Source organism: Thioclava sp. F36-7, from assembly GCF_002020075.1.
Classification (GTDB): domain Bacteria; phylum Pseudomonadota; class Alphaproteobacteria; order Rhodobacterales; family Rhodobacteraceae; genus Thioclava; species Thioclava sediminum.
This window is the reverse complement of the sequence record NZ_MPZR01000012.1, coordinates 56,125-113,795: the sequence shown is the minus strand read 5'-3', so window position 1 is coordinate 113,795 and position 57,671 is coordinate 56,125. Positions and strand designations below refer to the sequence as shown.

Here is a 57,671-nt window from a genome sequence, read left to right as displayed (position 1 = left end):
TTCTGGCTCAGGGCCTAACAAACTGTTTTTTGGGCTGGAATCTCCCGCTCTGCACTGCATACTTGAATCAAATGGGTGTCTTTGACGCAGACACCCGGACGCGAGACACGAACAAGGGCAAGAACAATATGGCTGGCGATAGACAGAACCTGCAGGACGCATTCCTCAATCACGTTCGCAAAACGAAGGTTCCGGTCACGATATTCCTGATCAACGGGGTGAAGCTGCAAGGTGTCATCACCTGGTTTGACAATTTCTGCGTGCTTCTGCGCCGCGATGGGCAATCTCAGCTTGTCTACAAGCATGCGATCTCGACGATCATGCCGGGACAGCCTATTTCGCTTTACGAAGGCGACGACTAAGCGTCGCGGCACGCGGCTTTAGCGATACATATCTTGAGCGAAACGACCTCTACCGAGACGCCCGACACGCGGGCCTACGTGATCCATCCCGACATTCCGTCGCGAGAGGGCCAACGCCACTTGCCCCAATTCGCGCTGGCCGAAGCGGTCTCGCTCGCTGCCGCCCTGCCGCATCTGCAGGTCATCGGCGAGGAGATCGTGAAGCTGCGCAAGCCCGAGCCGGGCAAGCTGTTCGGCCAGGGCAAGCTCGCCGAGATCAAGGCGCGGCTGGAAGCGAACGAGATTGACCTCGTCTTCATCGACGGGCCGGTGACGCCCGTGCAGCAGCGCAATCTCGAGAAGGAATGGGGGGTGAAGCTCCTCGACCGGACAGGGCTGATCCTCGAGATCTTCGCCGACCGTGCGCGCACCCGGGAAGGTGTGTTGCAGGTGGAGCTGGCCGCGCTCAGCTATCAGCGCACGCGGTTGGTGCGCGCCTGGACCCACCTTGAGCGTCAGCGCGGCGGGCTCGGCTTCGTCGGCGGCCCCGGCGAGACCCAGATCGAGGCCGACCGCCGTGCCATCGACGAGCAGATCGTGCGCCTGCGCCGCCAGCTTGCGAAGGTCGTGAAGACCCGCGAGCTGCACCGCGCCGCGCGCCGCAAGGTGCCGTTCCCGATCGTGGCGCTTGTGGGCTACACCAATGCCGGGAAATCCACGCTGTTCAACCGCGTGACCGGGGCGGAAGTGCTGGCGAAGGATATGCTGTTCGCCACGCTCGACCCGACGATGCGCGGGCTGGAACTGCCGACCGGGCGCAAGGTGATCCTGTCGGACACGGTGGGGTTCATCTCGGACCTGCCGACCCAACTTGTCGCGGCTTTCCGCGCGACGCTGGAAGAGGTGCTCGAAGCCGATCTGATCTTGCATGTGCGTGACATCTCGCATCCCGAGACCGAGGAACAGGCGGAGGATGTGAACGACATTCTTGCCAAGCTGGGCGTCGCCAAGGAAGTGCCGCTGATCGAGGTCTGGAACAAGATGGACGCCGTCCCGCCCGATCAGCGCCGCGCGCTGACGGTGCAGGAAGCCCGCGAGCCCGATCTGCAGGCGATCTCTGCGCTGACCGGGGACGGGCTCGACGCCCTTCTGACGGCGATCGACGAGAAGCTCTCCGAAGAACGCTACCACGAGGAAATCACGCTCCGCTTTGCGGATGGGCGCAAGCGCGCCTGGCTGCACGAGCAGAACGTGATCCGCGGCGAGACCCAGACCGAAGAGGGCTGGACCTTCGAGGTCGAATGGACCGGCAGCCAGCGCAACCGGTTCCGGGCGCTGTAGGCTGGGTCGACCGGGGCAGGGGCGCTGCCCCTCTTCGCTGACTTCGCCGGCCCTCCGCTTACGCTTCGGGCGTTCGGCGGGCGTCCTTCCATAGGAAGGCCGCTGAACCCGCCTCACCCCGAGATATTTTCACCAAGCCGAAGCGGGCGCGCGCGCCTTGGTTTTCCCGGGGACGCCCGTGACCGGTAGGGGTTGCCAAGCCCGCGCGATGGGTCTATATCGCGCGCACTTCACAGGCGGAGGCGGGCCGATGGGGGAGACATCCTCAAAGGTCCACCGGTTGGGGCATCTGCCCTGAGACCCTCCGCTCAGGCGCAAACCGGAAAAGGAATTGGACATGGCGCTTCCTGAATTCTCCCTGCGTCAGCTCTTGGAAGCTGGCGTTCACTTTGGCCACCAGACGCAGCGTTGGAACCCCCGTATGGGTCAGTACATCTATGGCGAGCGTAACGGCATCCACATCGTCGATCTGACCCAGACCGTTCCGATGCTCGACCAGGCTCTGCAGGTCATCCGCGACACCGTTGCGAAAAACGGCCGCGTTCTCTTCGTCGGCACCAAGCGTCAGGCAGCTCGCCCGATCGCTGAAGCCGCTGAGAAATGCGCACAGTATTACATGAACCACCGCTGGCTCGGCGGTACGCTGACCAACTGGAAGACCGTCTCCCAGTCGATCAAGCGTCTCAACGAGATCGACGAGAAGCTCGCGGAAGGCGCTGAAGGCCTGACCAAGAAAGAGCGTCTCGGCATGGAGCGTGACCAGGCCAAGCTGCAGGCGTCGCTCGGCGGGATCCGCGAAATGGGCGGTCTGCCGGACCTGCTGTTCGTGATCGACGTGAACAAGGAAGACCTCGCCATCGCGGAAGCCAAGAAGCTCGGCATCCCGGTCGTGGCCGTGGTCGACACCAACTGCCCGCCGAACGGCGTGGATTACGTGATCCCGGGCAACGATGACGCGGCCCGTGCCATCGCGCTCTATTGCGACCTCGCTTCGCGCGCGGCTCTCGACGGCATGTCGGCCCAGATGGGCGCAGCAGGCGTGGACGTCGGTGCCCTGACCGAGACCCCGGTCGAAGAGGCGCTGACCGAAGCTGAGGCTCAGTAAGCCACGACCGTCACCCAGATGACATGAGGGCGGGGTATCCCGCCCTCGCAGAGTTCTTGAAGGAGATCCGACCATGGCGATTACCGCCGCTCAGGTGAAGGAACTGCGCGAAGCTACCGGCGCAGGCATGATGGACGCGAAAAAAGCGCTGACCGAGACCGATGGCGACATGGACGCCGCCGTTGACTGGCTGCGCACCAAGGGCCTCGCGAAAGCCGCGAAGAAATCCGGCCGCGTCGCGGCTGAAGGTCTCGTAGCTGTCGCCGTGAACAACGGCAAGGGCGTCGCGATCGAGATGAACTCGGAAACCGACTTCGTTGCGAAGAACGCCGATTTCCAGAAGCTCGTCTCCGACATCGCGGAAGTCGCGCTGGAAACCGGTGAAGATGTCGAAGTCGTCAAGGCCGCCCATCTCAACGGCAAGAAGGTCGAAGACGTGATCACCGACGCCATCGCGCGTATCGGCGAGAACATGAACCTGCGCCGCATGCACATCCTCGAAGGCGACACGCTGGTGCATTACGTGCACAACGCTGCTGCCGACGGTATGGGCAAGATCGGTGTGCTCGTCGCGCTGAACGGCGCCGACAACGGCATCGGCAAGCAGATCGCGATGCATATCGCCGCGACCAACCCGGCCGCGCTGTCCGAAGCCGATCTCGACCCCGCGGTCCTCGAGAAGGAAAAGCAGGTTCAGATCGACATCGCACGTGAATCGGGCAAGCCCGAGCAGGTGATCGAGAAGATGATCGAAGGCCGCATGAAGAAATTCACCGCGGAAGTCACGCTGCTGAACCAGCAATTCGTCGTCAACCCCGACCTCACCGTCGGTCAGGCTGCGAAAGAAGCTGGCGTCGAAATCACCGGCTTCGTCCGGATGGAAGTCGGTGAAGGCATCGAGAAAAAAGAAGAAGATTTCGCTGCCGAAGTGGCGAAGACCGCAGCTGGCAACTAAGCCCGCGCCTCTTCTTTGAAATTAGAAACGCCGCCCTGATCTGGGCGGCGTTTTTTGTTTTATAGCAGGGCGTTACGCGACGAACTTAACGCGCTGCCGCCGCATGCGAGGCGTTGAGGAAGATCTGCTTTTGCACCGAGGCTTTCATCACCGCCTGCGCGGTGGTGTCGACATCGAGCGCTTCGCGCGCCAGCCGCAGATGCTTTTCCACCGTTGACGGCGTCAGCCCCATGATGATCGCGATATCGGCGGTCGTCTTGCCCTCGGCCACCCATTCGAGCACTTCACGTTGCCGATCCGTCAGCGGGCGGCGGCCCGTGGAATAGGGCATGGTGGAGATGCGCAGATGCACGAGGCTGTTCATCGCCATCAATTCGCGCTCGTTCTCGCGCCAGATACGGTCGATCTCGTCCTGGCTTAACCCCGGTCGACCGACGAGGCCGATCGCGCCGCGCGCGTAGGAGAGCGGATCGGAAAAGCCGATCGAGTAGCCCGTACGGATTCCGAAGCGGTGGTTGATTTCGATGACTTCGATTTCGCCCGGAGTGAGCTCGCCCCGCATCGCACGGTCTGCCACCACGCGCCACGAGCAGGGTCCGTCGTTCTGCGCCGCCCACTGAACCATCGGGGCGTTGCGGTATTTTCCCTCCCCGACAAAAATATCGAGATATTCCTTCGGGTGGTTCGATAGGATCAACAAATCGTCTTCGTGGCCGAAATTGTTGCCCTTTCGGAAACTTGTGAAGCCATAGATCAAACGATGGAACCCGTAGCGTTCCATTTCTTGGCAGTGACGTGACCAGATCTCCTGCACCGATTTCGCGCGTAAGACTGCCTCGCAAAAGGATAACATCGCGTTTCACCTCACAATTAGGTAGGTCGCGTAGCTCGTTACTACTATTCCAGCGCGCGAATTCTCCGCTCCGGAAGATATATCCGAATGTCCTATTTTCTGGGCGTTATGGCAACCCGCATGGGCGCCGATCTAGGTGGTGAAACGCTTTAGCGATGGGTCTCGATGCGGCTCTCGTGCGCGCAACCTTGGGTGGTCTCGGGGGCAAGGGTCGCGAGCGCGTCGTAATGGGTGAGGTAGATCTGCCCGGTCAGATGCGTGATCAGGTCCGAGCGCGTGAGCCGGTCCATCACCGGGCCCTTCACTTCGGACAGGTGCAGCCGCACGCCCGCATCGTTGAGCTGGTCGTTCACCTCTTCCAGCGCCTCGAGCGCGGACATGTCGATATGGTTGATCGCGGGGCAGTTCAGCACGACATGCTTGATCGACTCGTCGCTGGCGATCCGGTCGTAGATCATCTCCTCGACGAAGCGGGCATTCGGGAACCAGAGGCTCTCGTCAATGCGCAGGCTGAGGATGCCCGGCGCGCAGCTGACGCGGTGGCGTTGGACATTGCGGAAATGCTCGGTGCCGGGAACCTGGCCGAGCTCTGCCACATGCGGGCGCGAACTGGCCCAAAGCCGCAGCGCGATCGAGAGGATGACGCCGAAGGCGATGCCGTCCTCGACGCCCCAGATCAGCGTGACCAGCACGGTCAGCGCCATGCCGACACCTTCGCGGGGCGCATATTTGAAGGTGCGCTTGAGCGCTTTGGTATCGACCAGCGTCAGCACCGAGACGAAGATCGTCGCCGCGAGCGTCGCTTGCGGCAGGTAATAGAGGGCAGGGGTCAGGGTGAAGGTCGCGAGCGCCACGCCGATCGCGGTGAATGCCCCAGCGGCGGGCGTTGTGGCGCCGGCCTCGAAACTAACGACAGAACGTGCAAACCCGCCCGTGATCGGGAAGGACCCCGAGATCGCGGAGCCGATGGAGGCGCCGCCCAATGCGATGAATTCCTGATCGGGGTCGATGCGCTGACGCTTCTTTGCGGCCAGTGTCTGGGCGACGGAGATCGTCTCGACATAGCCGATGATCGCGATCAGCAGCGCGGGGACGAAGAGTTCCTTCCAGAGCGCGAGATCGGCGGGGGGAAGGCTCGGCGTCGGGAAACCCAGCGGCACGGTGCCCACCACGCGGACGCCGCGTCCTTCCAGCCCGAAGAGCCAGGTGATCAGGATGGTCGCGGCCACGGCATAGACGGGGGCCGCGCGGGTCAGGATCGCCGCGAGCCGCTCGGACAGCCCCGCCTTCAGCAGGCGCGGTTTCAACCCACGCCGCGCCCAGAACAGAAAGACCAGCGACAGGATCGAGATGACGACCGTGTAGCCATTGGTCTGACCGAGATGCGCCCAGAGCCCGCCGAGAATGTCGAAGATGCCGCCGCTCTCGCCTTGAATGCCGAAGAAATGCTTCATCTGACCGGCGGCGATCAGGATGCCGACGGCGGAGGTGAAGCCCGACAGAACCGGGTGGCTGAGGAAGGCCGTGATGAAGCCCATCCGCAGAAAGCCCATGATCACGAGCATCACGCCCGACAGGAAGGCCAGCGCCACGGCGGCTGCGATATATTCAGGCGTGCCCTGTGCCGCAACCTTGCCCACGGCGGCCGCCGTCATCAACGAGATCACAGCGACCGGTCCCACGGCCAGAGGCCGCGAGGTACCGAAGACCGCGTAGATCAGCAGTGGCAGCACCGAGGCGTAAAGCCCGTATTCCGGTGGCATGCCAGCCAGCAGCGAATAGGCCAGCGATTGCGGGATCAGCATGATCGTCACAATCACAGCCGCGATCAGGTCGGCCTCGAAGGTCGGGCGATCGTAGTCGCGCCCCCAGCTGAGGATCGGCAGGTAGCGTTTGAGCATCTCGGTCTTCGGATTAGGCGCGGATCAGGCCTGATCGCGGCGGCTGGCGTAATACTGCATCACCGGCACCAGCGAGGAATGGTCATAGCCCGCTTCGGCCGCCGTGGCGACGATCTTGTCGATTTCCATCTCGCCCGCTTGGCTGACCCCCCACAGATGCGACGAGCGGGTGCCCGAGCGGCAATAGCCCAAGGCGGGCTTTTCCGCGGCATCCATGATCGTTGCGAAATCGTCGACCAGTTCCAGACTCAGTTCGCCGGGATAATAGGGAAGGTAATAGGGGGTGAGGCCATGCGACTGGCACAGCGCCGCGATTGCGTCCGAGCGCTGATCCGCGTCCTCGATCTCTTCGTCGGGGCGATTGATAATCAGCGTGCGAAAGCCCATTTCGGCGAGCTTCGGCACGTCCTCGGGTTCGATCTGCGGGGCGACGGAAAACTCGTCGGTAAGTCTGCGCAGTTCCATAATCTGTCCTGTTATCCTGCCTTTAGATGTAGACGGGCGGGTCATGCCCGCCCGCTCGCTTATGGTCTCAGAGGCCGTTCACCGGAACCTTGAGATAGGTCTTGCCCTCGTCATCGGCGGGCGGCATCTGGCCCGCGCGCATGTTCACCTGCAGCGAGGGGATGATCAGCTTCGGCATCGCGAGCGTCGCGTCGCGCTCGGTCCGCATCTTGACGAACTCGGCCTCGGACTTGCCGCCGCCGATATGGATGTTGCGGGCCTTTTCCTCGGCGACGTTGGTTTCCCACGCGTATTCGTCGCGGCCCGGCGCTTTGTAGTCATGGCCCACGAAGATGCGGGTTTCGTCGGGTAGCGTGAGGATCTTCTGGATCGAGGAATAGAGCGTTTCTGCCGACCCCCCGGGGAAGTCGCAGCGCGCGGTGCCGAAATCGGGCATGAAGAGCGTATCGCCCACGAAGGCCGCATCGCCGATCACGTAGGTGAGGCAAGCGGGCGTGTGGCCCGGCGTGTGCAGGACCTTGCCTTCAAGTGCGCCCACGGTGAACGTGTCGCCTTCCTTGAAGAGCTTGTCGAACTGCGAGCCGTCGCGCTGGAATTCGGTGCCCTCGTTGAAGATCTTGCCGAACGTGTCCTGCACGACCTGAATGCGGTCGCCGATACCGATCTTGCCGCCGACGCGCTCCTGGATATAGGGCGCGGCGGAGAGGTGGTCGGCATGGACGTGGCTCTCGAGGATCCATTCCACCTCAAGACCGTTTTCCTGCACATAGGCGATGACCTCGTCGGCGGATTTGGTATCCGTGCGACCCGAGGAATAGTCGAAATCGAGCACGCTATCGACGACGGCGCAGGATTTGCTGCCCGGATCTTTCACCACGTAAGAGACGGTGAAAGTCGCGGTGTCGAAAAACGCTTTGACGTCAGGTTTGATCATGGCGGCCTCCGTTAACCTGCCCAGCAGATAGTGCCGGGGATAATCTTATGAAATTGCGGCACTCTGTCCCAGCCCTTCCGTGATCTCGGGCGGTAAGCGATGCGAGAGGTCGGGAAGAACCCACTCCGCGGTCGAAAAATCGCCCCCGTCGGTATAGGCCGAAGGGGTTATCAGCACGCGCAGCCCAGCCCCTTGCGCCGATTGTAGACCCATTTCGCTATCCTCAAAAGCGATGCAGGCCTCGGGCGACAGATGCAACCGGTTCAGCGCCAGCTCGAACACGTCGGGCGCGGGCTTCTTGGTCTCCACCTCGTCTCCGGCTGCGATCGCGTCGAACAGGTGATCGGGATCGGCGCCCAGCGTCGCGCGGATCAGCGCATCGACATTGGGCCGGTTCGTGGTCGTGGCGATGGCAAGCTTCAATCCCGCGTCGCGCGCATTGGCGATCAGCCGGGCCACGCCGGGGCGCAGCGGCACCTCGCCGTCGGTGATGATCTCGACATAACGCCGGGTCTTGATCTTGTGCAGATCGGCGATTTCGTCGTCAGAGGGGCCGAAACCCATGACCTCGCGGTGGCGCGCCATGCGCTCCTTGCCGCCGGTGGTCTTCAGCAGTTCGCGATAGGTCTCCTGCGACCAGTTCCAGTCGACGCCGCGCGCCGCGAAAGTCTCGTTGAAGGCGCGGCGATGCGCTTCTTCGGTCTCGGCCAGCGTGCCGTCGACGTCGAAGATCAGCGCGCTCACCATTTCCAGCCCTCCACCAGACCGGGCAGCATCGCCCAGTCCGAGAAGGCCACGTCATGGGGCACTTCGGTCAGCGGCGTCTTGCGATAGCCCTCGGAATAGATGGCGAAGGGGGCCTGCGCGTTAACGGCTGTTTCCGCATCGACCTCGCTATCGCCGACATAGATCATCGCGCCGCCGCCGAGTGCCTGATGGCAATGGTGCAGCATCTGCGGCTCGGGCTTGCGGGTGGGCATGGAATCCCCGCCCAGAGTCAGCTCGAAATACTCCCAGAGGCCGACATGGTGCAAAGCGGCCTCGGCGGGTGCGAAGGGCTTGTTGGTGCAAACGGCCATCCGGCAGCCCATCTCCTTGAGCGTATCGAGCGCGGCGATTACGTTCGGATAGGGCACGTTGCCCTCCACATCTGTCTCGTAGCGCGCGATCAGGGCGTGCTCCACCCGGGCGAAAAGCGGCCCGTCCGGGTCTTCGCCCGAGGTGATGAGGAGTTGGCGCACGAGGTTGGGCACGCCCTTGCCGACGAAGCTGCGGATCATTGGCAGCGAGAGCGGCTCGAAGCCCATCTCGGTCAGCACGGCATTCGAGACTGCGTGGATCGCGGGCACGGAATCGATCAGCGTCCCGTCGAGATCGAAGATGACGGAAGGGGCGTCGCTCATGCGGCTTTCCACTTGATCGAGCAGCCCATCGACGGGATCTGGTCGCGCGGGCCTTCGCCGGTTTCCACGACCATCATCATGCCCTCGTACAGCTCGCGCTTGGCATCTGCCGAAGCGGCCTGCTTGGTCGAGGCATCGAGACGCCCGCGATATTGCAGTTCGTCCTCGGCGTTGAAGCCGAAGAAATCGGGGGTGCAGGCGGCACCGTAGGCCTTCGCGACCGCCTGGCTTTCGTCATAGAGATAGGGGAAGGGGAAGCCCTTCTCCTCGGCCAGTTTGGCCATGTTCTCGAAGCTGTCCTCGGGGTAGTCGTCGACATCGTTGGCCGAGATCGCCACGACCCCGATCCCCGCCTTCTGCAACTCGGCTGCATCGCGCAGGATGCGGTCGAGGATCGACTGGACATAGGGGCAATGGTTGCAGATGAACATCACGAGCGTGCCCTTGGGGCCACGGATGTCATCGAAGCTGTATTGCTTGCCATCGGTGCCGGGCAGGGCGAAGCCCGGAGCCTTCCAGCCGAAATCGCAGACGGGGGGTGTGACGGCCATGAGACCTCCTATTCGAATTCCATTTCTTCGTAGACGACGCCCGCGTTCTTCGTCGCCAGTTCCTCGAACGTGTCGAGGTTTTTGTAGGGGCTCTGATCCACGTAGTAGGCCTCGGTCAGATCGCCACCATTGTCGATATGCTCACCGATCTTGCCGCGCAGATATTTCAGGTAGCCGGTCGTGCCACGCATGACCTTGTCGAGATTGGTCGGATGGCCGTGACCGGGGATGATGAAGGCAGGCTCCAGCGGCGCGAATTTGGTCTCGAAGGTCTCGATCCAGCAGCTCGTGCAGGTGCCCGAGAAGATCGGCGGCATCCGTTCGGAGAAAGCGATGTCGCCCGCGATCATGAACTTCTGTTCGGGCAGCCAGACCTGCGTATCGCCAGGGCTGTGCGCGGGACCGAGATGCATCACTTCGATGGTCATGTCGCCCATCTCGATGACGCGTTTGTCCTCGAAAGTCTCGGTGGGCAGCTTCGGATCGGTGCCCTCAGCGGTCTCCTTGCCGTAGCTCTTCAGCGCCTCGAAGGCGCCGCCTGCGTCATGCTCGAACTCGGCCGCCGCATCGACATGGGCGAGCACGGGCACGCCCTTTTCGATCCAGTAATTATTGCCGAGCATCGCATGGCCCTGACCGTTCTCGTTGATCACCAGCTTCACCGGCTGATCGGTCACCGCCTTGATCTCGTCATGCAGTGCGCGGGCGAGCTGATAGGACGCGCCGGAATTCACAACGACCACGCCATCGCCGGTGACGATGAAGCTGAGGTTGTTGTTGTGGCCCGAATTCTCATAGGTCGGCGGTGCGGTCGCGCCGATCGAGGTCCAGACGCCGGGGATCACCTCATAAGGTTTCGAATAGAGAACCGAGCCGGGATACATGTCCGGCACGTCCTCCGAGGCGAGCGCGGGGCTCACATGAAAAAGTGCCGCCAAGGCGCTGGTCAGGAAGAATTTTTTCACGCTCAGACCTCCGCGACGTAACGATAGGCGTCGCCATCGCGCTCGACTCGGCCCAGACCGCCTTCGGGCAGGTGATAGCCGATGATCGGCAGGTTGTCGGTCGCAAGTTGGTCCAGCAGCGCCACGCGCGTCTTTGCGCCCAGCTCCGGGTTCTGATCCGAGCCCGCCTCCATGCCCGGCGCCGCGAAGGCGAGGTAGTGGTTCACGATCGCATCGCCGATGATGAAGGCCTGCGTGTTGCCGTTCTTGACGTGGAAGGACATGTGACCGGGCGTATGGCCGGGGGTCATCTGCGCCATGATGCCGGGCAGGATTTCCTCGCCATCGCCGAAAGTGTCGATCTGATCTTCAAGGATTTCGAGGCGGCGCAGCGCGCCGGCCGCGAAGGTCTTGCGGCCATCGTCGATCGTGTCGAGCGTCTCGGGATTCAGCCAATATTCGAACTCGTCCTTGCCCATCATGTGCTGGGCGTTGGCGAAGAACGGCTCGTCGAAATCGTCGAGCACACCCCAGAGGTGATCCGGGTGGCCATGGGTGAAGACGACATGGGTCACGTCATCGGGCGCGACTTCGAGCGCATCCATCGCTTCCATCAGCTTGCCGGCCGAGGGCATGAAATCATTGCCCGAGCCCACGTCGAACAGCACCGTGTTGGTCCCGTCGCGATAGAGCGTGACGTTGCAGGGCGGCTCGACCGAGTCACCGGTGATGCCGTATTTCTCAAGGATCGGCTTGGCGTCGGGGTTGTCGCTCACGAAGCTGAGCGGCAGGACGAGATTGCCATCGGACAGCGTGTCGAGCCGCGCCGACCCCATTTCAAGGGTCTGGGCGGCGAAGCTGAACCGGGGAAGGGCGGTCATGGCGCCCATCGCCAGCCCTCCGCGCAGAATGGTGCGTCGCGTGAAAGTCATGCCAGTCCTCCCTTACTGGTATTCAATTCCACGAATATGAACGAGAGGCGGCGGCAGGGCAAGCGGTCAGATCACGGTTTTGCGACCGCGCCGCCCTGCGCCGATCCGGCCGTCATTGCGCCGCTTTGAGTGCGCCCTGAGCCGCTTCGCGGATCGCGCGCATATTCGCACCATAGACTTCGGGTTTGTCGACCGAACCGCCCTTGAAGACGGCCGAGCCCGCCACGAAGCAATCCGCACCGGCCTCGACCAGCGGGCCGACCGTGGTCGGATCGACCCCGCCATCCACCTGAATGTGAATCTCGCGATCGCCAATCATTTCGCGCACTTGGCGAACCTTGTTGACGCTACCCGGGATGAATTTCTGACCACCAAAGCCGGGGTTCACGCTCATCACGAGAACCATATCGACGAGGTCGAGCAGTTCCGAGATCACGTTGGCAGGCGTGCCGGGGTTCAGCGAGATGCCGCATTTCACGCCCTGCGCCTTGATCGCCTGCAGCGTGCGATGCGGGTGCGGACCGGCCTCCCAATGCGCGACGATCATATCGGCGCCCGCTTCGGCATAGGCCTCGATGTAAGGGTCGACCGGCGCGATCATCAGGTGGACGTCCATGAAGGTCTTCACATGCGGGCGGAACGCTTTCACGGCGGGCGGGCCGAAGGTGAGGTTCGGCACGAAATGCCCGTCCATCACGTCGACATGGACCCAATCGGCCCCCTGATCTTCGATGGCGCGGATCTCGGCGCCGAAATTGGCGAAATCGGCCGACAGGATCGACGGCGCGATCTTGATGGAACGGTCAAAGCTCATAGGGTCCTCCGGGGATCATTTCGTCAGTTGCGCGAACAGGGTCGGCAGTTTCTCGGGCAGGCGCTCGACCTGATCGATCACGGTGAAGTTGTTGGCCCCGAAGATGCGCGACACATAGGCGTCGGCCTCGGGGTCCAGCGTCAGACAATAGCTGTTAATGCCGATCTGCTGGAGTTCCGCAACCGCCTTCTTGGCATCCATGCGCAGATATTGCGGGTCGCGCTCGTCGATATCGGCGGGTTCGCCATCGGTAACGATAAGCAGGAGCTTATGCGCCTCCGGACGCAGACTCAGGTGATGGGCGGCATGGCGCATCGCAGCGCCCATCCGGGTCGAGAGTCCGCCTTTCATGCCCGCAAGGCGGCCTTTGACCTCGGAATCGAGCTTCTGCTCGAAATCCTTGAAGCGCTGATATTGCACGTCGTGGCGACCGTCCGAGGAAAAGCCGTGGATCGCGAACGGATCGCCGATCCCTTCGATCGCCGAGGCCACGAGTGCCGAGGCCTCGCGCGTCAACTCCAGCACGGTCTTGTCCGAGCCGCGCACGGTCTCGTTCGTGCTTTCCGACAGGTCGAGCAGGATGCAAACCGCCAGATCGCGCCGGTTGATGACGTTGCGCATGGTGATCCGCATGTCGGGCTGCATGCCGATCCGCTGCATCACCATCGCATCGACGGCGGCGTTGATGTCCAGCTCGTCGCCATCCTCCAGCCGCCGCTGGCGCGAGATGCCCTGCGGGCGCAGCCGGTCGACGATCTGCTTGATGCGATGCCGGATGCCGCGATGGGCGGTCAGGATCGTGTCGATCTCGTCCGGGTCGCCCATTGGCGGCCGGTGTTCATAGACGGTCGACCACGACGGGCGCATCAGCTGCACCTTGTAATCCCACTCGCCGTAGTGAAACGGGTCGGAGATCGGGGCCTTGCCCTCCATCTCGTTATAGCTGACGCCCTCATCCTCGTAGGGGAACAGCTCTGACGACAGGACCCAGACCTCCTGCGCATCGTCGCCTGCGGTCTCGACATCGACCTCGTTGACGAATTCCATCAGGCCCACGCGTTTGCGCACCTGACCCTGCGCGGGCTGGTAGGCGTTCTGGTTCGACCAGTCGTAATCCGAGAGCGACCAGATGAAGCGATTGTCGTCGCGATACAGAATTTTCAGAGATTCGAGAATGCGAAGGGACGGCACCGCGCGGCGTTGCGCGAGCAGGTTGTAAAGCTCGACGCCGAGCGACCAGGAGAACATCGTCTCGCGCGCATTGCCAGCGATCTCGCCGTGGAAGGTCTCGACGAGATTGTCGATCTCCAGATCGCCGGTGCGGGTGCCGGGCGTGTTGAGCGCGCGGGCCACTTTTTCCAGCAGATACATCGTTTCGTGTTCGTACTGCCCTTGCGGCGTGTCCGGCATCAGCCGGTCGAACATCGCGCGCAGTCCGGGAAAGGCCTGCGTCGCGCAATATTCGACCCGGGCATCCTCGATCATGCCGATCAGGAAAATCTGCGCGGGGTTGAGCGCTTCCTGTCCCAGCCCGTGATCGGAATAGACGATATGGGCCGCCATATGGGCGCACATCGCGCGGTAGAGATCGAGGCCGGAGGCGCCGTTGATCCCGTCCACCGCATCGGGCAGATGCAGCGCGCCGTCCTCGATGAAGGGGCGGAAGCCCTCGAAGTCTGCGGCAGAGGGGCGCAGGAAGAAATCGCGGGCCCAGAAGGCGCGGAGGTAGAAGTTCAGCCGACGCTGGCTGTCGATGAAGAGCGTGCCGCGGCGTTCCTGTTTCAGGACCGCGCGGCTGTCTTCCGAGACGAGCCCGAAATAATCCGCCTGTTTCGGCAGGTCGCGGCGATAGGCCTCGGCACCGAAATCTACCCAACGGCGCAGGCCCGAGAGGGTGAGTTTGCTCAGCAGTTCTTCGAGCACGCCGAACATCGGGCGCAGGCCCCGCGGCGCGCGGGCCGCCAGACGATGCAGCAGCGCGAGATAGCCGCGCAGCAGTTCCGGGTCGCCGAAGCGGTTGGCGGCGCCGGGCAGCGTGTCGAGCATCAACACCAAAATCTCGCCCGAGACCATCGAGGCCAGCTTCAGCACCGCGCCCACGACATCGCGGATCACGTCCTCGCCGCATTCCTTGGCGACCTGTGGCATCTCGTCGAGATAGGAGATCAGCAGGCGCGGACCCTTGCCGAGCGAGGTCATCGCCTTCGCGCCGTCCATGTAATCCTTCAGCCCGGCGGGCGACATCATCCGCGCCGCCTCGTGGAAGAGCCCGTCGAGGGTCTCCTCCAGCTCCGGCGCGGATTTGATCAGATCGGCGGCGTAATCGTCGAGATCGACCTTCATCGGACGCGCTCCTTAGGCCACCTTCGAACTGTCGGTGATCTCTGGGAAGAAGGTCTGGACGGCCGCCTGCAACGTGTCGCGCATATCCGCGTCATCGGTCAGCGGCTCCACCAGCGCCATCTGGCAGGCGGCGGGCGCGGGAATGTCCTGCGAGATCAACTGGCCCGCATAGACCAGAAGGCGCGTCGACATGCCCTCATCGAGCCCGTGGCCCTTGAGGTTGCGCGAGCGTTCGGCCACCTGCACGAGCCGTTCGGCAGTCTTCAGGTCGATCCCGGCCTCGTGGCTGACAATCTCGGCCTCGGTCGCGGCCTGCGGGTAGTCGAAACTCATCGCGCCGAAGCGCTGCTTGGTCGATTGCTTGAGGTCCTTCATCATCGACTGGTAGCCGGGGTTGTACGAGATCACGACCTGAAAATCGGGATGCGCGTCGACCAGTTCGCCCTTCTTCTCCAGTGGGAGCTGGCGGCGGTGGTCGGTCAGCGGGTGGATCACGACGGTGGTGTCCTGACGGGCCTCCACGACCTCGTCGAGATAACAGATTGCGCCGATCCGCGCGGCGACGGTCAGCGGGCCGTCCTGCCATTTCGTGCCGTTGATATCCAACAGGAACCGCCCGATCAGGTCGGACGCGGTCATGTCCTCGTTACAGGCCACGGTGATCAGCGGGCGCTGCAATTTCCACGCCATATATTCGACGAAACGCGACTTGCCGCAGCCCGTGGGGCCCTTGAGCATCACCGGCATGCGCACGTCATAGGCGGCGGCATATTGCTCGATCTCGTTGCCGACGGGCCGGTAATAGGGCTCGGTCTTCACGCGGAACTGGTCTGGGTCGATATCGCTCATGGGTGGCTCTCCGTCGCGCTGGAAAATCCGGGAAAAAGGGGCAGGGCGGGCCGCCGCGATCGGCAGCCCGCCCCTCGTGTCAGATCAGGCAGAGGCCGACATGTCGGCGCGGTGCACCACCATCGAGGTGCCCTGCGTCTGCTTGAAGTTGTCGTAGCCGACGAGGCGGACATGGTTGCCCGGGTTCGCCTTCTTGCACATCTCGATCTCGCGGAAGATCGCATCGACATCGGTTTCCCCGAACATCGGCAGCTTCCACATATACCAGAAGTTCGACCGCATATTCTCGGGCTCGGTATGCTCGATGGCCGGGTTCCAGCCCTTCGAGACGATGTACTCCACCTGCTTACGCAGCTCGTCGTCGTTGAGCTGGGGCAGATAGGAGAAGGTGCCCATCTTGCGGCTGTTCGGGTCCGAAATACGCGAGCCGTAATCTTGCATTTCACTCATGGTGTCAGTCCTTTCTCAGGCGTTGGTGGGAGGGCCGCGCCTTAGCGGTGCGCCACGTCCAGCTTGTCCACGGTGTCGAACTCGAACTTGATCTCTTTCCACGTCTCCATGGCGATCTTGAGTTCGGGCGAGTGCTTGGCGGCCGAGGTCATGATGTCTTTCGACTCCTTCTCGAGATCGCGGCCCTCGTTGCGTGCCTTGACGCAGGCCTCGACCGCGACGCGGTTGGCTGCAGCGCCGGCTGCGTTGCCCCAGGGGTGGCCCAGCGTGCCGCCTCCGAACTGAAGGCAGCTGTCATCGCCGAAGATGTTGACCAGCGCGGGCATGTGCCAGACGTGGATGCCGCCCGAAGCCACCGGGAGCACGCCCGGCATCTGACCCCAGTCCTGATCGAAGAAGATGCCGCGCGAACGGTCTTCCTTGACGTATTTGTCGCGCATCAGGTCGATCCAGCCCAGCGTCGCCTCACGGTCGCCTTCGAGCTTGCCGACGACGGTGCCCGAGTGCAGGTGGTCGCCGCCAAGAAGGCGCAGCATCTTCGCGAGAACGCGGAAGTTGATGCCGTGCTTGGGGTGGCGGTCGATCACGCCATGCATCGCGCGGTGCACGTGCAGCAGCATGCCGTTATCGCGGCACCAGCGGCTCAGCGAGGCCTGCGCGGCCCAGCCCATCGTCAGGTAGTCCGACATGATGATCGGCGAGCCGATCTCCTTGGCGAACTCGGCGCGCTTATACATCTCTTCGATGTTCGGCGCGGTGACGTTCAGGTAGTGGCCCTTGCGCTCGCCGGTTTCGCGCTCGGCTTTCTCGATCGCTTCCTGACAGAATTCGAAACGGTCGCGCCAGCGCATGAAAGGCTGGGAGTTGATGTTCTCGTCATCCTTGGTGAAGTCGAGGCCGCCCCGCAGCGCCTCATAGACTGCGCGACCGTAGTTCTTCGCCGACAGACCCAGCTTCGGCTTGATCGTGCAGCCGAGGAAGGGACGACCGTATTTGTCGAGCTTGTCGCGCTCGACCTGAATGCCGTGGGGCGGGCCGTCGCAGGTGGTCACGAACCACAGCGGGAAGCGCACATCTTCCAGACGCAGCGCGCGGACGGCCTTGAAGCCGAACACGTTGCCCACGAGCGAGGTGAAGACGTTGACGACCGAGCCCTCTTCGAACAGGCCCATCGGGTAGGCGATGAAAGCGTAGTAGCTCTCGTCGTCGCCCGGCACGTCCTCGATCGCATAGGCGCGACCCTTGTAGTAGTCGAGATCGGTCAGAAGATCGGTCCAGACGGTGGTCCAGGTGCCGGTCGAGGATTCCGCGGCGACGGCGGCTGCGGCTTCCTCACGCGGGACACCGGCCTGCGGCGTGATCTTGAAGACGGCGAGCACGTCGCTGTCCTTGGGGGTGTAGTTCGGCTCCCAGTAGGTTTCACGGTACTCTTTGACGCCGGCGCTGTATTTACCGGGATTTGCATGCTGGTTCATCGGGGTCTCCTTGTCTCCCTAAATCCGATATCTGCGGCCCCGGGCGCTCGACTGCCGGGATCGCGGGTGTGTCAGGCGGCTTTTGCAGCCGAAATCACCGGGTCGAGCGATCCGTCGGCATAGCGCTTGGCCATGTCGTCGAGGTCGATCACCTTGATCTTGCTGGCATTCCCGGCAGTGCCGAAGCGCTGGAAACGGTCGAGGCAGAGCTTCTCCATCTCTTCCATCGCGGGGATCATGAATTTGCGCGGGTCGAACTCGGTCGGCTTGTCTTGCGCGACCTTGCGGAACTGAGCCGTCAGCGCCATGCGGTTGTCGGTGTCGATATTCACCTTGCGCACGCCCGACTTGATGCCGCGCTCGATCTCTTCGACCGGGACGCCGTAGGTCTGGGGCATCTCGCCGCCGGACTCGTTGATCAGGTCCTGCAGATATTGCGGAACGCTGGACGAGCCGTGCATCACGAGATGGACGTTCGGGATCTTCGCGTGGATCTTCTCGATCTGGCTGATCGCGAGGATGTCGCCCGTGGGCTTGCGCGAGAACTTGTAGGCGCCGTGGCTGGTGCCGCAGGCGATCGCCAGCGCGTCGACCTTGGTCAGCTTGACGAAATCGAGCGCCTCGTCGGGATCGGTCAGCAGCTGGTCATGGCTGAGTTTGCCAACCGCGCCCGAGCCATCTTCCTCCGCCGCTTCGCCGGTCTCGAGATTACCGAGCACGCCCAGCTCGCCCTCGACCGAAGCGCCGACCCAATGAGCCATGTCGGCCACGCGCTTGGTGATCGCGACATTGTAGTCCCAATCGGCGGGGGTCTTCATGTCTTCCTTCAGCGAACCGTCCATCATGACGGAGGTGAAGCCGTGGCGGATCGCGGTGAGGCAGGTGGCCTCGTTATTGCCGTGGTCCTGATGCATGCACAGCGGGATATCGGGATACATCTCCGACAGCGCCTGGATCATGTGGCGCAGCATGATGTCGCCGGCATAGCTGCGCGCACCGCGCGAGGCCTGCATGATGACGGGAGCGTCGCATTTCGCCGCCGCCTTCATGATGGCGATCCCCTGTTCCATGTTGTTGATGTTGAACGCCGGCACGCCGTAGCCGTATTCCGCGGCGTGATCGAGCAGTTGTCTGAGCGTAATCAATGCCATATCAGTCGTTCCTTACGTTGTGGGCCAAACGGTTCGAACCGCGGTTAGAGGAGCTTTCCCATCGCGACGGCGGTGTCCGCCATGCGGTTGGAGAAACCCCATTCGTTGTCGTACCAGCTCAGGATGCGGACCATCCGCCCGTCCATCACCTTGGTCTGGTCCATGTGGAAGACCGAGGAGTGAGGATCGTGGTTGAAATCGCTGGAAACATTGGGTTTGTCGGTGTAGCCGAGGATGCCCTTCATCGGACCGTCAGCGGCGGCACGGATAGCCGCGTTGACCTCTTCCACCGTGGTGTCCTTCGCGGCCTCGAAGACCAGATCGACGACCGAGACATTCGGCGTCGGCACGCGGATCGCGACACCGTCGAGCTTGCCATTCAGCTCCGGCAGCACCAGGCCCACGGCTTTCGCAGCGCCGGTCGAGGTCGGGATCATCGACAGCGCGGCGGCGCGGGCGCGATACATGTCCGAATGCATCGTATCGAGCGTCGGCTGGTCGCCGGTATAGCTGTGGATCGTGGTCATGAAGCCTTTCGAGATGCCGATCGCGTCATTGAGCGCCTTGGCGACCGGCGAGAGGCAGTTCGTGGTGCAGGACGCGTTCGAAACGACCAGATCGTCCTTGGTCAGCGCACCGTCATTGACGCCGAAGACGATGGTCTTGTCGGCACCGGCCGCCGGGGCGGAGACCAGCACGCGCTTCGAGCCGTTTTCGAGGTGGAAGGCCGCTTTCTCGCGCGCGGTGAAGATGCCCGTGCATTCCATCGCGATATCGACGTCGCCCCAAGGCAGGTCCTTGGGGTCGCGGATCGCGGTGACCTTGATCTTGCCGCGGCCAGCGTCGATCCAGTCCTCGCCGGTGGTGACCTCCTGCGGGAAGCGGCCGTGGACGCTGTCGAATTGCAGCAGATGGGCGTTGGTTTCGACCGGGCCCAGATCGTTGATCGCGATCACCTCGATATCGGTGCGACCCGACTCAATGATCCCGCGCAGCACGTTGCGGCCGATACGTCCAAACCCGTTGATGGCAACTTTAACCGTCATTCTCGTTAGTCCCTCAGATCAGTTCTTTTGCATCCGAAACAATCGCTTCGGACGTGATGTTGAAGTGTTTGTAGAGCGCCGGGGCAGGGGCCGAGGCCCCGAAACCGGTCATGCCCACGAAGCGGTCCTCGGGGCGCAGGAAGAGATCCCAGCCCTGACGGATCGCCGCCTCGCAGCCGACGCGCGGGGCATCGCCCAGAACCTCGGCGCGATACGCCGCGTCCTGCTTCTCGAAGAGCTCGAAACACGGCGCGGAGACGACCGCCGCCTTGATCCCTTGCTCGGCCAGCTGGTCGGCTGCCGCCATCGCGATCTCGACCTCGGACCCGGTGGCGATCAGCGTCACGTCGCGGGCTTCCGGTGCCCGGAGCAGATAAGCGCCGCGGGCGGTGAGGTTCTGATCCGTGTGTTCGGTGCGAACCGTCGGCAGACCCTGACGCGAGGCCACGATCATCGTCGGCGTTGCCGTCGAGGTCATGGCGATTTCCCAGGCCTCGGCGGTCTCCACCGCATCAGCCGGCCGGAGGATGAGCAAGTTTGGAATGGCTCGGAGCGAGGCCAAATGCTCTACCGGCTGATGGGTGGGACCGTCCTCGCCGAGGCCGATCGAGTCATGGGTCATGACATAGCAGGTCGGCACGCCCATCAGCGCCGACAAACGAATTGCGGGGCGGCAGTAATCCGCGAAGGCCATGAAGGTGCCGCCATAGGGCCGCAGCCCGCCATGCAGCACGATACCGTTCATCGCGGCGGCCATGCCGTGCTCGCGAATGCCGTAATGGATGTAATCGCCGGTGAAATCCGTCGGCGTGATCGATTTCATGCCCGAGGATTTCGTCAGGTTCGAGCCGGTCAGATCGGCCGAGCCGCCAACGGTGAAGGGCAGGGTGGCGTTGACCACTTCCAGCGCCATCTGGCTCGCCTTGCGGGTCGCGACCTTGGGTTTATCTTCCGACAGCTTGCGCTTGTAGGCGACGATCGCGGCGGCCAGGGGGCTGGTGTCGGCCTCTTCCGCAGCGAGGAATTCGGCGCGGACGGTTGCGGTATTCAACCGCTGTTCCCACTCCGCCCGCGCCCGCGCGCCTCGCGACGCGATCCGGCCCCATTCGTCGTAAATCGCCGCAGGGATGTCGAAGGGCGGGTGATCCCAATGCAGCTGCTTGCGCGCGGCGGCGATTTCCGCGTCACCCAGCGGTGCGCCGTGGACATCGTGACCGCCTTGCTTATTCGGCGCGCCGAAGCCGATGATGGTGCGGCAGGCAATCATCGAGGGGCGCGGATCCTGACGGGCGGCCTCGATCGCGTCGGCGATCTCGGTCGGCGTATGGCCGTCGCATTCGAGCACGTGCCAGCCAGCCGCCGCGAAACGCGCCTTCTGGTCCATCGAGGTGGACAGATCCGTGTCACCGTCGATGGTGATCGAATTGTCGTCCCACATCACGATCAGCTTGCCGAGCTCGAGATGCCCCGCGAGGTCGATCGCCTCGTGGCTGATCCCTTCCATCAGGCAGCCGTCTCCCGCGATGACATAAGTGAAATGATCCACCAGATCAGCGCCATAGCGCGCGTTCTTCATCTTCTCGGCAATCGCCATGCCCACGGCGGTGGCGATGCCCTGACCGAGCGGCCCGGTGGTCACTTCGATCCCCTCGGCATGGCCGTATTCCGGGTGGCCAGCGGTGCGCGAACCCAGCTGGCGGAACGCCTTGATCTGGTCCATGCCCATATCTTCATAGCCCAGCAGATGGTTGATCGCGTAGATCAGCATCGAGCCGTGACCCGCCGACAGAACGAAGCGATCGCGGTCGGGCCATTTCGGCGCGGTGGGATCGATATTCATGAAGCGGTTGAACAGAACGGTTGCCACATCGGCCATGCCCATCGGCATCCCGGGATGGCCCGAATTGGCCTTTTGCACCGCATCCATCGCAAGCGCACGGATCGCATTCGCCATGCGCGTTTCTTGAGTGATTTGAATGTCTTTCATCACCTTGTTCATCCTTCTCAAGCCCGCTTCGATTCACGCACGATGCGCTCGATGAGGGGGGTGAGGATCAGCTGCATGGCCAGATCCTGACGGTTGCCGGGAATGACGATAGAGTTCGCGCGGCTCATCCATGAGCCGTTGATCATCGAGGTGAGGTAGGGGAAATCGATGCCGCGCGGGTTCTTGAAGCGGATCACCACGAGGCTCTCATCCGCCGTCGGGATCCAGCGCGCCACGAACGGGTTCGAGGTGTCGACGACCGGCACGCGTTGGAAGTTGATATCCGTCTCGGTGAATTGCGGCGTGATGCAGTTCACGTAGGAATGCATGCGGCGCAGGATCACATCGGTGACCGCTTCCGTCGTGTAGCCCCGCGAGGCGCGGTCGCGGTGGATTTTCTGGATCCATTCGAGGTTGATCACCGGAACGACGCCGATCTTCAGATCCGCCAGCGCCGAGAGGTTCACCTCGTCATTGACCACGCAGCCGTGCAGACCTTCGTAGAAAAGCAGGTCGGACTCGTCTTCGAAATCGCTCCATTCGGTGAAGTGGCCGGGCGGCGTGCCCCATTTCTCGGCCTCGGTATCGTCATGGACGTAATGGCGGGTCTTGCCCTTGCCGGTCTCGCCATATTCGCGAAAGACGCGCTCCAACTCCTTGAGTTCATTGGCTTCATAGGAGAAGTGGGAAAAGCCCTGATCGCCCGCGTCATAGCGCTTTTGCAGCTCTTCCTTCATGTCGGCGCGGTTGTAGCGGTGGAAGGCGTCCCCCTCGATCGAGACCGCGGAAATCCCTTCGCGACGGAAGATCTGATCGAAGGTCGATTTCACCGTCGAGGTGCCTGCACCGGAGGAACCGACGACGGAAATGATGGGGTGTTTCTTGGACATGGATTAGCTCCGGAAGAGGCCGCGGGTGTTGAAGAGCGCGTGGGCTTCATCCTGCGGCAAGTCGTGATAGGCGGCGACGCGGGCGACCTTGCTGGCCGAGCCGAATACGAACGGCGTGCGGGCATGCAGCCGGTCGGGCGTCGCGGACATGATGGGATCGGCGCCGTCGGTGGCCTCGCCGCCGAGCTGCTCGATCAGCATCGCGATCGGTGCGCATTCATAGACGTGGCGCAGACGTCCGCGCTCGTAGCCGTCGCGGTCGTCGCCCGGATAGAGGAAGACGCCGCCGCGCGAGATGATGCGATGGGTTTCGGCCACCAGAGAGGCGATCCAGCGCATGTTGAAATTGCGCCCGCGCGGACCTTCGGCACCGGCGACGAGATCGTCGATGAAGGCACGGATCGGCTGCGGCCAGTGGCGATAGTTCGACGCGTTGATCGCGTATTCCGAGGTCTCGGAGGGCAGAGGCTTCGGATCGGCCACGCGGCGCCAGATGTCGCTGCCGGGCTCGAGAACCCATTGCTGCACACCCTTGCCGAAGGTCACGACCAGCGCGGTCTGCGGCCCGAAGATGATGTAGCCGCCCGCGATCTGCTCGTTGGCCGGGCGCAGGAAGCTTGCATCCATGTCCTCGGCGGCCTCGAAAATCGAGAAGATCGTGCCGATCGAGACATTCACGTCGATATTCGAGGATCCGTCGAGCGGATCGATGGCAAGCGCGAGCGTGCCCTCGCCGAAATCGACCACCTCGTCTTGTTCTTCCGAGGCGTAATGGCGGACCGCGCCACCGCGCAGCGCATCCATGAAGGCCTCATCCGCGATCACGTCGAGCGCTTTCTGACCGTCGCCACCGGCGTTGGTGCCTGCGGCCTCAGCCAGATTCCCCTCGAGCCCGTTGCGCGCAATCATGCGGGCAAGCTGGGCGCCGACGCTGGTCAGGCGGGTCATGGTGTCGGCAAGATCGGCAGAAATACCGAGGCCGTCGAAACTCACGGACATCTTCTTCTCCTCCAAAGTCGATGTTCTTGTGAGCCAGACCATTGCCCGGATCGAATTTTTATGAAATTTAAATAAAGGGAATGTGCGTTAAGGGAAATTGAAAATACATGCGGATGAACGCTGTAACGCTGAAGCAATTGCGCGCGCTTGATGCGGTGGCGCGGGGAGGGTCTCTGACCGCTGCCGGGGAGAGCCTGAACCTCACAACGCCTGCAATTCATACGCAAATTCGGGGTTTGGAAGATGCGGTCGGGATGAAATTGATCCAGCGCGCCGTCGACGGTGCGGGATCAGAACTGACCGAGGCCGGCAAAGCGCTGCGCGAAACCGCGCTGCGGATCGAGGACAACTTGTCGCAGGCCGAGGCGACGCTGAGCGCCATTGCGCGCGGGCAGGTGGGGCGGATCACGCTCGGCGTCGTCTCGACCGGCAAATATTTCGCGCCGCGGCTGGTGAAGATGCTGCAAGACGCCCATCCCGAGATCGAGGTCGCGTTGCGCGTGGGCAACCGCTCGGCCATCATCGAAGGGATCGAGCGCGGCAGTTTCGACATCGCCGTGATGGGCCGTCCGCCACGCCATCCACCCGTTGTGGCCGAACCGATCGGCCAGCATCCGCATGCGCTGGTCGCGCCGCCGGACCATCCGCTGATTTCCAAGGCCGACGATCTGGAGCAGCTTTTCGGCGAGACCTTCATCTCGCGCGAGGAAGGGTCGGGGACGCGCATCCTGATGTCGCGCTGGCTCGACCGGGTCGGCGACGGGCGGCTCTACGACACGCTGGAGATGGACAGCAACGAGACGATCAAGCAGGCGGTGATGGCGGGTCTCGGCATCGCGTTTCTCAGCCTGCACACGGTGACGGACGAGCTGGAGACCGGACGCCTGGCGCTGATCCCGGCGCCGGGATTGCCGCTGATGCGCCACTGGTTCCTCGTGCGCCGCGAGAGCGAACGCCCGCGCGAACTGGCGCTGCGCGTCTGGGATGAGATCGTCGAAATGAACGGAGCCTTCCTGCCGCATCCGATCCCGGATTGACGCCGGGGCCGCGCGCAGTACCTTTGCGCGGCAACAGGGAGGATAACATGGCTTATGCGATGGCAATCTCGCGCCCCGGCGGGCGCGACCAGTTCCACAAGATCGAGATCGAGGTGCCCAAACCGGGCCCCGGCGAAGTCACTTTAAGACATACCGCTATCGGTTTGAATTTCATCGATGTTTACTTCCGGACGGGGCTTTACCCGTGGCCGGTGGAGAGCGATCTGATCACCGGCGGCGAAGCGGCGGGCATCATCGAGGCGGTTGGCGACGGCGTCGATCTGCAGGTCGGACAACGCGTGGCCTATACACAGCCCAACGGCGCTTATGCGAGCCACCGGGTGATGGCTGCGAAGAACGTCGTGCCGATCCCGGACGATATCTCCGATGAGGTCGCGGCGGCGGTGATGCTCAAAGGTCTGACCGTGCATTACCTGATCCATCACTCATATCCCGTAAAGTCTGGCGACACCGTGCTTTTCCATGCGGCGGCCGGTGGCGTCGGCTCGATCGCGGGACAATGGCTGAAGGCCAAGGGCGTGCGCGCGATCGGCACGGCTGGCGGGCCTGAGAAATGCGCGCGGGCGCTCGAGCACGGCTATGACGCGGTGATCGATTACCGGTCCGAGGATTTCGGCGCGGAGGTCAAACGGCTCACCGATGGCGCGGGCGTTGCGGCGGTCTATGACTCGGTCGGCGCGGATACGGTGATGACGTCGCTCGATGTGCTCAAGCGGTTCGGCACGCTGGTGTGCTTCGGGCAAAGCTCGGGTCCGGCGGATCAGTTCAAGATCAACGATCTGGCGCGCAACTCGCTGTTCCTGACGCGTCCGACCTTGTTCCAGCACACGGATCAACCGGGCTGGTTGCGCAACTCCGCTGCAGAACTTTTTGAGATGATTGGGAAAGGCGAGATCAAGATCGACGTGCCACAGACGTTTTCTTTGGAAGATGTCGCCGCTGCCCATGAGGCGCTAGAGGCCCGTAAAACGGTCGGGAGCACGGTTTTGACCCCATAATGGGCGTCAAACTGCACTAATAATTTACATAATACCGATTATCGGTATTCATCTAGTATGAAAACGGGGGGCGATTTCAGCCCCCCGACTTTGTTTCTCGACCGGATTTGCCGTCTGACGGGATCAGGTGATGACGTCGGGTTTCTCGCGCCCCGTGCGTTCGCGGATGCCCACCAGCGCCTCTGTCGCCCGGATGATCGGCGAAAGCGCCTCTTGCGGATCATGGTCTAGCCCATCCGGTCCCGGCGCATAGCGCTCGAGATACACGCGCAGCGTCGCGCCCTCGGTGCCCGTGCCCGACAGCCGCAGCACGACGCGCGAGCCGCCTTCGAACAGAATACGGAAGCCCTGACCTTCCGCGATGGAGCCATCGACCGGGTCGGTATAGGAAAACTCGTCTGAGCTTTCGACGACAAGCCCTTCGACCTGCGTCCCTTTCAGCTCTCCAAGGCGGCTGCGCAGATCGTCCAGCATCGCCTCTGCCTGCTCGGTCGGCAGCGCCTCGTAATCGTGGCGCGAATAGTAATTGCGGCCGTAGCGCGCGAAATGATCGGCCATGATCTCGGCCACCGACATCTTGCGCACGGCTAGGATGTTGAGCCACATCAGCACTGCCCAGAGCCCGTCCTTCTCGCGCACATGGTCGGAGCCCGTGCCGAAACTTTCCTCGCCACAGAGCGACACGCGCCCCGCATCCATCAGATTGCCGAAGAACTTCCAGCCCGTCGGCGTCTCGTAGCAATCGAGGCCAAGCGCCTCGGCCACCCGATCCGCCGCCGCAGAGGTCGGCATCGAGCGCGCGACGCCCTTCAACCCGTCCTTGTAGCCCGGCACGAGATGCGCATTTGCGGCCAGCACAGCGAGGCTGTCCGACGGCGAGACATAGGTGCCCGCGCCCAGGATCATGTTCCGGTCGCCATCGCCATCCGAGGCCGCGCCGAAATCCGGGGCATTTTCGCCCATCATCTCGTCCATCAGCTCATGCGCCCAGGTCGGGTTCGGATCGGGATGCATGCCGCCGAAATCCGGCAGCGGCGTGCCATGCGTGACGGTCCCTGCGGGTGCGCCAAGGCGGTTCTCGAAGATCTCAACCGCGTAAGGTCCGGTGATGGCGCACATCGAGTCCATCCGCATCCGGAAGCCCGCTTTAAAGACGTCCCGCAACGCGTTGAAATCAAATATCGTTTCCATCAGGTCGGCATAGGCGGTAACCGGGTCGACGACTTCGACGGTCATCTCTCCGAGCGGCGTCTCGCCGAGGCTGTCCAGATCGGGATCTGCTGCATCCAGCAGATGATATTCGCTGAGCTCCTGCGTGCGCTTGTGGATCGCCGAGGTGATCGATTCCGGCGCGGGGCCACCATTTGCAGAGTTGTATTTGACGCCGAAATCTTCCTCCGGGCCGCCCGGATTGTGGCTGGCCGAGAGGATGATCCCGCCATCCGCCTGGCGCTGCCGGATCAGGTTCGACGCGGCGGGCGTGGACAGCCACGCACCCTGCCCCACGATCACCCGCGCGGCCCCGTTGGCGGCGGCCATTTTCAGGATCGTGCTTGCCGCTTCCCGTCCGAAATAACGCCCGTCACCGCCAAGAACCAAGGTCTTGCCGCGCAGGCCGCCGATTGCGTCGAAGGTCGATTGCACGAAATTCTCGAGGTAGCTTGGCTGCATGAAAACGCGGGTTTTCTTGCGCAGCCCCGAGGTGCCGGGTTTCTGGCCGTCAATGGGCTGGGTCGCGTGGCGGGTCATGATTTCTCCTGCACTGTGGCGCGGGTAAAGACTTGAACGGATTGTGCGGCAAGGCAAGCCTCGGGGGCGTCGATTTGTTCCGCTTCTCGTCCGGGCAAGGCGGAATCGAGCGCGCGAGTCCAGCGGCCCGGCGGCAATTTCACATCGCACGCGGGCCCTGCGTTGAGGATCACGTAGACCGCCTCGCTGCCGGCCTCGCCGGCCGTTCCTTCGGCAGCGCCGCGGATTTCGACGCCGATGCAGCGCAGTTCGGGATCGTTCCAATCATGCGGCTCGGGTTCCTCGCCAGAGGCAAGCCGCCAGATCAGATCGCGCATCCCGTCCTGCTTGCGGATCAGCGAGTGCAGATAGCGGTTTTGTCGCAGGACGCGGTGATCTTTTCGTATCTGGATCAGATGCTTGACGAAGGTTTTTAAAGTATCGTCGGGCGCGCTCCAGTCGATCCAGCCGATCTCGTTATCCTGCGCATAGGCGTTGTTATTGCCGCCCTGCGAATTGCCGATTTCGTCACCGGCCAGCAGCATTGGCACGCCCTGGCTCATCATCAGCGTCGCAAGCAGCGCGCGTTTGCGCAGGGCCTGCGCCTCGACGCTCTCCAGCGCTTCCGAGAAATTCGCATCATGGCCGTCTCGGTTTTCCTCGCCATTCGCGAGGTTCTGTTTTTCGCCATAGGAAACAAGATCTTGCAGCGTGAAGCCGTCATGGGCGGTGATGAAATTCACCGAGGCCGTCGCGGGCCGCCCCATCTGGTCGAAGATTTCCGCCGAGCCTGCCACGCGCCGCGCCAGATCGCCCGCCATGCCCCGGTCGCCGCGCCAGAACCGGCGCGCATCGTCTCGGAAACGGTCGTTCCATTCGGTGAACGGATGCGGGAAGCCACCCAGGTAATAGCCGCCCGGACCGATATCCCAGGGCTCCGCGATCAATTTCACCCCTCGCAGCACCGGATCTTGCTCAATCGCGGTGAGAAATTGCGCATGCGCTTCGACGGCACCCGAGGTGCCGCGCGCCAGCGTCGCGGCCAGATCGAAGCGGAAGCCATCGACGCCCATCTCCTCGACCCAATGGCGCAGGCAATCCATCACCAGCCGTAGACAGAGCGGGTTCGACAGGTCCAGCGTATTGCCGGTTCCGGTCTCGTCGATATAGGCGCCCTCGGGCGTCAGGCGGTAATAGCTCGCATTGTCGATCCCGCGCAGGCTGAGCATCGGCCCGATCGCGTTGCCCTCGCCCGTGTGGTTATAGACGACGTCGAGGATCACCTCGATCCCGGCACCATGAAAGCGCCGCACCATCTCGCGAAATTCACCGCGCGGATCGGCACCGGAATAGCGCGGCTCCGGCGCGAAATTGGCGATGGGCTGGTAACCCCAGTAGTTGCTCAAGCCCTTCTCGACGAGGAAGCGATCATCGAGATAGGCACAGCTCGGCAGCAGCTCGATCGCGGTGATCCCGAGATCGGTGAGATGCGAGAGGATCGGATCGGAGGCGAGCCCCGCCCAAGTGCCGCGCAAGGCTCCGGGCACCTCCGGATGGGTCATCGTCAGCCCCTTGGGATTGGCCTCGTAGATCACCGTCTCCGACCAGCTATGCTGCGGCCGATCCCAATCGGGCCGCGCGATCTCGGCCACGACGGATTTCGGCGTGACGCTTGCGCTGTTGCGCCGGTCGGGTTTGGATTTCCCATATTGCATAGGGGCTTGCCAGCTGATCTTCGAGTCGATCTCGCGCGCATAGGGGTCGATCAGAAGCTTCGCCGGGTTGAACCGATGCCCCGCCTCGGGCGCCCAGGGCCCATGCACCCGGTAGCCGTAGCGCGCCCCCGGCTTAAGACCCGCGACGAAGCCGTGCCAGGTCGGTCCGCTGCGCCCCGGCAGGTCGATCCGCTGCTCGCCAGACTTGGTAAACAGGCAAAGCTCCACCCGCTCGGCATGAGCCGAGGCCAGCGCGAAGTTCACGCCGCCCTCGCAGGGCGTGGCGCCCAGCGGGTCCGCTTTGCCGGGAGTGATCTTCATCGGGCGAGAAGCGCGTCGTAAAGCGCGGCGTAGCGTGCGGCCGAACCGTCCCAGCCCCAGTCGGTCTTCATTGCCCGGCGCTGCATCGCGGCCCAGCCCTTGCGATCGGCATAGAGCGCGATCAGCTTCATCAGCGCCTGCCGCAACGCGAGATCGTCGACAGGATGGAAGACGATCCCGGTCGATGCGCCTGCAGCCTCGGTCGCGGGCGTCGCGCCCACCACCGTATCGGCGAGACCACCGACGGCGGAGACCACCGGCAGGCACCCATAGCGCAGCCCGTAGAGCTGGGTCAGGCCACAGGGCTCGAAGCGCGAGGGCACCAGCACCGCATCGCCACCTGCATACATCCGATGGCTCAGCGCCTCGTCATAGCCGATCTTCACGCCGACCCGGTCGGGGTGACGCGCGGCAAGGTCGCGCATCGCATCTTCCGCCCAGCCATCGCCCGATCCCAGCACCGCGAGACCACCGCCCGCCTCCAGATAGGGCCCGAGCGCCGGAGCGAGCAAATCGATCCCCTTCTGCGGCGTCAGGCGCGAGATCAGGATCGCAAGCGGTCCCGGCACATCGAGATCAAATTCGGCCTCCAAGGCTTTGCGGTTCTTCGATTTTCCGCCGGATTTCGCCGCAGAGAAAGACGTTACTTCCGGATCGGTCTCGGGGTTCCAGACATCCAGATCGATGCCGTTGAGAATACCGTGCAGATCGCCCGCGCGCGCCTGAATGACACCTTCCAGCCCCATGCCGAACTCGCCGCGCATCAGCTCTTCTGCGTAGCGCGGGCTGACCGTGGTGATCGCGCTCGCCGCAACCAGCCCGGCTTTCAGCGTCGAGATGTCGCCCCAGAATTCCACTCCCTCGCGGGTGAAATCCCAGGTCTGCAGCCCGAGCGCCGCCAGCTTGTCGCGGCCGAACCGGCCCTGAAATGCGATATTGTGGATGGTCATCACGGTCGGGATGCCGGTGCCGCGCAGATACCATGGCACGAGCCCGGTCTGCCAATCGTGGCAATGCACCAGATCGGGCTGCCATTTGCCCGCGCCCTCGCGCGCGATCTCGGCGGCGACGAAACTGAGGGCGGCGAAGCGTTCGGCATTGTCGGGGTAGTCGCGCCCGTCTTGCGAATACGGCCCCCCGTCCCGGTCGAACAGATGGTCGGCCTGCAGCGCCAGCACCTCCATGCCGCCCGCCTTGCCCAGCACCAGACGCGCCGGGCCGCCATAGAGGCTCTCGCTTTCCCATACCGGTTTCGGTGATTTCAGCTTTTTCAGAATCCCGCGATAGGCCGGGATCATCACCCGCATCTCCCAGCCCTGCCCTTTGAGCGCGGCGGGCAATGCGCCCGCCACATCGGCCAGACCGCCCGTCTTGATCAGCGGAACCGCTTCTGACGCAACCGAGAGCACGCGTTTCATATCTTCGCTCTTTCCAAATATCCCGGGGCGCGGGGCAGCGCCCCGCTCTCTGCCCCCGTTAGTCCAATGCCGCCGCGCGTTTGTCGAGCATCGTCTGCGTGATCAGCACGACGCCGCCTTCCGACCGGCGGAACCACTTCTCGTCCTCCTCCGGGTCTTCGCCCACAACGAGCCCTTCGGGAATATGCACGCCGCGGTCGATCACGCATTGGCTCAGCCGCGCATGGCGTCCGATATCGACGTAAGGCAGCACGACGGCCTCCTCCAGGCTCGCGAAACTATGCGCGCGCACGCCGGTATAGAGCAGCGAATTGCGCACCTCCGCGCCCGAGACGATGCAGTCGCCCGAGACCAGCGAGGAGATTGCCGAGCCGCGTCTGCCATCCTCGTCATGGATGAATTTCGCGGGCGGCACGATCTCGGCATAGGTCCAGATCGGCCATTCGGTGTCGTAGAGGTCCAGCTTTGGTGTGAAATCGGTCAGGTCGATATTGGCCTGCCAGAAGGCATCCACCGTGCCCACATCGCGCCAGTAAGGTTCGGTCTCGAGCCCCGTCGTCACGCAGCTATCCGAGAACTTATGCGCCATCGCCTTGCCGTGTTTGACGATCTGCGGGATCAGGTCATGGCCGAAATCATGGCTCGAATTCGGGTCTTCCATGTCGCGGATCAGAAGCTCGCGCAGGAATTGCCAGTCGAAGACATAGATCCCCATCGAGGCCAGCGCGTGCTCGGGGTCGCTGGGCATCCCGGGCGGGTCTGCGGGCTTTTCGAGGAAATCGGTGATCTGTCCGGTCTTGTCGATGGCCATCACGCCAAAGGCGGTCGCCTCCATCCGCGGCACGGTCAGACAGCCGATCGTGACATCGGCCTTGGTGTCGACATGCTGGCGCAGCATCACCTCGTAATCCATCTTGTAGATGTGGTCGCCGGCGAGGATGATAACGTATTTCACGCCGTAATCTTCAATGATATCAATATTCTGCGCCACCGCGTCGGCGGTGCCTGCATACCAGCGGCTATCGGCCACGCGTTGGCTCGCGGGCAGGATGTCGAGATATTCGTTCCGTTCCGCGCGGAAGAAATCCCAGCCGCGCTGGATGTGGCGGATCAGCGAATGCGCCTTGTATTGCGTTGCGATCGCCATCTTGCGGATGCCGGAATTGAGCGCGTTCGACAGGGCGAAGTCGATGATCCGGGTCTTGCCGCCGAAATAGACGGCGGGTTTCGCGCGCCGGTCGGTCAATTCCTTCAGGCGGCTGCCGCGGCCGCCTGCCAGCACGAAGGCCATGGCCTGCGCGCTCAGGCGCGTGTTGGGCTGTGGTTTCATATTCCTCCCCCTCCTCTGGGCACCGCTTACGCGGGCGTGAACATCACGACTGACAGCGGCGGCAGATACACTTCCGCGCTATGGGCGCAGCGGCCCTGCGCGTGATCTTCGGCGCGGATCGCACCGAGATTGCCGCGGTTCTCGCCGCCGTAGAAACCGGAATCCGTGTTGAGTATCTCGCACCACTCGCCGTCCAGTGGCAGGCCGATGCGGTAGCTGTGTTCGACCGGGGTCAGGTTCGCGACCACCACGACCGGATCGGCCCCGGGCGCGCGGCGCTCGAAGATGAAGACAGAGGCCTCGGAATCGTCGGCGGCGATCCATTCGAACCCGTCCGGCTCGCAATCGCCCCAATGCAGCGCGGGCGTCTCGCGATAGAGGCGGTTGAGGTCGCGCACCAGCGCGCGCAGCCCGTCGTGGCGCGGATCGTCGAGCAGATACCAGTCGAGCTCGCGCTCGTGGCTCCATTCCGACCACTGGCCGAATTCCTGCCCCATGAAGAGAAGCTTCTTGCCCGGATGCGCCCATTGGAACGCGTAGAAAGCGCGCAGATTGGCGTATTTCTCGGGGTCGTTGCCGGGCATTTTACCCAGCATCGAGCCCTTGCCGTGCACCACCTCGTCATGGCTGATCGGCAGGATGAAATTCTCGCTGTAAATGTACGAGCTCGCGAAGGTCAGCTCGTTGTGGTGGAACTTGCGATAGAGCGGATCGCGCGCGAAATAGCGCAAGCTGTCATTCATCCAGCCCATGTTCCACTTGTAGCCGAAACCCAACCCGTCCTCATGCACGGGGCGCGTGACACCGGGATAGGCGGTGCTTTCCTCCGCCACCGTCATGATGCCTTCCGCGCCGCCATAAGAGGCCGCGTTCATGTTCTGCAGGAACTCGATCGCCTCGAGGTTCTCGCGCCCGCCATATTTGTTGGGCACCCATTCGCCGGCCGCGCGCGAGTAGTCGCGGTAGAGCATAGAGGCAACCGCATCCACGCGCAGCCCGTCGAGGTGATATTCCTCCAGCCAGAACAGCGCATTGGCCAGCAGGTAGTTGGACACTTCCCGTCGCCCGTAATTGTAGATCAGCGTGTTCCAGTCCTGATGGAAGCCCTCTTTCGGGTCGGCATGCTCATAAAGCGCCGTGCCGTCGAAATGTCGCAGCCCGTGATCGTCGGTCGGGAAATGCCCGGGCACCCAGTCGAGGATCACGCCGAGGCCCCGCCGGTGCGCCGCATCCACGAATTCCGCGAATTCCTCGGGGCGGCCGTGACGGATCGTCGGCGCGTAAAGCCCGATCGGCTGATAGCCCCAGGAGCCGTCGAACGGGTGTTCGGTGATCGGCAACAGCTCGATATGGGTGAAGCCCATGTCGCAGACGTAATCGACCAGTTTCTCGGCCAGTTCGTGATAGGAGAGCGGTCTGCCCCCCTCGTCCCAGATCCGCATCCAACTCCCGAGATGCACCTCGTAGACCGAGATCGGCGCGTGGCGTTCCTGCGCCTCGGCGCGGGTCTGACACCACGCACTGTCGCCAAAGCGATGCCGCCCGAGTTTGCGCACGACCGAGGCCTGCGCGGGCGGATGCTCTGCACCGAAGCCGACCGGGTCGGCCTTCAGCGGCAGCACCGTCCCCTCCGCGTCGAGCAGCTCGTACTTGTAGAGCGCGCCTGCATGGATGCCGGGAACGAAAATCTCCCACACGCCGGACACGCCGATCCGGCGCATCTGGTGGCGACGACCGTCCCAGAAGTTGAAATCGCCCACGACCGAGACGCGGCGCGCATTGGGCGCCCAGACCGCGAAATGCACGCCTTCGACGTCCTGATGGGTGATCACATGGGCGCCGAGCTTCTCCCAGAGCCGCGTATGCGTCCCCTCCCCGATCAGGTATTCGTCGATCGCGCCGAGCACCGGCGCGAAGCCGTAAGGGTCGTCGAAATCCCATGTCGTCTGATCGTGCCGCGCGCGCAGACGGTAGGTTTCCTCGGTCCATTTGCCGATGAAGATCCCCGGCACGACGGGCTCCAGCGCGACCTCTGTCTTGCCAAGCGCCCAGACCTCTTCTGCGCCGGGCACAAGCGCCACGATTTCCCCGTCATGCAGCCCCAGCACGGAAAACGGATCGGGATGTTGCGCGTGGATAAGCGCTTCGGCCTCGTCGCGGGAAAGTGTCATAGCGCTCCTTGGTTCACAGGGCCGATTGCGTGGTCCAGATCTCGTCCATGTAGCCCTTGATCGCCCGGTCGGAGGAGAAGAACCCCATCCGCGCGGTGTTCAAAACAGCCATCTTCGCCCAGCCTGCGCGATCGGCGAAGGCTGTGTCCACCTCTTTCTGGGCGCTCCGGTAGGCCTCGAAATCGGAAGCGACGAGGAAATAATCGCTATGCCACATATTGTGAACAAGATCGTGATAGCGTTCTGGTTCCTCGGGAGAAAACCGTCCCTCGGCGATCATCTGCAGCACGTCCTGCAAAGGCTGGCTTGCAAGGATGGCGTGGCGCGCATGTTCGGGATCGCGGCGCCGCTCCATCACCTCATCGGCGGTCATGCCGAAGAGGAAGAAGTTCTCCGCGCCAACTTGTTCACGAATTTCCACATTCGCGCCATCGAGCGTGCCGATCGTCAGCGCGCCGTTCAGTGCGAATTTCATGTTGCCGGTGCCGGAGGCCTCCTTGCCCGCGGTCGAGATCTGTTCTGACAGGTCCGCCGCCGGGATCAGCCGCTCGGCCATGGAGACGTTGTAATTGGGCGGATAGACGATCTTGAGACGTCCATCGACGTAGGGGTCGTTATTGACCACCTCGGCCACGTCATTGATCAGCCGGATGATCTGCTTGGCCGTGTGATAGCCCGGCGCCGCCTTGCCGCCGAAGATCTTCACGCGCGGCTGGAACTCGGCCTGCGGGTTCTCGCGGATCGCGTGCCATTCGGCGATGGTCTGCAGGATGTTGAGGAGCTGGCGCTTGTATTCGTGGATGCGCTTGACCTGAATGTCGAAGATCGCATCGGGGTCGAGGGTGATCCCTTGGGTGTCACGCACCCAATCCGCCAGATGCACCTTGTTGCGCCGTTTCGCGGCCATGAAGGCGTCGCGGAAGCTCGCATCCTCGGCATAGGGCTCCAGTGCGCGCAGCTTGTCGAGATCGGCCTCCCATCCATCGCCGATCGTATCGATGATCAGATGCGACAGTTCGCCATTGGCCATGCGCAGCCAGCGGCGCGGCGTGATCCCGTTGGTCTGGTTGATGATGCGCCCCGGATGCAGCCGGTCCAATTCGGGAAACAGGTTGCGCTTGATCAGCTCGGTATGGAGCGCAGAGACCCCGTTCACCTTATGCGAGGTGATGAAGGCCAGCTCTCCCATCCGCACCTCCTGATGCTTCACGATGCCGACGTAATGCGCGCGTTTGGGGAATTTGCGGCGGTGCCAGCTGTCGATCTTCTCGATGATCTGCATATGGCGCGGCAGCACGGTGCCCATCAGATAGGTCGCCCAACGCTCCAGCGCCTCGGGCAGCAGGGTGTGGTTGGTGTAGCCCAGACATTGCATCGTGATGTCGAGCGCGGCGTCGAACTCCATGCCATGCAGATCGACCAGAATGCGGATCAGCTCCGGCCCCGCGATCGCCGGATGCGTGTCGTTCATCTGGATCGCGACGAAGTCCGGCAGTTCCTCGATCGTGTGCCCGGCGGCCAGATGGCGGCGCATGATGTCCTGCAGCGCGGCGGAGGTCAGGAAATACTCCTGCTTGAGGCGCAATTCCTTGCCCGCATAGGTCGTGTCATCGGGATAGAGCACACGGCTGAGCGTGCGCGCCAGCGCCTCGGGTTCGGCGGCGGCGGCGTAATCGCCGTGATTGAACCGCGCGAGGTCGAACTGCTCGGTGGGCTTGGCCGACCAGAGCCGCAGCGTGTTGGCCCATTTGCCCTCCCAGCCAATGATCGGCATGTCATAGGCCTCGGCCAGAACGGTCTCGCCCGGCACCCAATGCGGCTTGCCGTCCAGCGTTTCGACATGGCCCTTGAAGCCGATCTCATAGGCGGCTTCGGGACGCTCGAATTCCCACGGGTGGCGCTGCTTAAGCCAGTCCTCCGGCGTCTCGACCTGACGCCCGCCCTCGAAGCGCTGCTTGAAAAGACCGTGTTCATAGCGGATGCCGTAGCCATAGCCGGGGCAGCCCAGCGTCGCCATGCTCTCCATGTAGCACGCGGCCAACCGCCCTAGCCCACCGTTGCCGAGCGCCGCGTCGGGTTCGTTCTCGACCACAGCCTCCCAGTCCTGACCAAGCGCCTCCATCGCCTCGCGGCAGGTGGCGCGCAGACCGAGGTTGATCGCGGCATCCTCCAGCATCCGCCCGATCAAGAATTCCATCGAGAGGTAATAGACCCGCTTTCGCCCCTCTTCCCATGTCCGTCGAGTCGCCGCGAACCATGGCGCCACGACCCGGTCGCGGATCGCCAGAGACAGCGCCATGCGCCAGTCATAGACCGAGGCATGGTCGGGATCCTTGCCCATCGAAAAAGTGATGTGGTGCAGAATTTCTTCGCGAACTGTCTCGGCACTGGGCAATTGAGTGTCTTTCAAGGGGGAGGTCTCCGGAACGCGTCAGATAGCAATTGATTGATGTGCCGCCCCCTGCTCAAGGTCAAGCGAAGGCGCAGAAACGGCCTGAGCGGCGGTTGCCGTTTGCGCTAACAAGTCTACCCTTGCCGCGATAACGGGCAACAGGAAACTGAAAGAGGAGCGATTCATGGCGAAGGATTGGTGGCGCGGGGCGGTTATCTACCAGATTTATCCGCGCAGCTTTCAAGACGACTCGGGCGACGGGATCGGCGATCTTAAGGGGATCACGCGCAGGCTCGATCATGTCGCCTCGCTGGGCGTCGATGCGATCTGGCTGTCGCCGATCTTCACCTCACCGATGGCGGATATGGGCTATGACGTCTCCGATTATCGCGGCATCGATCCGCAATTCGGCACGCTGGAGGATTTCGACGCGCTGGTGGCGCGCGCCCATGAGCTGGGTCTGAAAGTCGTGATCGATCAGGTGATCTCGCACAGCTCCGATCAGCATCCGTGGTTCAAGGACTCCAAGAAAGGCGGCGCGAAGAAGGATTGGTATGTCTGGGCCGATCCCAAGCCCGATGGCAGCCCGCCCAATAACTGGCAATCAGTCTTTGGCGGCTCGTCGTGGGAATACGCTCCCGAGCGCGGCAAGTATTACCTGCATAACTTCCTGATCGAGCAGCCCGACCTGAACCTGCACAATCCCGAGGTGCAGGACGAATTGCTCGACGTGTTCCGCTTCTGGCTGGATCGCGGCGTTGACGGCTTCCGCCTCGATACGGTGAATTACTACTTCCACGACCCGAAGCTGCGCGACAATCCGGCGATGGACCCCGATCCGGAACGTTGGCCGCCGGTCTCGACCTACGACATGCAGGACCACGAGTTCGACAAGAACCGCCCCGAGAACATCCCCTTCCTCAAGAAGATGCGCGCGGTGATGGACGACTACGAGGCGCGTACGCTGATCGGTGAAGTCGGCGAAGCGCCGCATCGCGCGCTCGGCATCATGGAAGAATACACCTGCGGCGACGATCGTCTGCACATGGCCTACAGCTTCGACATGCTGGGCCCGAAATTCTCGCCGGCGCATTTCCGCGGCAAGATCGAGGGCTTCTTCAAGGGTGCGCCCGACGGCTGGCCGAGCTGGTCGTTCTCGAACCACGACGTGCAGCGCCATGTGACCCGTTGGGCGAAATACGGCACCGAGGACAGCATCGCGCGGCTGGCCATCGCGATGCTCGCGTCCTTCCAGGGCACGATCGGGATCTATCAGGGCGAGGAACTCGGCCAGACCGAGACCGAGATGGAATATCACGAGCTGACCGACCCGCCCGGCCTGCGTTTCTGGCCCGAGAACAAGGGGCGCGACGGTTGCCGCACGCCGATGGTCTGGGACGAGAGCACGAATGCGGGCTTCTCCAAGGCCAAGCCGTGGCTGCCGGTGAAGCCGCCGCAAGCGGCGCGCGCCGTTGCACTGGAAGAGGCCGATGAGGGCTCGGTGCTCGCCTATTACCGCAACGTTCTGGCTTTCCGGAAGGAAAACCCGGTGCTGCGCGAGGGCACGTCGACCTTCCTCGACCTGCCCGATCCGGTGCTTGGCTTCATTCGCGACGATGGCGCGATGAAATTCGCCTGCTACTTCAATCTCGGCCCCGATCCGGTGACGCTCGAAGCTGACGGGGAGCTCGTCGGGCCCTGCCTTGCCGCAACGCTGGAGGGCGGCACGCTGTCGCTCGGCCCGAATGGCGCGGCCTGGGTGAAGCTCTAAGACACCATGGGGCGGCGGACAGGACCGGAACAGGACCTGTCGCCGCCTCACGGACCCATGACGGCGTCGGGAGCGTTTGCTCTCGGCGCCGCGTGTGTTTCTGTTTTCTTTCTCTAGTAAGTCGCGCGGTCTCGGCCAATAAGGTGCGTTCGGGGCGATTTCTTACGGAATTTTAAGAAGGTCATAAATTCCTTCTGCGATTGTCCCGCCAGAGATAGGAAAAAACGTGGAAATATAACATGGCTCTCGCTGATCCGGCGCAACCTGCCCCGCCCCAATCGCGTGTGAAGATTCTCTGGCCGATTGCGCTCGGGCTCGTGCTGTTCCTGATGGGGCTGTGGGCACTGCATCATCTTCTCGCGAGCATCGACGTCCATCAGGTGATCGCGCAGATCAAAGCGACGCCGTGGCCCACGCTCGGCGCGGCCGTGGGCGCGACCGCTTTGGGTTATCTGGCGCTGGTCGGCTACGATTTCTGGGCGCTGCATTACCTTGGCAAACAGCTACCGCTGCGCACCGTCGCGCTTGGCGGGTTTCTGGGCTACGCCTTCGGCAACACGGTAGGGATCAGCGTGATCTCGGGCGGGGCCGTGCGCTACCGCATCTATTCCGCCGCCGGTCTGAACGCCTTCGAGGTCGCGGCGCTGTCGTCCTATATCGCGCTGGCGATGGGGCTCGGGCTGACGATGGTGGGCGCTCTGGCGCTCTGCGTGCATCCGGCAGCCCTTGCAGGCGTCATTTCGGCGCCCGAGCCCGTGATCCGTATCGGGGCCTTGGCCGCGACGGCTCTTATTCTGGGCGGGGCGTTCTACCTGTCTTATACCGGGCGCGCCCTGCGTATCCGGAACCGCGAGATCGCAATGCCCGTGCCGCGCATCCTGATCGGCCAGCTCGGCGTGGCGCTGTTCGACTCGACCATGGCCGCGGGCGCGCTTTGGGTGCTGATGCCCGCAGGCACGCCGCCATTTGCGAGTTTCGTCGCGATCTACGCCGCGGCCAGCATGGTCGGCATCCTGAGCCACGTCCCCGGCGGCGTCGGCGTGTTCGAGACGGTGGTGATCGCCGCCCTGCCCGCGGGCGTGCCCTTGGGCGAGGCGGCAGCGGGCCTTCTGGCCTTCCGCATGATCTACTTCCTGCTTCCCTTCGTGATCGCCTTCGTCGTGGTCTCGCTGAACGAGGCGCGGCTCGCGGGCGGCTGGGCTACCCGCGTCTTCGGCGAAATATCAGAGCCGATGCGCCCGGTGATCAGCGGTATCGAGGGTATCGCGCCGCGGATCGCCGGGGTCGCGGTGCTGGGCCTCGGCTTCTGGATGGTGATCGTCGCGCTGATGCCGGTGCTTGGCCGACAAGGCGGCGAGCCGGGGCTGATCACGGCTGTTCTCGCGGAAGGCGGCACGCAGCTTTGTGCCCTCGCGGGCGTGCTGTTGATCGTGCTGTCGCATGGCTTGGTGCGCCGGGTGAGACTTGCCTATTGGCTGGTACTTGCGGGGCTGGTGCTTGGCGTGATCTCGGTGCTGGCGGCCGATCTCGACATCGACAACGCGGTTGTCCTGTCGCTCGCCGCGGTGGTGTTGCTGCCGTTCCGCGGGGCCTTTCACCGTCGGGTCGCTCTGACCGAGGGCGGCTACGGGCCGCTGTGGTTCGCGGTCATCCTTGGAATGGTGGCCTCTGCGGCGGTGTTTTTCTTCCTCGCCTATGCGGCGCATCCCTATTCCAACGCGCTCTGGCTCGATTTTACCGCGAGTTCACCCACACCACGGGCGCTCAGGGCCGGACTTCTGATCAGCGCGCTACTGCTCGGGTTTCTTCTTTGGCTGACACTGCGCCCGATGCGCCGCTTCACCTTTTCCGTCGATCCGGAACAGGACATCGCGGTCGCTGAAATCCTCACCGCCCAAGACGTGCCGCAGGGCTGGTTCGCGCTGACGGGCGACAAATGCGTGATGTTCTCGCCTGACCGTTCGGCCTTCCTGATGTATGCGCAGCGCGGCGGGATGCGGGTCGTGCTCGGCGATCCCGTCGGCCCGCCCGAGACCGCGCGGCAACTCGCGTGGGAGTTTCACGAACGCGCGGTGAGCGAAGGGCTCACCCCCGTCTTCTACGAGGTCTCGACGAAGAACCTGCCGCTCTGGATCGAGATGGGCTACGCGCTGCACAAGATCGGCGAGGAGGCCGTGGTCGACCTTCAGAAATTCTCGCTCACGGGGGCGAAATTCAAGACGATGCGGGCCGAGCAGAACCGTGCTTTGCGTGAGGGTTTCACGCTTGAGATCGCCTCCCCGCCGCACGCGCCGGAGCTGATCGCGACGCTCCGTGACGTGTCCGACGCGTGGCTCGCAGGCCAGAAAGGCCGCGAGAAAGGCTTCTCCATCGGCCGCTTCGATCCGCGCTACCTCAACCATTGCGAGATTGCGCTGATCCGGCGCGACGGCGAAATTCTCGGTTTCGCGAACCTTCTGGGCGGGCCGGATGCACGGCGTTTCGCGATCGACCTGATGCGGTACCGCCCGGAGGCGGCTGACGGCGTCATGCAATTCCTGTTCATCGGCCTGATCGAGGCGCTGCGCGATCGCGGTGCGACGGAGCTCAGCCTCGGCCTCGCGCCGCTGGCAGGCCTGCCCGACCGTGCCTCTGCGCGGCTGACCAGCCGCCTTGGCAATCTGATCTATCGTCATGGCGGAAGTTTCTATAACTTCGAGGGGTTAAGGCGTTTCAAACAGAAATTCCGGCCCGAATGGCGGCCCCATTATGTCGCGCTTCCGCCCGGCACCTCCCCCTATCTCGCGCTCACCGAAATCACGCTGCTGATCTCGGGCGGCGCGCGCAATCTGCTGACAAAGGACTGAAATGCTCGACGCCATCCACCAAGTGCTCCCGAATCTCGCCGCCCTTGGGATCTTCGGCTACTGGGTGATCGGGGCGGCGGCGGGGCTGGAGGCCTTCCTGCCGACCGGGATTTTCCTGCCCGGCACCCTGCTTGTCGATGCCGGCGGCGTGATGGTGCAGCAGGGGATGCTCGATCCGCTCGACCTTATGTGGTTCGTTGCGATCGGCTCGGTCCTCGGCGGAGAGGCCACGTTCTGGCTTGGTCGCCACGCGCGGCGCGGCATGCTCGGGCGTTGGAATGTCGAAGGCATGGCCGCCTATCGCCGCGCGGAGAAACTATTTGCGCGCCATGGCGGCTTCGCGATCGTCATGGGGAGGTTTCTCGGCCCCGTGGCGGGCTTCGTGCCCTTCGCTGCCGCCCTCGCCGGGATGGAGACGCGACGCTTCCGCATCTGGAACCTGCTGAGCGGCTTTCCTTACGCGATTTTCCATGTCGGCTTCGGCTATGCGCTTGGCGCGGGGTTCACCAAGCTCGGCCCGATGATGACGCGCAACACCTTGTTCCTGCTGGGGCTCGTCGTGATCGCCGCACTGATTTTCTGGATCCTGAGGCGGCTCGACCGGGCGGTGCCCTATCTCCTCGCGATGGCAGGCGGGCTGATGGACGAGATCGCCCGCCACCCCCGCGTCGACAGCTGGGGCGGGCGCCACCCGAAAACGGCGGCATGGATCGCGCGCAGGCTTGACCGCAGCAAGTTCTCCGGCCTCCCGCTGAGCCTTCTGGCACTCGCCTTCTTCTACCTCGCCTCGGTGCTGGTCGGGCTGTCGCTCGACTTCCTGCAAAGCGACCCGATCGTGCAGATCGACGCGCGCTTGGCGGCGCTGATGCGGCTGTTCTGGACGCCGGGCCTCATTCAGATCTTCACCTGGATCACCGCGCTCGGCGATACCCAGCTCGTGGCGGCGCTGCTCGTGCTCGCGCTCGTCTGGCTCGCGTGGCTGCGTCGGTTCGATCTGGCTGCGGGGCTCGTGGTCTCGCTCGGGCTGGACCTTATCTCGGTGATCATCCTGAAGGCGAGCTTCGGGCGGCCGCGCTCGATCCTGGGCTATTTCCACGAAACCTCGGGCAGTTTCCCCTCCGGCCACGCGACCCTCTCCGTCGCCTTTTACGGGATGCTGGCCTTCCTCCTCTGGCGGCTGACCCGCCTCGGGGCGCTGAGCGCGAGCTTTCTGGCGGCCTTGGTCGCCGGTCTGATCGGGTTGAGCCGGCTCTATCTCGTCGAGCATTACCTGAGCGACGTGCTGGGCGGCTGGCTTCTCGGCGCGATGTGCCTGCTGGTGGGCATCGCCGTGGCCGAGTGGTTGTATCCGCGATGGGCTGGGGCGCCGCGCGCGCGGCCCAGTTGGCAGATGGGCGTGATCGGCGTCGTGACGCTGGCGCTGCTGGGCTTCACGATGGTTCGCGTGCGCGATTATTCCAAGGCACTGAACCCGCCGCCCGTTGCGCAGCCGCTGATCGTGATCTCGGAAGGGGCCGAGCCGCAGGCGCTGCGTGACGCGCCACTGATGGCGCAGACACTCGACGCGGATCAACAGTTCCCGCTCTCGATAGCACTATGGGCGACGAACCCCGATCAGATCACAACGGCGCTGAGGGAAATCGGCTGGCAACGCGCCGATGCGGTGACGCTCAAGACGCTCGCGGGCGCGGCCTTCGGGGCTGTGCGCGATACGATGCGCCCCGGCGCCGCGCTCGCGCCGCTGTTCTGGAAGAACGAGCCAAGCGGGCTTGGCTTCACCCGCCTGCCGGATGGCGACGTGACCGACAAGATGCCGCGGCTGCGGCTGTGGCAGACGCGCTATACCGATGCATCCGGTGCGCGGCTCTGGATGGGCGCGATCACCCGCGATGACGGGCTGGTGCCGAGCGACGGGTCGACGGCGGGGCCGCTGGCATCCGATCTTGCGAAGGCGTTGCGCCAGAACGGCGCGGCCAAGCCGGTGGGCCAGATCTCCGGCACGACTGCGTCGGACATCCCGGTTCTGGCGCTGCGGTAGCGGCGCGCTTCAGCCCGCCCGAAGGTCTTCGAGGTAGATGCGAACCGCTTCCTGCACATGGCGGAAGCGGTCGCCGCCCAAATGCTTGCCGCCGAACCAGCGGGTGACGACGATGATGTGGTCATAGAGCTCTTCGCGCTCGAGCATCCGCAGGATCACCATGCCTGCTCCCGCCTCACCATCGTCGTTCTTCACCGGGGCCTCCGCCGTCAGAAGCGCCCAGGTGTTATGCGTGGCCTTGGCGTATTTCTTCTTCCGGCACAGCTCCTTGACGAAGGCTTTGGCCTCCTCTTCCGAGGCGCAAGGGCCGCCCGAGACCGCGTATTTCGAGCCGCGGTCGCTAATGATGTTCTCGAGGATGCGCATGGCGCAGGTTTAGGGGCCAAGTGCGCAGGCGGCAAGGGTGGGCAGCGGGCCTCCGTAGTCCGCCGCCCTGCCCGCTCAGCCCAGTTTGCGCAGGCGCGCGATCAGCGATGACGTATCCCAGCGGTTGCCGCCCATTGCTTGGACGTCCTTGTAGAACTGATCGACCAGCGCGGTCACGGGCAACGAGGCCCCGATCTCATCGCCGGTTTTCAGGCAAATCCCCAGATCCTTGCGCATCCAATCCACCGCGAAGCCGAACTCGAATTCGTCCTTCGCCATGGTCTCGTAGCGGTTCGCCATCTGCCACGAGCCGGCCGCGCCCTGAGAGATCACCTCGACCACGGCAGCGATATCCAGGTCGGCCTTCTCGGCGAAGTTCAGGCTCTCGGCGAGGCCCTGCACCAGACCCGCAATGGCGATCTGGTTGCACATCTTGGTCACTTGCCCGGCGCCGCTTTCGCCCAGACGGCGGCAGATCTTGGCATAGGCGTCGATCACCGGCTCGGCCTTGTCATAAGCCGCCGCGTCGCCGCCGCACATGACCGACAGCTGACCGTTCTCGGCCCCCGCCTGCCCGCCCGAGATCGGCGCGTCGATGAAGGCCACGCCATGGCCCGCCGCCTCGCCCGCCAATTCGCGGGTCACAGCGGCCGAAACCGTGGTGTGGTCCACGAAGACCGCGCCGGTTTTCATGCCCTTGAACGCGCCGTCCTTACCGAGGCAGACCTCGCGCAGATCGTCGTCATTGCCGACACAGGACATCACGAAATCCGCGCCTTTCGCGGCTTCGCGCGGGGTCGCTTCGGCCGACCCGCCATGTTCGGAGACCCATTTCTCGGCCTTGGCGGCCGTGCGGTTATAGACCGTGACCTCATGGCCCGCCGATGCGAGATGCCCCGCCATCGGATAGCCCATCACCCCAAGCCCCAGAAATGCAACTTTCGCCATCGACCTCTCCCTTGCGTGAATACGAAACCGCGCCCCGTGTAGCGCGAGCGCGTTGATTGTAGCGTCGGGCTCAACTACTAACGCGCCAACCGGGCGCGTCAACTCATGCGCCGGGAGGCGGGATTTCGGGTGAGGCGCGCAGAGGGCTCGATGTATAAGGCATTTCGATGGGGCGTTCGGCTGATCATGGCCGCGATCGTGGGTGTGGTGCTCGTCGGGGGGCTGATCTATTTCTTCGCCTCGCGCTCGCTTCCCGATTACGACGCGACCTATAAGGTCACCGGGCTCACCGCCCCGGTCGAGATCGTACGCTCGACCGAGGATGTGCCGCATATCTTCGGCAAGGACGATCCGGATGCGTTCTTCGCGCTGGGGCTCGCCCATGCGCAGGACCGGCTCTGGCAGATGACGCTGATGCGCCGCACGGTGCAGGGGCGGCTGTCGGAAGTGTTCGGTCAGGAGACGCTGAAAACCGACGAGCTGATGCGAAGGATGGGCCTGTATCAGGCGGCGGTCGACTCGGTGGCCTCGCAGGACGATTACACCAAGGCCGCGCTCGAGGCCTATGCGCGTGGCGTCAACCAGTGGATCGAGATCGTCAACGAGGGCGCGATGGGGCGCGGCGCGCCGGAATTCTTCTTCTTCGACAGCAAGATTTCCTATTGGACGCCTGCGGATTCGCTCGCGATCATGAAGCTGATGGCGGTGCAGCTGTCGAACCAGCTGCAAGACGAGGTGCTGCGCGCCCGTGTGTCGCTCGTCGGCAAAGACCTCGTGCGCGACATCATGCCCGACGATCCGCAACAGGCGACCGCTGCCCTGCCCGATTACGCGAGCCTGTTCCCGACCATGCAAAAGGGCATTCAGACGGCGGAGAACGGGGCGCCGGGGGCGTTCTCTCCCTTCCCCGCGCGCGGCTCTGCCGGGGCGTCGAACGCATGGGCTGCGGGGCCTGACCGCTCGGCTGCGGGGGGCGCGCTTCTGGCCAACGATCCGCATCTGGGTCTGACCGCGCCCTCGATCTGGTATCTGGCGCGGCTGCAACTGCAATCGGGCGGCGTGATCGGCGGAACGATCCCGGGGATGCCGCTGGTGCTCTCGGGCCGCAACAAGGATCTGGGCTGGGGGCTGACCACGGCCTATGTCGACGATCAGGACCTGCATATCGAAGAGATCGATCCCGACGATCCGACGAAATACCGCACGCCCGACGGCTGGAAGCGTTTCAAGACCAAGCGCGTGATCGTCGAGGTGAAGGACGCCAAGCCGGTCACGCTGACCCTACGCTGGACCGATAACGGCCCGGTGCTGCCCGGCAGCCATTTCGATCTGGCGACGGTCACGCCGCCGCATTCGGTGATGTCGCTCAGCTGGACCGCCTTCGATCCGCAGGACACGACGATGACCGGCGCGATGGACCTGATGCGGGCGCATTCGATACCGCAGGCAATGGATGCGGCGAAGAAGATCGTCGCACCCGCGCAGAACATCACGCTGGCCGACAAGGACGGGGTGGCGCTGGTCACCGCCGGGAAAATCCCGCTGCGCGACCGCGCGAATGACACGCAGGGCCGGATGCCGAACGCGGGCTGGAAGCCCGAGAACCGCTGGAAAGGCTTCCTGCCCTTCAAGGACAACCCGCAATTCGTCGAGCCGAAAAGCGGCATCGTCGTGAACACCAACAACAAGACGGTGGACCGGCCCTTCCCCTATAACGTCTCGTTCCACTGGGGCGACACGCAGCGTATTCAGCGCCTGTCGAAACTGATGGGCGAGCGCGAGGTGCATTCGCGCGACAGCTTCATCTCGGCGCAGCTCGACACCGTGTCGCCTGCCGCGCGCGGTCTGCTGCCGCTGGTCGGTGCGAACCTGTGGTATACTGGCGATCCTGCGCCCGCCGGCACGCCCGAGCGGATGCGCCAGCGCGCGCTGGAGATGCTGGCGAGCTGGGATGGCGAGATGTCCGAGCACCTCCCCGAGCCGCTGATCTACGCCGCCTGGATGCGCGAATTGCAAAACCGGCTGATCCGCGACGAGCTGGGCCCGCTGGCGAAGAAATTCGACCATCTGGAGCCTCTCTTCATCGAGCGCGTCTTCCGCGACACCCAAGGTGCGAGCCATTGGTGCGACATCATCCAGTCGGCTCCGAAAGAGACCTGCAGCGATATCGCGCGGCAGTCGCTCGACGCGGCGCTGTTGGATCTGTCGAAGAAATACGGGCCCAATATCGAAAGCTGGCGCTGGGGCGATGCGCATATCGCCGAGCAGGACAATCAGGTGCTGGGCAAGGTGCCGGGGCTGAAATGGTTCGTGAATATCCGCCAGTCGACCTCGGGCGGCGACTTCACCCTGATGCGCGGGCGCACCAAGGGCGGCGACGGATCCGACCGCTTCGCCAATGTCCATGCGGCGGGCTATCGCGAAGTGCTCGATTTCGCCGATCCGGACAGTTCGGTCTTCATCATCTCGACCGGGCAATCGGGCCATCCGCTGAGCCGCCATTACGACGACCTATCGGAGCTGTGGCGCTCGGGCGAATATATTCCGATGTCGCTCGATCCGGCGCTGGCGCGCGCGGCGGCGGCGGGGATCACCCATCTGGTGCCGAAAGGCGCGGCGAAACCGGGCAATTGATCCGGAAAGAAACGCGGGGCGGACCTCGGCCCGCCCCGGTTTGACCCTGGTCGTCTGTCCCTCAGTCCTCGCGCATCGTACGCTGCACCTGATCGGCCACCGGCTTGAGCAGATAGGAGATCGCGGTGCGCTCTCCGGTCTGGAAGAACACCTCCACCGGCATCCCCGGGCGCAGGCCCCGCCCGTCGGGCAGCACCGGCGCCTCGGTCAGCGCGACGGCACAGAGGTAATAGCTCCCCCCGCTTTCGTCCTTCGTCGCCGAGGCTGCGACCACGCGCACCTCGCCCGCCACCTCCGGCGTCGTACGCTGGTTGAAGGCGGTGAAGCGCAGCCGCACCGATTGGCCCGGCATGACCTGATCGATATCGGTGGTGCGCAGCCGCGCCTCCACGATCAGCTCGCCATCGGGCACGATCGCCATCACCCGCTCGCCGGGTGCGATCACACCGTTCACCGTATGCACGCCCAGCTCGTTCACCACCCCCGCGATTGGCGCGCGGATCTCGGTGCGCGAGAGCCGGTCGCGGGCGGCCACGGCACGCTCATGCAGTTCGGCCAGTTGGGCGTCGATGTCGCGCAGTTCCTTTTGCGCAGCGGTGCGGGCCTGATGGTCCAACTCGAGGATACGCAGGTTCGACTCGCTGATCTGGCCCTTCACCCGCGCGATATTCGCCTCGATCTCGCCCGAGACCCCGTCGAGCCGCGCCATGTCGCGTTCGACCTCGGTGATCGCGCCCTTCTCGGTCAAGCCCTTCTTCAGCAGCTTTTGCAGCCTCTCGTGATCCTCGCCGCGCAGACGGCGTTCGATCTCGTTCGACTGGCGCTGCGCGTCGAGCGCGCGGATCTCCTCGTCGAACTGATCGACCTGGGACAGAAGCTGGTCGCGACGTAAGTCCTGCATCGCCCGGTCATGCGTCAGAAGCTGGCGTTCGCCATCGGCAATCGCGGCCGTCTCCCCGGCGGTCTCAAATCCGTCCGGGAACACGATCTCGGCGGCGCTGTCGCGCACCGCGATCAGCCGCGCGCGGCGGCCGGTGAATTCGCGGATCTGGGTCTCGACGATCCCCAGTTCCGAGCGCAGCTGCGTATCGTCCAGCAGCACCACCACGTCGCCCGCCTGCACCAGATCGCCGTTCTCCACGCGGATATCGCGGATCACGCCGCCATCCGGGTGTTGCACCACCTTCAGTTGCGATTTCACCGCAACCTGCCCCTGCGCGATAACCGCGCCGGAGAGTTTCGCCTGCGCCGCCCAGCCCCCGAAGACGAGGATCAGCGCGCCCAGAAACGCCGTCGCGAACAGGATGCGCGCACGGATCGAGAATAGGGCCGGATCGTTTTCAGTCTTGGTCATTTTCGGTTCCCCCCACCAAAAATTCGCGCGCAGCCCGTCAGGCGGGCACGTCGCAATCAAACAGGAAATTGGTTTCTTCGAGCGTGAGATGGCCGTCGAGTTCGATCTCGAAATCGTAATCCTCGATGCTGCCATCCTCGTGCTGCGCGCTCAGCTTGGCTTTCACGACGGTGAATTCATGCGCGTCTTCTCCGTCTTCGATCTCGTAGGCTACGAAAACGCCGCCGCGTGCCTCGGGGACCTCGCCGGTCGCGCCTGCAAAGAACAGGCGCATTTCGCCATAGCCTTCCCCCATAGGGTCGATCTGCGAGAGGTCGATCCGGTCGCCGGGTTCGAAATCGGTAATGCGGTCATGGCCTTGGCCCGCGTTCTGGATAGATGCGAGCGAGGTGAAGACGAAGACGTCCTCTCCCGCGCCACCAGAGAAGAGGTTGCAGGCATCGCTTGCGACCAGCTGATCATCGCCCGCGCCGGAGGTGACGTTCTCGATGCTGACGAGCGTCGCCTCGCCCGCAGCGCTCGTCATCGTCCCGGCAGATAGATCGACGGTGACCGACTCCGCGATGCGGCTGAGGTCGAGCGTGTCGGATCCTCCGCCGCCATCGTAGCTGTCGCCCGAGGCCTGCGAGATCTCTGCGACCACGATGCGGTCCTCGCCCGCGCCACCGGAGACGAGGTCTTCGCCTGCGCCGCCATCTAGCAGATCGCAACCTTCGCCGCCCATCAGCGTGTCGTTGCCCGATCCGCCATCGATGCTGTCCGCGCCCATGCCGCCGTCGAGATAGTCGTTGCCGTCCTCGCCATGCAGCGCATCCGCGCCCGCCTCGCCGAAGACGATATCGTCGCCTGCACCTGCGAAGACCGTGTCATTGCCCGCGCCGCCATAGATGACATCCGCGCCCGCGCCACCAATCAACACGTCGCAGCCATCGCCGCCGTCGAGCATGTCGTCGCCTTCGCGGCCATAGAGGATGTCGTCGCCCCCCTCGCCCCGGATCGCGTCGCGGTCGGGCGTGCCGGTCAGCAGATCGGCCTCGGCGGTGCCGATCACGTCATGATAGTCGGGCGGCAGGATCAGTGCCGTCGCGGTCTGGCCGATTGCCAGCTCGCCATCGCTGAGGTCGTAGGTGATGACCAACTCGCCCTCGAACCCCTGATCGGGTTTGATGAGCCATTCGCCCTCGCCATGGGCGATCACCTCGCCCCCTTGGGCCTGCATCGACAGGATGGAGAGAGGATCGCCGTCGGGATCGCTCGCCCCGCTTAGCAACACGGCCGCGACGACGAAGAAGCTCTCGTCACGCCGCCCGGGCGAAAGGCGCACCGGGCCATTCGTCTCCGGCGCGCGGTTGCGCGGGACCTCGGGCGCCGGACCCGGCGGACGGGGCTCATCAGGCGCGCGGTCCCCGCTCCCGCGCGCCTTGCGCGCCGCGGCACGGGTCGAGGAGAAGACCGGAACTTTTGGAAAATCGAACTCCTTTACCTCGATCGACTCGGGGAAGAACAGCGTATCGTCCTGCGCATCCACCGTCGCCTTGTGCTTGGCGTGCCAGCGTTGCGGAGAGAGCGCGAAAGGGGCCGGATTTGCGCCCGGGAACAGGATCACGTTCTCGGGCAACGGGTCGGGCTGCTCCTCCTCCTGCGCCAGTGCCGCACTCGGCCCCATTTCGGGGATGTGATGCGCGTTCGGCGTCTGCGGGCCGGCGGGGGCGTCGGGATCTGCCGGGGGGTGGGCCGGGCCGTCCTGAACACCTTCCGCCTGCGCCGCATCCGTGCCGAAGAGCTTGCGCGCGAGCGCCGCCCAGGCAAGAGCTACCAGCCCCGCCGCCACGCGGCCGGGCCAGACCGAGCGCCGCTCCGGCGCACGGTATTTCTGTATCGGCGCGAGCGCCGCTTCGTCATCCGGGATACCGAGCTTGAGCTTGTCCTGTGCCATGGCTCAGCCCACCGCCTGTTCGATGCTGTCCCCGAGCTCCGCCGCCGGAGCGGTGCGTTTGCCCTTGGGCAGCGGTTTGAGCCCGACGGATCGATTGACGATCTCGTCTTTCGGGCCGAAGGCCACCAGCTTGCCACCCTGGACGAAGCCCACGAGATTGACGGATTCCAGCGCCTTGGGGCGATGCGCGATCACCACGACGATGCCGCCGCGCGCCCGGACCGAAGCGATAGCCGCGCTGAGCGCCGCTTCGCCATCGGCGTCGAGGTTCGAGTTCGGTTCGTCCAGCACCACGAGGAACGGCGCGCCATAGAGCGCGCGCGCCAGACCGACGCGCTGACGCTGGCCCGCCGACAACGACGTGCCGAAGGGTCCGAGCTGCGTCTGGTAGCCGTCGGGCAGATGGATGATCGTCTGATGCGCGCCCGCAGCCTTCGCCGCCGCCACGACATCCGCATCCGTCGCATCGGGGGCAAAGCGCGCGATATTCTCGGCGACCGTGCCCTCCATCAGCGAAACCTCCTGCGGCAGGTAGCCGATATGATCGCCCAGAAGGTCCACCCGCCATTGATCGAGCGCAGCCCCGTCGAACCGCACATGACCTCGCAGCAGCGGCCAGATGCCGACGATCCCCTTGGCGAGGGTGGTCTTGCCCGAGCCCGAAGGCCCGATCAGGCCGAGCGCATCGCCCGATTTCAGGTCGAAGCTGACATCGCCCAGCAGCACCGCACCGGAGCCCGGCGCGACGACCGTCATTCCCTCGACGGTGAAGCTCTCGGTCGGCGCGGGCAAGGCGACCATTGTGTCATCATCCTCGAGCGTCGCGAGCGTGTCGCGCAGCCGCGCATGGCTGCGGCGAGCCGCCACGAAGCCCTTCCAGTTGCCGATCGCCATTTCCACCGGCGCGAGCGCGCGCGACGCGGCCACCGAACAGGCGATGATCGCGCCGGGCGACAGCTCGCCCACGATGGTCAGGTAAGCGCCAAGCCCCAGAAGCGCCGATTGCAGCATCATCCGGGTGACCTTCGACAGCCCGCTGAGCGTGCCGGTGATGTCGCTGGTGCGCGCATGTAGGCGCAGATGTTCGGCATTGGCGGTGTCGAACCGCTCGACCGCGCGGCGACCGAAGCCCATCGCGTGCAGCACATCGGCATTGCGGGTGTTGGTGTCGGCGATCATCGCGCGGGCGATGGAGGCCTTCTGCAGCTCCCGGCCCGAGCGGCGCGACATCATTTCGGTGATGACGGTCAGCGTGATCAGAACGCAGGCCCCGCCGATGGTCATCAGCCCCAGCAGCGGGTGAAGCAGATAGACGAAACCGAGAAACAGCGGCATCCACGGCAGATCGAGCAGCGCAATGGCCCCGGCCCCCGAGATGAAGCTGCGGATCGTGTCGACGTCGCGGCCCCGCTCCAGCGCCTCAGAAGTGGAATAGCCAAAGCGCGGCATCTCGATCGCGACGCGATGCGTGAGCGGCGCGAGGCGGTTGTCGATCCGTGCGCCGACCCGCACGAGGATCTGGTTGCGCAGCACATCGAACAGGCCCTGAAACAGGTAGAGCGCGATGGCGAGAACCGAGAGCGCCAGCAGCGTCGGGACCGAGCCGCTGGTCAGCGCCCGGTCGTAGATTTGCAACATGTAGAACGAGCCCGTCAGTGCGAGCAGACTGATCACGAAGGACAGGCCGAGAAGAAAGACGATCAGACCGCGATAGCGGCCGAGACGTTCGGAAACGAGCTCTTCGCTGGCTTGGAAACGGCGACGTGCATTGCTCATGTGATCCTCCCACCAAGATCTTGAGACTTTGAAAAATCACGCCCGGCGGACCCCTCCGCCGGGCGCTACCCCCTTAGTTCACCCCGTTGAAATCAGAGGCGTCGAGCATGTGACGGCCCGCGATGTCGATCTCGAAATCGGCATCCAGATCGTCGTCGACATTGCCCGCGACAATCGTGTGCTCGCCGTCGTCGCGCATCTCGTAGGAGACCCGCAGCTCGCCCGCGGCACTGAAATCGCCCGCCGCGAACAGGACGAAGGATTGCGCCCCCGCCGCGCCCTGATCGGCGTCGATCCCGCTCAGGTCGATCTTGTCGCCCGGTGCGAAACCGTTGATCCGGTCGCCATCGGCATCGGCCGCGGAGTTGAACACGAAAGTGTCGTGGCCGCCGCCGCCATCCATCACGTTGACCGCGCTGTTGGCGATGATCGTGTCGTCGCCGCTGCCGGTGATGACATTCTCGAAGCTGTAGATCTGATCCGCGGTCTCGCCGATCATCACCTGACCGTGGCCGTTGGTGCCGTGGCCCAGATCGACCTCGACCGAGGCCTGGATCGCGGCGTAGTCGAGCGTATCCGAGCCCTCCCCGCCCCAGTAGCTGTCGGCCCCGTCGTCTTCGGTCGCGATCACCGTGTCGTCGCCGTCATCGGCGAAGACCATGTCGCGGCCCTTGCCAGCCTCGATCACGTCGTCGCCTTCGCCGCCGAAGAGACGATCCGCGCCCCCGTCGCCGAAGATCATGTCGTCGCCTTCGTTGCCGAGCGCATTGTCCGCGCCGCCGCCTGCGAAGATGACGTCATTGCCTTCCATGCCGATGAAGGTCTCGGCGGTGTCGTCGCCGACCAGCACCAGCCCGTCGGGCATCGCGCTGTCGGAGCCGTCATCGCTGCCGCTGCCGCTATCCGAGCCGTCCGGGTTCGTATTGTCCGGACGCGCGCCGTGGCGTGCATCGACAAGCACGTCCTGCGACCGCGTTCCGCCGACCAGCACGTTATCGCCGCCGCCACCGTGGAAGACGATGCGGTGATCGGATTCGAGTTGCGAGATGTCCACGACATCGTCGCCATCATCACCGTTCACCGTGATCGTCGAGTAGTTCAGGCTGGTGCCGGTGAAGTTGCCTACGATTTCGACATTGTCGCCGCGCCGCCCGCCGGTATTGCCGCCGTCGAGCCCGCCGTTGCCGTTATCGGCGGTCACGTCGAGCGTGTTGATCGTGATCTCCTCGATGTTGGCGAGCTCTGCGATCACCTCGCCATCTCGGGTGATAACGATTTCGGCGGCGGCGTTCTGCACCGTGATGTTGGCCGCCATCGCAGCCGCGACAGTGTAGATCACGAAGTTCTCGCGGGTGTTGTTGCCGGTGACGACGAAGCGGTCCCCCGCGGTGCCATTGGCTCCACCATCCACGAAATCACGCCCGTCGGGCCGTTCCGGCTGGTTGCGACGCTGATTGGTCACGTTCCAGACGATGGTGTCGTTGCCATCCCCGCCGGTAATCGTGTCATTGCCTTCGCGGCCGTAGATCGTGGTGTCATTCGTCGCGCCGGTCAGGTTGATCACCTCGTCCGTCGCATCGCCGGTGACGATATCGAAGGTCTCGGTGACCTGTGTACCAGACGCGTCGGTGGCGCGGATCGTGGCGGTGAGCGCCTCGTTGTCGCCAAGCCCGCCCTGAATGCGCACCTGATCGTCATTGAAGCCGCCAAGCCGCACCTCCGGCGAGCCGGAAAGCAGCTCGTAGGTCGCCTGACCGCCGAAGGGCACATCCGCGCTCAGCCGGGCGATGGTGCCGCCGCCACTGCTGCCGGTCGCGTTCCACATTATGTCCGACATCGGATCGGGATTGAGCGAAATCGTCTCGCCATTCGCGAACTCGGCCCATTCGACGCCCACGAGGATATCCACCCCATCGGTCGCGACCGGGTTGCCCTGATTGTCGGTGCCGTTGCGCAGATCGGTGATCTTCACCGCCTGCTGGCCGTTCATCGAGATCAGCTCAATCCGGTAGTCGTCGCGATTGCCGGTATAGAGCGCGGTATCGGTGCCCTCCGTCCCGGTATCGCCGAGGATATGGCCCAGCGAGCCGTCCGAGAACTGAACGCGGGTGTCGCCCGTGCCGTACCAATCCTCGATGAAGCCGGTGACGGTCACGCTCTGGTCGTGACGGTTGTCGCCGATCCAGTAGAGGTTCGAGTCCACGATCACGCTGTCGCCGAAGATGAAATCGGCCTGCCCCGTGCTCTCGTCGCCGCCATCGCCCAAGCCGGTCAGCCGGTCGTCTCCGCCGCCGCCTACGAGATAGTTGTTCATCCCGTTCGAGCCGATGCCGTTCTCATCCGCGCCGGTCAGGTCGTCGTTGTATTGCGAACCGACGAGCCCTTCGAGGAAGGCATACTGGTCCATCAGGACCGAGCCGGTGCCTGCGTTGTTCGAGGTCTGCAGGTTCGCGACGACGTTGATATAGGCGTCCTCGTAGGAGCCGATATCCATGTCGCCCTCTGTGCCGTCGCCGTTGAACTCGATCACCGGGTTGAGCTGCGCGGGGCTGTCGCCGTTGAGACGGTCGCCATCGTTCGCGGTCGGACCGAGGCCCCCTTCGAGCAGGTCGTTGCCCGAGCCGCCGTTGATGTTGTCGTCACCCACGCCGCCGACCATCCAGTCAGCTCCGTTGCCGCCGAACATCTCGTCGACGCTGTCGCCGCCATCCATGTAGTCGTTGCCGTCACCGCCCATCATCAGGTCGGTGTCGCCCTCGCCATAGAGACGGTCGTCGCCATCGTCGCCGAAGACCTCGTCGATGCCGTCGCCGCCATGGACCTCGTCATCGCCCTCGTTGCCGTGGGACGTGTCGAGCACACCGGGCCCGGCGAAGATCGTGTCGTTGCCCGCACCGCCGAGGATGAAGTCGTCATTCTCGTAATCGGTGATGTAGTCGTCGCCGTCACCGCCATAGATGTGGTCGTTGCCCTGCGCGCCTTCGATGCGGTCGTTGCCCTCATCGCCATAGAGCACGTCATCGCCTAGAGCCCCGACGATGAAGTCGTCGCCCGAAAGGCCGATCACGGTGATATGGCCATCATTTGCGGGGCCGCCGGGGATGCTCTCGGTGAGTTGGACATTGTCGAAGAGCGTGTATTGGCCGGTGCCGTCGGTTTCGACCACGATGCTCAGGCCCAGACCTGCGAGATCGGCGGGCACGGCATCGGTGCTCAGGGTGACCATGTCCCAGGCGTCGTCCGTCGTGACGTCGTCGTCATCGAGCGGCGGCGCGAAAACGACGCTGGCCAACACGGTGCCATCCGAGGCCACCAGTTTGACCGTGCCGCCGGTCGCGACATAGCCGATCTTGTCGCCAACCTTGAGCGTCAGAGTGTAGACATTTCCCTCGACGAGGTCCGTGCCGGTGTCGGCTTTCATCGATGCATTGCGGCCAAGCTGTGCGACCTGCGTGCCTTCGGGCAGGAAGGGCACCGCAGCTTCGGTGGGCGCCCAGGTGCCGCCTGTGCCGTTGAGGGTCCAGCCCTCGATCGCCCCATTGAGATAGGTGCCGCGCGCATTGGTCGGGGCTCCCGCCGCGACGAGATCCTGCGCCTCGAAGCCACCATTTGCGAGGGCCACGTCGCGCACCTCGTCGGGCAGCCGCTCCAGCGTCGCGTTGAAGTAGTCGTTGTCGCCATAGGCGTCATCGACACCCATCAGACCGTCGCGCGCATTGTCGTGGTAGTCGCCGCTCGAGGTCGTCCCGTCGAGCACATAGGTGGCCGAGGGCGTGGCAAAAGCGTCCGGGATATGCTCCAGCCCGGTGGTGCGCATGATCAGATGGGCGAATTGCTCGCCGATGATCTGGTCGCCCAGATGGTGGCCGACCGGCATCCGGTAGAGGTAGTAGAAGCGGTCGCCATCCTGCAGGCGCTGGGTGAAGTCCAGCATGATGAAGCTGAAGGTGGTGCCCAGCGGACCGTCGAACATCGCCTGTTCGGCCAGACCGCCGACCCAGAGGTCGATATCCCAGAAGCCCTGATCGCCCGCGCCGCCCGAGAGCGACCAGCCCACACCCGGCGTATAGGTCGGCTCTCCCGAACCGCGCATGAACATCAGCGCTTCGTCATGCAGCGGATCGGAGGCATCGGCTGCGGCATCGAGGATCGCCTGCGCCGCCGCGCGGATTTCGTAAAGCTCGCCCGTGCCGGCCTGATAGGCGTCGCGCGCGGCTTGCAGCCCGAAGGTGCCATCCTCATCCCGCCCATAGGCGGCGATGAAGTTCACCAGCGATTCCGGCGTGCGCAGATGCGCCCCGAAATCTTCCCAGCTGTGATAGGGCGCGATGCCCGAGCCGTTGGTGTTGTTCGAGGTGTTCTGGGTCAGCCCGTCGAAGACTTCCATGCGCAGCTCGTTCAGCGTCGGCAGGCCGACGTCGCGACCGCGCGCAATGTTCAGCGCTGGAAGATCGAGCGGCACGCCCACCAGCGACTGTTGCAGCGCGGCGGTGACGAATTCGTCCATCTCGTTGCCCTGCTGGGTCAGCAGACCCGCCGCGATCCCGGACGCGCCATAGACGTCGAACTGATCGGGATTGAGGAAGACGTCGAAGAGCCCCTTCTCGACATAGGTCGGCACGTAGCCCGGCTCGCCCGGGTTGACGCCCGCCTCGTCGGTCACCGCGATCTGGACGGTCTCGCGCAGCTGCGAGTGGCCCAGACGGAACACGGCCTGCGCGAATTCGAGGCTGATATTGAGGTTGATATCGGCCGAGTAGGACACGAATTCCGGCAGCGCCGGGTAAAGCGTGCCCATGTATTGGTCGACCGCGATATGGTTGTATTCGCTCTCGGTGATGATGCGTGCGGCCTGATAGACGCGCTCGCCATCCCAGGTGAGGCTGTCGACGATGGCCTGCACAGCCGCGTCGTCGGTCAGATCGGTCCCGGCCCAGCTGTCGAAGGTGATCTGGTCGATATCCACCGCCAGCCAACCTTCATTCGCCGCATCCGTGCCGTTCAGCCCGTCGATATCGCCGCTTGCGATCGCATCGCGAACCGCCGACATCATGACGTTTTGTGCTTGGATGTTGTGCTCTTCGTGGAAGACGTGGTGCACCGAGGTCAGCGTGATGTTCTCGTTCACGCGGCCATCGCCCG

At 63.9% G+C, this 57,671-nt stretch carries 41 protein-coding genes (1 of these 41 running past the window's edge); 10 read left to right on the top strand and 31 right to left on the bottom strand.

Annotation, left to right across the window (positions count from 1 at the left end):
- The first annotated feature begins 128 nt into the window (after positions 1-128).
- The 4 genes from hfq to tsf all read left to right on the top strand — a co-directional run bounded on the left by hfq (position 129) and on the right by tsf (position 3,742).
- On the top strand, positions 129-362 hold the full coding sequence (gene hfq / locus BMI89_RS18785) for an RNA chaperone Hfq (protein ID WP_078521029.1): 234 nt from the start codon (positions 129-131) through the stop codon (positions 360-362).
- 33 nt (positions 363-395) lie between these two features.
- A complete protein-coding gene (hflX, locus tag BMI89_RS18780; protein WP_078572348.1) occupies positions 396-1,682 on the top strand; it encodes a GTPase HflX in 1,287 nt (428 codons plus the stop codon).
- Positions 1,683-2,019: 337 nt separating this feature from the next.
- On the top strand, positions 2,020-2,787 hold the full coding sequence (gene rpsB, locus BMI89_RS18775) for a 30S ribosomal protein S2 (protein ID WP_078572347.1): 768 nt from the start codon (positions 2,020-2,022) through the stop codon (positions 2,785-2,787).
- 73 nt (positions 2,788-2,860) lie between these two features.
- The gene (gene tsf / locus BMI89_RS18770; RefSeq protein WP_078520695.1) at positions 2,861-3,742 is read left to right on the top strand and encodes a translation elongation factor Ts; all 882 of its coding nucleotides are present in this window, start codon (positions 2,861-2,863) and stop codon (positions 3,740-3,742) included.
- A gap of 85 nt (positions 3,743-3,827) precedes the next feature.
- Here tsf and BMI89_RS18765 read toward each other — a convergent pair whose 3' ends face one another.
- The 19 genes from BMI89_RS18765 to BMI89_RS18675 form a co-directional block, all read right to left on the bottom strand.
- A complete protein-coding gene (locus BMI89_RS18765; protein ID WP_078572346.1) occupies positions 3,828-4,595 on the bottom strand; it encodes a LuxR family transcriptional regulator in 768 nt (255 codons plus the stop codon).
- Positions 4,596-4,744: 149 nt separating this feature from the next.
- The gene (gene sulP, locus BMI89_RS18760) at positions 4,745-6,496 is read right to left on the bottom strand and encodes a sulfate permease (protein WP_078572345.1); all 1,752 of its coding nucleotides are present in this window, start codon (positions 6,494-6,496) and stop codon (positions 4,745-4,747) included.
- Between the two features lie 24 nt (positions 6,497-6,520).
- Entirely contained in the window at positions 6,521-6,961 is a 441-nt protein-coding gene (locus tag BMI89_RS18755; RefSeq protein WP_168176838.1) for a TIGR01244 family sulfur transferase, read from the bottom strand.
- A gap of 67 nt (positions 6,962-7,028) precedes the next feature.
- The gene (locus BMI89_RS18750; protein WP_168176841.1) at positions 7,029-7,892 is read right to left on the bottom strand and encodes an MBL fold metallo-hydrolase; all 864 of its coding nucleotides are present in this window, start codon (positions 7,890-7,892) and stop codon (positions 7,029-7,031) included.
- A gap of 48 nt (positions 7,893-7,940) precedes the next feature.
- Positions 7,941-8,642 (bottom strand): HAD family hydrolase, encoded by a 702-nt coding sequence (locus BMI89_RS18745; protein WP_078572342.1) that lies wholly within the window; start codon positions 8,640-8,642, stop codon positions 7,941-7,943.
- Positions 8,636-9,298, bottom strand: coding sequence for a phosphoglycolate phosphatase (locus BMI89_RS18740; RefSeq protein ID WP_078572341.1), 663 nt, complete (start codon positions 9,296-9,298; stop codon positions 8,636-8,638). Before BMI89_RS18740 ends, BMI89_RS18745 begins: the two co-directional genes overlap by 7 nt.
- The gene (locus BMI89_RS18735; protein WP_078572340.1) at positions 9,295-9,849 is read right to left on the bottom strand and encodes a thioredoxin family protein; all 555 of its coding nucleotides are present in this window, start codon (positions 9,847-9,849) and stop codon (positions 9,295-9,297) included. Before BMI89_RS18735 ends, BMI89_RS18740 begins: the two co-directional genes overlap by 4 nt.
- An 8-nt stretch (positions 9,850-9,857) precedes the next feature.
- Positions 9,858-10,733: an MBL fold metallo-hydrolase gene (locus BMI89_RS18730; RefSeq protein WP_078572364.1), complete on the bottom strand. Its 876-nt coding sequence runs from the start codon at positions 10,731-10,733 to the stop codon at positions 9,858-9,860.
- A gap of 83 nt (positions 10,734-10,816) precedes the next feature.
- Positions 10,817-11,725, bottom strand: coding sequence for an MBL fold metallo-hydrolase (locus tag BMI89_RS18725; RefSeq protein ID WP_078572339.1), 909 nt, complete (start codon positions 11,723-11,725; stop codon positions 10,817-10,819).
- 112 nt (positions 11,726-11,837) lie between these two features.
- Positions 11,838-12,539 (bottom strand): ribulose-phosphate 3-epimerase, encoded by a 702-nt coding sequence (gene rpe, locus BMI89_RS18720; RefSeq protein ID WP_078550350.1) that lies wholly within the window; start codon positions 12,537-12,539, stop codon positions 11,838-11,840.
- Positions 12,540-12,554: 15 nt separating this feature from the next.
- Complete coding sequence (locus BMI89_RS18715) at positions 12,555-14,882, bottom strand: VWA domain-containing protein (RefSeq protein WP_078572338.1); 2,328 nt, start codon at positions 14,880-14,882, stop codon at positions 12,555-12,557.
- A 12-nt stretch (positions 14,883-14,894) separates the two neighbouring features.
- On the bottom strand, positions 14,895-15,731 hold the full coding sequence (locus BMI89_RS18710; protein ID WP_078550355.1) for a CbbQ/NirQ/NorQ/GpvN family protein: 837 nt from the start codon (positions 15,729-15,731) through the stop codon (positions 14,895-14,897).
- 84 nt (positions 15,732-15,815) lie between these two features.
- On the bottom strand, positions 15,816-16,181 hold the full coding sequence (locus tag BMI89_RS18705) for a ribulose bisphosphate carboxylase small subunit (protein ID WP_078520682.1): 366 nt from the start codon (positions 16,179-16,181) through the stop codon (positions 15,816-15,818).
- 41 nt (positions 16,182-16,222) lie between these two features.
- A complete protein-coding gene (locus BMI89_RS18700) occupies positions 16,223-17,656 on the bottom strand; it encodes a form I ribulose bisphosphate carboxylase large subunit (protein WP_078540934.1) in 1,434 nt (477 codons plus the stop codon).
- Between the two features lie 71 nt (positions 17,657-17,727).
- Positions 17,728-18,807 (bottom strand): class II fructose-bisphosphate aldolase, encoded by a 1,080-nt coding sequence (fba, locus tag BMI89_RS18695; protein WP_078540936.1) that lies wholly within the window; start codon positions 18,805-18,807, stop codon positions 17,728-17,730.
- A 44-nt stretch (positions 18,808-18,851) separates the two neighbouring features.
- Complete coding sequence (gene gap, locus BMI89_RS18690) at positions 18,852-19,853, bottom strand: type I glyceraldehyde-3-phosphate dehydrogenase (RefSeq protein WP_078540937.1); 1,002 nt, start codon at positions 19,851-19,853, stop codon at positions 18,852-18,854.
- 13 nt (positions 19,854-19,866) lie between these two features.
- The gene (tkt, locus tag BMI89_RS18685) at positions 19,867-21,840 is read right to left on the bottom strand and encodes a transketolase (RefSeq protein ID WP_078572363.1); all 1,974 of its coding nucleotides are present in this window, start codon (positions 21,838-21,840) and stop codon (positions 19,867-19,869) included.
- Positions 21,841-21,857: 17 nt separating this feature from the next.
- Positions 21,858-22,730 carry a phosphoribulokinase gene (locus BMI89_RS18680; RefSeq protein WP_078572337.1) on the bottom strand — a complete coding sequence of 291 codons (873 nt, stop codon included), beginning with the start codon at positions 22,728-22,730 and terminating at the stop codon, positions 21,858-21,860.
- 3 nt (positions 22,731-22,733) lie between these two features.
- Entirely contained in the window at positions 22,734-23,729 is a 996-nt protein-coding gene (locus BMI89_RS18675) for a class 1 fructose-bisphosphatase (RefSeq protein WP_078572336.1), read from the bottom strand.
- Positions 23,730-23,836: 107 nt separating this feature from the next.
- Here BMI89_RS18675 and BMI89_RS18670 point away from each other — a divergent pair, with 107 nt between their 5' ends.
- Positions 23,837-24,766 carry a LysR family regulator CbbR gene (locus BMI89_RS18670; protein ID WP_078540940.1) on the top strand — a complete coding sequence of 310 codons (930 nt, stop codon included), beginning with the start codon at positions 23,837-23,839 and terminating at the stop codon, positions 24,764-24,766.
- Positions 24,767-24,813: 47 nt separating this feature from the next.
- Positions 24,814-25,785, top strand: coding sequence for a quinone oxidoreductase (locus tag BMI89_RS18665; protein ID WP_078572335.1), 972 nt, complete (start codon positions 24,814-24,816; stop codon positions 25,783-25,785).
- Between the two features lie 123 nt (positions 25,786-25,908).
- Here the strand turns inward: BMI89_RS18665 and BMI89_RS18660 are convergent, their stop codons facing one another.
- From BMI89_RS18660 to BMI89_RS18635, 6 genes are read right to left on the bottom strand one after another with little or no spacing between them, the layout of a single operon-like run.
- Positions 25,909-27,534: an alpha-D-glucose phosphate-specific phosphoglucomutase gene (locus BMI89_RS18660; protein ID WP_078572334.1), complete on the bottom strand. Its 1,626-nt coding sequence runs from the start codon at positions 27,532-27,534 to the stop codon at positions 25,909-25,911.
- On the bottom strand, positions 27,531-29,549 hold the full coding sequence (gene glgX / locus BMI89_RS18655) for a glycogen debranching protein GlgX (protein WP_078572333.1): 2,019 nt from the start codon (positions 29,547-29,549) through the stop codon (positions 27,531-27,533). The genes BMI89_RS18660 and glgX overlap by 4 nt, the downstream gene beginning before the upstream one ends.
- Positions 29,546-30,967 carry a glycogen synthase GlgA gene (gene glgA / locus BMI89_RS18650; protein WP_078572332.1) on the bottom strand — a complete coding sequence of 474 codons (1,422 nt, stop codon included), beginning with the start codon at positions 30,965-30,967 and terminating at the stop codon, positions 29,546-29,548. The genes glgX and glgA overlap by 4 nt, the downstream gene beginning before the upstream one ends.
- Positions 30,968-31,025: 58 nt before the next feature.
- Positions 31,026-32,297 carry a glucose-1-phosphate adenylyltransferase gene (gene glgC / locus BMI89_RS18645; protein WP_078572331.1) on the bottom strand — a complete coding sequence of 424 codons (1,272 nt, stop codon included), beginning with the start codon at positions 32,295-32,297 and terminating at the stop codon, positions 31,026-31,028.
- Between the two features lie 26 nt (positions 32,298-32,323).
- Positions 32,324-34,468 carry a 1,4-alpha-glucan branching protein GlgB gene (gene glgB, locus BMI89_RS18640; RefSeq protein ID WP_078572330.1) on the bottom strand — a complete coding sequence of 715 codons (2,145 nt, stop codon included), beginning with the start codon at positions 34,466-34,468 and terminating at the stop codon, positions 32,324-32,326.
- A 13-nt stretch (positions 34,469-34,481) separates the two neighbouring features.
- The gene (locus BMI89_RS18635; RefSeq protein ID WP_078572329.1) at positions 34,482-36,878 is read right to left on the bottom strand and encodes a glycogen/starch/alpha-glucan phosphorylase; all 2,397 of its coding nucleotides are present in this window, start codon (positions 36,876-36,878) and stop codon (positions 34,482-34,484) included.
- A gap of 166 nt (positions 36,879-37,044) precedes the next feature.
- On the opposite strand from BMI89_RS18635, the gene BMI89_RS18630 reads away from it, so the two are divergent.
- The 3 genes from BMI89_RS18630 (at position 37,045) to BMI89_RS18620 (ending at position 43,515) form a co-directional block, all read left to right on the top strand.
- The gene (locus tag BMI89_RS18630; RefSeq protein ID WP_078572328.1) at positions 37,045-38,631 is read left to right on the top strand and encodes an alpha-glucosidase; all 1,587 of its coding nucleotides are present in this window, start codon (positions 37,045-37,047) and stop codon (positions 38,629-38,631) included.
- A gap of 239 nt (positions 38,632-38,870) precedes the next feature.
- Positions 38,871-41,477: a bifunctional lysylphosphatidylglycerol flippase/synthetase MprF gene (gene mprF / locus BMI89_RS18625; protein ID WP_078572327.1), complete on the top strand. Its 2,607-nt coding sequence runs from the start codon at positions 38,871-38,873 to the stop codon at positions 41,475-41,477.
- A 1-nt stretch (position 41,478) separates the two neighbouring features.
- Positions 41,479-43,515: a bifunctional DedA family/phosphatase PAP2 family protein gene (locus BMI89_RS18620; RefSeq protein ID WP_078572326.1), complete on the top strand. Its 2,037-nt coding sequence runs from the start codon at positions 41,479-41,481 to the stop codon at positions 43,513-43,515.
- Between the two features lie 9 nt (positions 43,516-43,524).
- On the opposite strand, the gene BMI89_RS18615 is transcribed toward BMI89_RS18620, so the two are convergent.
- Both BMI89_RS18615 and BMI89_RS18610 read right to left on the bottom strand, forming a co-directional pair.
- Positions 43,525-43,881 carry a YigZ family protein gene (locus tag BMI89_RS18615; protein WP_078550384.1) on the bottom strand — a complete coding sequence of 119 codons (357 nt, stop codon included), beginning with the start codon at positions 43,879-43,881 and terminating at the stop codon, positions 43,525-43,527.
- 75 nt (positions 43,882-43,956) lie between these two features.
- Positions 43,957-44,931, bottom strand: a complete 975-nt coding sequence (locus BMI89_RS18610; RefSeq protein WP_281478348.1) for an NAD(P)-dependent oxidoreductase — start codon at positions 44,929-44,931, stop codon at positions 43,957-43,959.
- A 48-nt stretch (positions 44,932-44,979) separates the two neighbouring features.
- On the opposite strand from BMI89_RS18610, the gene BMI89_RS18605 reads away from it, so the two are divergent.
- Positions 44,980-47,463 carry a penicillin acylase family protein gene (locus tag BMI89_RS18605; protein ID WP_078572324.1) on the top strand — a complete coding sequence of 828 codons (2,484 nt, stop codon included), beginning with the start codon at positions 44,980-44,982 and terminating at the stop codon, positions 47,461-47,463.
- 61 nt (positions 47,464-47,524) lie between these two features.
- Here the strand turns inward: BMI89_RS18605 and BMI89_RS18600 are convergent, their stop codons facing one another.
- The 4 genes from BMI89_RS18600 to BMI89_RS18585 all read right to left on the bottom strand — a co-directional run.
- A complete protein-coding gene (locus tag BMI89_RS18600; protein ID WP_078572323.1) occupies positions 47,525-48,817 on the bottom strand; it encodes an HlyD family type I secretion periplasmic adaptor subunit in 1,293 nt (430 codons plus the stop codon).
- Between the two features lie 37 nt (positions 48,818-48,854).
- On the bottom strand, positions 48,855-50,753 hold the full coding sequence (locus BMI89_RS18595) for a cadherin-like domain-containing protein (protein ID WP_078572322.1): 1,899 nt from the start codon (positions 50,751-50,753) through the stop codon (positions 48,855-48,857).
- Between the two features lie 3 nt (positions 50,754-50,756).
- A complete protein-coding gene (locus tag BMI89_RS18590) occupies positions 50,757-52,529 on the bottom strand; it encodes a type I secretion system permease/ATPase (protein WP_078572321.1) in 1,773 nt (590 codons plus the stop codon).
- A 73-nt stretch (positions 52,530-52,602) separates the two neighbouring features.
- Positions 52,603-57,671 carry the 3' portion of a peroxidase family protein gene (locus BMI89_RS18585; RefSeq protein WP_078572320.1) on the bottom strand. The gene runs 1,708 nt beyond the window's last position, so the window shows 5,069 of its 6,777 coding nt (coding positions 1,709-6,777); its start codon lies off the right edge, out of view; it ends in the stop codon at positions 52,603-52,605.

What these genes read in the sequence shown, in the direction of transcription:
- sulP (WP_078572345.1), bottom strand. Translation starts at nt 6,496, where the DNA reads ATGCTCAAACGCTACCTGCCGATCCTCAGCTGGGGGCGCGACTACGAT.
- BMI89_RS18660 (WP_078572334.1), bottom strand. Translation starts at nt 27,534, where the DNA reads ATGACCCGCCACGCGACCCAGCCCATTGACGGCCAGAAACCCGGCACC.
- BMI89_RS18705 (WP_078520682.1), bottom strand. Translation starts at nt 16,181, where the DNA reads ATGAGTGAAATGCAAGATTACGGCTCGCGTATTTCGGACCCGAACAGC.
- BMI89_RS18665 (WP_078572335.1), top strand. Translation starts at nt 24,814, where the DNA reads ATGGCTTATGCGATGGCAATCTCGCGCCCCGGCGGGCGCGACCAGTTC.
- BMI89_RS18730 (WP_078572364.1), bottom strand. Translation starts at nt 10,733, where the DNA reads ATGTATCCCGGCTCGGTTCTCTATTCGAAACCTTATGAGGTGATCCCC.
- BMI89_RS18630 (WP_078572328.1), top strand. Translation starts at nt 37,045, where the DNA reads ATGGCGAAGGATTGGTGGCGCGGGGCGGTTATCTACCAGATTTATCCG.
- BMI89_RS18600 (WP_078572323.1), bottom strand. Translation starts at nt 48,817, where the DNA reads ATGACCAAGACTGAAAACGATCCGGCCCTATTCTCGATCCGTGCGCGC.
- glgA (WP_078572332.1), bottom strand. Translation starts at nt 30,967, where the DNA reads ATGAAACGCGTGCTCTCGGTTGCGTCAGAAGCGGTTCCGCTGATCAAG.
- BMI89_RS18595 (WP_078572322.1), bottom strand. Translation starts at nt 50,753, where the DNA reads ATGGCACAGGACAAGCTCAAGCTCGGTATCCCGGATGACGAAGCGGCG.
- BMI89_RS18670 (WP_078540940.1), top strand. Translation starts at nt 23,837, where the DNA reads ATGCGGATGAACGCTGTAACGCTGAAGCAATTGCGCGCGCTTGATGCG.
- tkt (WP_078572363.1), bottom strand. Translation starts at nt 21,840, where the DNA reads ATGAAAGACATTCAAATCACTCAAGAAACGCGCATGGCGAATGCGATC.
- glgB (WP_078572330.1), bottom strand. Translation starts at nt 34,468, where the DNA reads ATGACACTTTCCCGCGACGAGGCCGAAGCGCTTATCCACGCGCAACAT.
- BMI89_RS18735 (WP_078572340.1), bottom strand. Translation starts at nt 9,849, where the DNA reads ATGGCCGTCACACCCCCCGTCTGCGATTTCGGCTGGAAGGCTCCGGGC.
- BMI89_RS18765 (WP_078572346.1), bottom strand. Translation starts at nt 4,595, where the DNA reads ATGTTATCCTTTTGCGAGGCAGTCTTACGCGCGAAATCGGTGCAGGAG.
- BMI89_RS18715 (WP_078572338.1), bottom strand. Translation starts at nt 14,882, where the DNA reads ATGAAGGTCGATCTCGACGATTACGCCGCCGATCTGATCAAATCCGCG.
- BMI89_RS18620 (WP_078572326.1), top strand. Translation starts at nt 41,479, where the DNA reads ATGCTCGACGCCATCCACCAAGTGCTCCCGAATCTCGCCGCCCTTGGG.
- BMI89_RS18615 (WP_078550384.1), bottom strand. Translation starts at nt 43,881, where the DNA reads ATGCGCATCCTCGAGAACATCATTAGCGACCGCGGCTCGAAATACGCG.
- BMI89_RS18675 (WP_078572336.1), bottom strand. Translation starts at nt 23,729, where the DNA reads ATGTCCGTGAGTTTCGACGGCCTCGGTATTTCTGCCGATCTTGCCGAC.
- BMI89_RS18700 (WP_078540934.1), bottom strand. Translation starts at nt 17,656, where the DNA reads ATGAACCAGCATGCAAATCCCGGTAAATACAGCGCCGGCGTCAAAGAG.
- BMI89_RS18710 (WP_078550355.1), bottom strand. Translation starts at nt 15,731, where the DNA reads ATGAGCGATATCGACCCAGACCAGTTCCGCGTGAAGACCGAGCCCTAT.
- fba (WP_078540936.1), bottom strand. Translation starts at nt 18,807, where the DNA reads ATGGCATTGATTACGCTCAGACAACTGCTCGATCACGCCGCGGAATAC.
- BMI89_RS18680 (WP_078572337.1), bottom strand. Translation starts at nt 22,730, where the DNA reads ATGTCCAAGAAACACCCCATCATTTCCGTCGTCGGTTCCTCCGGTGCA.
- glgX (WP_078572333.1), bottom strand. Translation starts at nt 29,549, where the DNA reads ATGAAGATCACTCCCGGCAAAGCGGACCCGCTGGGCGCCACGCCCTGC.
- tsf (WP_078520695.1), top strand. Translation starts at nt 2,861, where the DNA reads ATGGCGATTACCGCCGCTCAGGTGAAGGAACTGCGCGAAGCTACCGGC.
- glgC (WP_078572331.1), bottom strand. Translation starts at nt 32,297, where the DNA reads ATGAAACCACAGCCCAACACGCGCCTGAGCGCGCAGGCCATGGCCTTC.
- hfq (WP_078521029.1), top strand. Translation starts at nt 129, where the DNA reads ATGGCTGGCGATAGACAGAACCTGCAGGACGCATTCCTCAATCACGTT.
- BMI89_RS18725 (WP_078572339.1), bottom strand. Translation starts at nt 11,725, where the DNA reads ATGACTTTCACGCGACGCACCATTCTGCGCGGAGGGCTGGCGATGGGC.
- rpe (WP_078550350.1), bottom strand. Translation starts at nt 12,539, where the DNA reads ATGAGCTTTGACCGTTCCATCAAGATCGCGCCGTCGATCCTGTCGGCC.
- mprF (WP_078572327.1), top strand. Translation starts at nt 38,871, where the DNA reads ATGGCTCTCGCTGATCCGGCGCAACCTGCCCCGCCCCAATCGCGTGTG.
- rpsB (WP_078572347.1), top strand. Translation starts at nt 2,020, where the DNA reads ATGGCGCTTCCTGAATTCTCCCTGCGTCAGCTCTTGGAAGCTGGCGTT.
- BMI89_RS18755 (WP_168176838.1), bottom strand. Translation starts at nt 6,961, where the DNA reads ATGGAACTGCGCAGACTTACCGACGAGTTTTCCGTCGCCCCGCAGATC.
- BMI89_RS18740 (WP_078572341.1), bottom strand. Translation starts at nt 9,298, where the DNA reads ATGAGCGACGCCCCTTCCGTCATCTTCGATCTCGACGGGACGCTGATC.
- BMI89_RS18605 (WP_078572324.1), top strand. Translation starts at nt 44,980, where the DNA reads ATGTATAAGGCATTTCGATGGGGCGTTCGGCTGATCATGGCCGCGATC.
- gap (WP_078540937.1), bottom strand. Translation starts at nt 19,853, where the DNA reads ATGACGGTTAAAGTTGCCATCAACGGGTTTGGACGTATCGGCCGCAAC.
- BMI89_RS18590 (WP_078572321.1), bottom strand. Translation starts at nt 52,529, where the DNA reads ATGAGCAATGCACGTCGCCGTTTCCAAGCCAGCGAAGAGCTCGTTTCC.
- BMI89_RS18745 (WP_078572342.1), bottom strand. Translation starts at nt 8,642, where the DNA reads ATGGTGAGCGCGCTGATCTTCGACGTCGACGGCACGCTGGCCGAGACC.